Below are 57,671 nucleotides of genomic sequence, written 5' to 3'. Positions count from 1 at the left end.
CGAATATGCTGAGCGGTCGTATCGACCAGCAGACGCAAGATCGGCAGTTGCTCGAACGATTGAACTCCCACGCTAGCTTGCAAGACCGAATTCCAAACTTTGCGCGAATCACGGACTGGGAGGCCATTGATGCGGGCGATAGTAGGCCAACACCTGGTATCCGCGACCGAACCAGTATCACGAAAGCATACGGTGAACGGCAACCGCTGTTGGACTACGATCCCGAGTGTGACCAACTGACCTGTTTCGACGAACTTGCGCATATCGTCGAGGCTGGCGAGGTGATTCGCAATGAATGACGACGACCCGTTTGCTGATCTTGGTGAGACGCTGGACGACGCAAACGAGCAAGACGATTCTGCGTCATCACAGGAACTGGCTGAGACGACTACCGGTTCGACATCTGAGCAGAGCGTAACTCAGGTTGAGGACAACGACGAAGACCGAGATCCAATGGAGGATACTGCCTTTTCCTATGAGGCAGCTAGACAACGGCCGTTCTACGCGCGTGATGATACCATTGAGGACTTCGACTCCTGGTTGAACTACGAACTAGAGCGTGAACTCAGTATCCGCGGCTATCAGAATATCGTTGTTCGTGAGATGACGGACGCGCTGCTACGCACGGTTGTTGAGGAAGATCTGGTTGAGGAAGTAGCCGAACGATTTGAGCAAGCACGAAATGATGCTATTTCAGAATCGGGTGAATAGTTTACTATTTTTTAGCGCGAAGATGAGGGTTTCTAACCCGGATTATTCACCTTTATCGGAGTTGTGAACGGACGAATAGTGCGAATCTTTCAAATAGCTTGAATATCGTAAATCGAGTGAATAGCTTGAATAGTATAGATAGAATGGGTAGCGGTCCCTCAAGCCGCCGTGTACATCCAGTATACTGAGAGACACCGAGACGCTGCAGTTCAGTAAGCTTCCAGGCCCGCACACGCATTCTCCTCGTATCTAGCAGTTAATTAGACACAACCAGAAGAACAAGCGCCAGTGACCCCGCGGCTTCAAGTTAGCATACCATACTAACGTCAACGTCGGTTTGAGTGACATCGATGTATTTCGATTCACCTCAGTAGGTGGCTTGATTGTCGAATGTTCAGATCATGTGAAGCTGCGTGAGTTGAGTCATTACTGAGTCTGTCCATCTGTCCAGTTCGTGCTGTAGCCACTCCGTGGTTTCTGCGAATGATTGCGCTACATGCAGATATTTGACGCCACCACTGGAGACAATGCGCGGATATCGAGTGACCAACTCTTGCTCATACAGTGGTTGCAGTTGCTTCCCAATTGTACTCTTGTCACGGTCGTGGATTTCGGCAATCTCAGTGATCGTACTGTGTGGATGGTCGAGAACGGTGAGATATACACGGAATGCTGCTTTATGAACACCACAGACCGTGGCCATCATCTCCGTGAGTTCCAACTCGGATGTTTCATCCAACAGTTTCTCGAACCGTGCTACACGTTCATCTGGGAGGACTGTCTCCTCTGTCAACCCATTGTCTGCTGTCTCCATATGTGAGAGGACTAGTGATAGCTAATAGGTCTTTCTCACACACTGATTAAACCACCCTGCTGATGTATCTTTCCCTGTATTTTGACAACGTAGGTTTCGTGTTGTTTATAGCCGCAGCAACATAGCACTCTTCAGGACGAACACAAGACGGCCACTGAGACGCTCACTGACAAGCGTGTGGAGGCCGCGCGATTACAGGAAGCAAACGAGCGAATACAATCCGATCTAGATCGTGTGCGCAGCGAACGTGACAGTGCACAGGCACGCTACCAAGAGGCGAATACCAAGCTCAAGCCCCATAAATCAGAGAAAGACGGGTTCTTCTCGCGACTCGGCCAAGTTTTCTCCCGTGGCTAAGTAGAAGATGAGACTTATGCGCTCAATGCATAGAGATGTAGTCTTATTACTTGTAGATTTAATGAGTATTCGTTGGCGAAGTTGAGAAGTACTCTAGAATCGAAAACCAGCACATTAGTATTATATTATGATAGATTTCACCCCGAAAAAGCGCCTGTTCTTCTGAATACATATATCACTGTTAAGGCGGCCAGTAGCGAAGTTGCTAACGCGACGATATTCACGGTGAATGTCCCAACAAAATGTGAGAGAGTAAAATAAATTACTGCTGGAAGACCCATCACAGCCAGTAGTACAGCAGCTCCTATCGTGATTGTCTGATTTACACGCTTGGCCGCCGAATTATTCATACTCTTGACGAGACGATATGATGAATAAATGTTCTTCTAAAATGACGATCATTATTTGACCTCCCGGAGGCTTGCTGAAACCATATCTAATCGACTACCCTGCAAATCTGGTGCCTCTCTACCTACAGTAATCTCACCATCCGGTTTGTGGAGGTGTTGCGATTGATATTCTCAATATATAGGGCTTGAACGGAGTCATATATGGTGGATATCTGACCCGACTGAATTGCCTTTCTGACACTGCAGTGCAGGAAAGGAATGTGCGCTGCTCAGTCTACGTGTTCTGGCTGACTGGATTCTCCCCTAAGTGCTGCCTGAGCGGTTGAGAGCGTCCGCTTGACGAGATGACGAACACTCTCGCGGCGCGTAATGAACAACCCGATCCCAAGGACGATGTAGACCGCCGTGTAGGCATAGAGAATGGTCAAACTGATGTTCGTCGCCGCTGGCTCAGCGTAGGTCTGAATCACGTAGAACTCTGCGAGAACTTGCGTGGCGAATAGCACAAGCAACGCGACTGCCTCACGGATGCTGATTTCGAAGTTTGTTAGGATGGCGATGGCAAACAAGCTTTGTGCGGCAGTGATCCAGATCTCTGCGGCCTGCTTCTGATCGAACGGCAGTGTTCCAATAACCCCCGCAGAGATGGAGTAGACGACAGCGAGTGTTCCGATCAGTAATGTCCACTGGTTGAGCTTCGAGGAAATAAGTGCGTTGAACCCAGCGGTCGAGCGCGACTTGTTTACCAGGTAGGCGACGACGATGAGTTCAGGACTCTCGGAAGCGAGCGGCGCGAGCCATTGAATCATGAAGAACTCCGGAATGCCATACTGCAGCCCTACCTGCTCAAGTCCCTCAGCGAAGGGGTGGACGGCAGTGAAGATGATCGCACCCGAAAACGCGAATCCGAACAGGACGACAGCAATCCGGGGTACTTTCGGATACTGCTGGAAGTGTGCAGGAACTCCGACATGTTCTTCGGATTCTTCGACATCACCGCGGATGATGATGAGGAGATAGAGCACATACAGGCCCACAAGGATGAGCGTATCGAATGGCCCGATACCGCCGCCGAGGGGAACGAAGAACGCGTACGCCGTCGCCGCGAGGAGGAAGGCGATTTCCGTAGATATTTGCTGATCGAGTCCGACGACGTCCGCGAGAAATCCCGAACGGTGTTCAACCGCCGAGTCGCGGATGCGTTTTGCGCGATAGATAGTGAACAGGGCGATCCCGGACCATCCGAGACCGATGAGGATGCGATTCGCTCCAGTCATGTTGGCGACTGCGAGGTTGGCGGCTTCACTCGATCCAGCGCCGGCTTCCCACGCGTACAGTGCGTCAACTGCGTACTCGGGTGCCACGGCGAGTACCGCCAAGACTGCAATCGCGAACGCCTGCGGGACGTCTTTTTCGGCAGTCTCAGCTGCCCACGCGAGTAAGAATGCGGCACCCAGGATCGCGAATCCCGCAACGGCGACGGCCATAACGGGCGCGATGTTTTCGCCAGGATGTACGGTTCCGTACCCGCCGTACGAGACAAACGATCCGATCCATGGGATCGTCAGTACCAATGCGACGAAAACGGCGACTAACGGATGGCGAAAGCGATCAAATGTGTTCATCTGAATACCTCATTCATTGTCGTACACGATTCTCTGGCTTAAAATACACAAGATATACCTCATACCCCCGATTTCGGCGCTTACAGGTTCTGAAGTGTTCGAATTGTCCATTATGCGCCTCACTCACTAATCTGCTGTTTGAGGCCTACAAACACTGAATTCGTCCATAGAAGGCAGAAAGGAGTGCGTTCTTCGTCTGAGAATCTCATTTCCACTTACGAGACGTCAACTTCCCCATTAGCACGAAAACCAAAGTTCAAAAATAGATTCGTTCACTAGCTTTCTCCCCCTCTCTACCAATTCGGTATGACAGCTTACAATCCCTTATCCCGCTTATAGAGACAGAGGAAGCCAGATGTGTTGCCCAGCTGGTGAGATGAACTACTTACTGCAATTGAATGAGCTCCGTATCGCCTATGAGAAACAGAGCGAAGAAACGATCGGCACTGTCTAGTTAAGCCAGCTTAAGAAGCGAGCAGTTCCGTGGTTTTGGTGTCTATGCTCAACCAAGAACTGCTCAGTGAAACGTTAGAGACGCCGAATCTTGAATGTTGGGAGAATGAGCGGACGGCGACATTAACGAGACGCGGAGCGTCTCGTTCGCACACCGAGAGTCACCCTTCCTCACAGACGCGCGCGTTCCAAGAGGCCGTAATTCGGATTGTCTGATTAATCACTGTGAACAGCATTATGCCCGTTCATCCCCTATGACGGATTCACTCACCATGTCCGCACAACAGTCCTCCACGTCCGGAGTCGAATCGCGCCAGAAGACGACTCTGTTCTGTCCCAGCTGTGATCACGAAAGCGACGTCACCGGCGATTGGAAAGAGTATACGGAGAACAATCGACGAATATACGACTGCCCTATCTGTGACACAACTATCACGAAACGCCTCCGAGATGCCTCGCCAATGGCCCCGAATGACTAATTCAGTGAATCTCCACGTGTCAATAGGGCACAATACGAGGCTTCATTCGATACCGGCTTGTACATTGCTCAAAAGCTGAGGAGTTGGATGGAATCTTCCTACTTGCGAAGACAACGCTCCACGCTTATTCTCCAGGTGTCTATGCATTGAGAGCCCCGATCTCAATTTTTGCATCCTCCGAGATTATGGAGTTGAGATCACATAGGCGATAGTGACCACGGAGTATACGATTTTAGCTCAACCAACGAACGTGATTTGCATCAAGTTTCGGTACGTCATCGCCACCGACGTGTCTACTACCTCAGCAGAAAGTGAGGATCAAGGGCTACCCTGGAAGAAAGATGTTGATGAGCGCAACGACGATACCGGCGATTCCCATCCGAATTCCGGCAATATACCACCGTTGGCGAGAGATCGATGCCATGTACGCTCCGAAGGCGAACAAAACGCCGCATGCCATGGCGACAGAGAGTATCGTGGCTTGGAGCAGCGAGAGCGCTGGCCCCTCGAACAGAAATGGAATCAGCGGTACGATGAGCCCACACAACGGTCCGAGACCACTCATGAGAGCATTAACGACTTGATTACTGGTCTTGTTTCGTTCGACCTGCGTATCACTCAGGTCAGTAAGCATCGCATCTTCGAGGTCGTGCAGTTCGGCACGCATTTCGGCACGCTCAATCTCCCAGACACTCCAGACGCCCGAGGTCGTGAGACCGACAGCACCGCCGAGGCCGATCGCAATGACTTGTAACCCGTCAGAGACTCCGGAGAGATATGCGCTGACAGTGACTCCGACGCCAGTCAGTGCGCCGTCGAACCCGTTCGAGACGAAGTATCGTCTCGCGATCGGCCCAATCTTATCATCGATTCGTTCCAGGAGAGACACCGAGTTTTCCGCACCCATTAGTCCTGAGGCGTGGGTGCGTCTTCGACGAGATGCTCTCCACAAACGACCTGATCGACCGAGTGGATCGTCCCGCCGGCGTCTGTGACGGACGCTTTGACATCGTCGTACTCGATCTCATCGCCTTCGAGCGTGAGCTTCAAGTTTTTGACTTCTTGGTCGAGTTCGATGAGCGTCGCGTTGACAGCGGCGACGTTGTTCGTCTGGGCGATATGTTGAGCGAATTCGATCGTCGACGGTTCGTGCGGTTTCAGTACGTCAATAACTAACCGCTTGACAGGGGCCATCACACTATCTTACAATGCACAGTTTAAAGTTCATTTGGTGGACGAACAGCAGAAGAGATCGGATATGAATCGATACTCCAGTATAATTCAGCATTATTAGCGTTCAGCGGGATAGTGATATGATTCAAGGCTACGTTCGAGAGACTCCATGACAAGGCGAGCGAATGGCGTTGACGACTCGTTGTCTCGAGCAAAAAACAGATTCGCAGATGGTAGATAGGGATATCAAGCGAAACAGAAAACAAAACAAGGAGAAAAAGTGTCAAAACGAACGCTGGCAATGCCAACATACGGACCATGGATAACACTTGAACTTGGGGCCACAGATCGTTTGGCACCGTCTAGTTAAGCTCCTGAGTTGGCGTTCGTTTGTCGAGCCCTTGATGCGGTCTTTGGATGTCGCTCTTGGTTGGAGGAATGTTAGCCAGTTCTCAGCAATAGCTGGAAGTTACAGCAGGCAAGAGTAGTGTGAACCCATCACGCGATGAATAATTGTCGTCAAAACGAGAACTCTGAGCATACATATTTTCGGCAGTATTCGGTATTCATATGCAACCGTTGTGTAGGAGTCGTGAGTGAATACGGCTCCTGACCGGAGACCGAAAGCGGCTACAAATCGATTAAACGGTCCATGGCCGTAACAACATCGAAGAACTTTGTCTTACGGTTTTTCTACTTCGCGTTCGCCTGTCTGCTGTACTCGATTTGGCGTGCAGTCGATTTACTGGCTCAAGTCGAACTGACCGGTGAATACGACAGATCGCCCATTGTGACCGCAAACACGGTCCTTACGCTGTTGAAGCAAACAGGAATCGGCTAGAGCAGATTTTGAGCCGATGAACGTCAGGTGATCAGCGGCAGTGCTGATCCGGCCGGTCGCTAGTTCGAAGAAGAGTTAGAATAGTAATCAGAATCGATGTCTGAGCTCCAGTTTGAAGCGCTGACAGTGAGTGGTTTACCCCAAATCGTGCATTCTTAGGTTGCTATTGCCTCTGTAGTCTCATCTTCCAGATGTACGCAGAAGTTGAGACCGAGGCTCTCAATGCATGGCGAAATCGGGGGGAGTCGTCGAGACTTGATTACGGAGATACGACCTCGTCCCCTATCCGAATGTCTCTGAGCTTCTCACTGATGGTGATGTGAAGCACGACAACTGATTTTGGCTTTCAGCTGGATATACTGAGGCATGACCTTTAATGGGAACTCGACCTCCACCAATGAAAAATCGAGTACGGATCCCGCAGACGCATTCGGAGCACTCAGCGATCCTCTCAGAATCGACATCCTTCGAGCATTGGGAGACTACCACCATGAAACCGAATTCAAGACGACTATCGGATTCGCAGATCTCCGCAGACGCGTTGGAGTCGAGGATCCTGGCCGGTTTCGCTACCATCTTACACAGCTTCGTGGGAATTTCGTTGAGAAGCTCGATGATGGATATCGGCTCACGTTCGCTGGCGCGAAAATCATCGCGGCTATTCTCATGGGTACCTATACCCACTCTATAACCAAGGACGCGGTAGAACTCGATAGCGATTGCTTTGTTTGCGATAATCCAGCTATAGCAACATACGAGAATGGAAACTGCGTCGTCTCTTGTGCCAACGATCATCCACTGTTTAGCTGGCAGGTTCCACCGACCGCTGCTGCTGACGCAATGCTTCCAGAGATCGTCGATCTAGCGGAGTTGTTAGCACGTCAAGGAATGGAACGCACGCTTAACGGGCACTGTCCAGAATGCTATCATACTATTGAATCAGAGGTGGCAACAGAGCAGGCAGAACCCCCCGTCTTTCGTGCCCAGTGTGAAACCTGTGGTGCACGGTTAATCAGTCCCGTTGGATACTGCCTCTTGGTGGATCCCCGTGTAGTGGCATTTTATCAGAGACATGGATACAACCTCCACGATTACTATATCTGGGATTTACCATTTGTCCAGAATGAGGACCTGTATACTCTTGTTGAGGAGAAGCCGACGCGTGTCGAAATAGATGTTTCTGTAGCGGGTGAAACACTCACAGCAACAGTCAACGAAACAGGGCACGTTATTGACTACCGACTCGTCGGAGAATGACAGATTTTATATAGAAAAAATGTTCTCCGAGAGCTTATAATCTGATGGACCAATGTCGAAATATGCGTTTGAGTATAGGAAAGCGACGGCACGTGTCCAACGCAACGTGGCTCAAGCTGAGTAGTGAAACTCTGAACGGGATGATGGTCGCTGTGCTCCTTGCTACAACAGCGTCTCTCTTCCTCATCTCCTCTGGGATGCACGAAACAGCGATCATACCAATCGTCTCCATCGTCGTCGTGATGGTGATTGGATTTGCTTTGGTCAAAGCTTTCGAGTATTTCAGAGTCGAAGACACACTTCTGACTGCATAATTCAATTATTAATATGGAAAGTGCGCCGTTTTCTCGCAGATAGATGTCAAGGAAAAAGTCGAGGGTCTTCTCTTGATCTCCATCAGGAGGCTCAGTAGCTCAATTTGTGGCTGCTGCCATCCTTTCGTGGATAGTTGTTGAAGTTGGCTTGCGCTGGGGTGGTGTGTGGATACTCGCGGATGTTGTTGGGAGTGCTCGTGGAGAAGACGTGATTCTCCTTGCTGTTGGGTTTCCACTGCTCGCATATCTACTTGCACACTGGGGAATGCGACGGAAAATTGCCCCTTCGGACTGGGATTACGATATTTCGATTCGAACAATCGGAATTGCCTTTGCAGGCGTTGTCGTCTACTCGAATTTGCTGAGAACCTCGTTCACGTCGATAACGTGCTGATGGACCGGGAGTTCGACAGCCAGCACGTTCTGGAGATGATCAGCCAGCGCGGACTCTCGTATGTCGTGCCAAAACGGATGCAGACCAGCGAGAAAGCGCAGGCCAAGCGATTGCTCCAGTGCGATCAAGACCGATACGAAACAGACCGGAAGCTCCATCTTGGAAAGAATGAGTGGCATGAGACGACGCTGATCTACCGTCGGAAAGTAGACTCCGAGCACGACGATCACCGGCAGTATTCGGTTTCATGACGAATCGGGGGAGTGGACACCTCACCGAGTACGGCTACCGCTGGGAGATTGAGAGCGGGTACAAATCGATCAAGCGGTTCATGGCCGCGACGACCTCCAAGAATTTCGGGCTCCGGTTCTTCTACTTCGCGTTCGCGTGCCTGTTGTACTCGATTTGGCGAGCGGTGGATCTGCTCGTGCAGGTTGAGTTGACCGATGAGTACGAGCACTCTCCGCTGATTACAGCGGATAACACGCTGACGCTGTTGAAGAAGGAAACTGGAATCGGGTAGTAAAGCCCTCAATCTGGGTTAGCGTGGTGTCTGAGTGGCCACACTGCTGAATGTCTCCGAAATCTACCCATATAGTTGGTGATCAGACAAAACCGGCTGTTTGGGGAACGATCTGAAGCAGTTTCCGCTCATAGATTCGGCCGAATACACGCATTACAGGTCCGCTGAACCCGCTGTAGTCTCAACATCCCCTCGCTCAATTTTGATATAGCGCCATGTAATATATCAACTTCGAAACGGACGAATTTGGTGATTACAGCCTTTCATCCGGTGGTCTACACTGGAAGTGGTGATGTCTCGTCCACTGCCGCATATATCTCTAAGCGGAAGTGCAACCACCCCGGGACTCTTGAGTCAATCTATGCCCAGTTCGTAGTGTGATCCGATCATCGACCAGACTCTCAACTGAGGATGTGCTGTTCGTCAAGTCATGTTGCATAGAGGGTGGTTACAGGGAGAGGTGGTGTTCGACGGCGAGTGAAAAGAAACGGTCAGGAGAATGGTTAAGATAACAGCGAATAGAGGGGAGGTATGGCTGACGCGTCACCTCCGTCAATTCCGCGAAGTTGGGCTGCCACGATAATTGTCCTATACGTACTATTTTTACTATATTCAATTCTGTTAGCGGGTCAACCTCTACTTGGACTGCTTCCCGCACTAATCATCATTCCGCTCTACTTACTGTGGCGATTTCTCGTCGCGATAGAAGCCATTGCCGACGCTCAGCAGCGTATCGCCCACCAACAAGACCAGAAAAAATAGACACGGCAATCTACGGGTTCCATCACGACTCATCTGATGAATACACGCTCTCAATTTAGCATCTTGCTCGGAGAGTTACAAAGTGCGTGATGCGTATTTAGCGTGCCAACTGTTGGTGAAATCGACGACTGGATCCGGCTATGCCGAACAACCGGAGAAAAAGTAGTCTGCTTTCTGGGATTTCGGCGCGTTTGGCACTGTCTAGTTTAGCTCCTCCTCGACAGGCGTTCGGTTGTTGAGCGATTGATGCGGTCGTTGCTGGTTATAGTAATGCACAAACTGTTCAAGACACTGCTGGACGCTTGGCCGACTGCCCACCCACGACGTATGGAAGCGGTCGATCCGTTGTTTGAGCGTGTGAAACCATTTTTCGATGAGGTTTCGCTCTGTGTAGTCGAGCCGACCGCTCAACCCAATTCGAAAGAGGGCAGTCCGATAGCCGTAGCCATCAACGAGAAACACGGTGTCTGAGAGATCGTGTTTCTCGGCGAGTTTAGATAGAAACACAGCCGCTTGATCGGTCCCATGCCGATCAAATACTTCGATACCGAGCAGCAACTTTGTTTCGGTGTCTATTGCAATGTACACCCAAGACCATTCGCCATTAATTTTGACAGCGGTTTCGTCCACCGCGACCCGCGTCGGCGATGCCGTCACCAGAACACATTGCGTTCTGGTTGGCACACGAGAGCTTTGCTCTCGTGAACGACGGCGGGTCGGAGACGCTGTCAGCTATCCGATGTACCTACTGAAAAATCGCTTGATGCGAGCGTTTTACACCGAATAATCGAAGAATTTCTTTTGTTTCTCTGAGCGAACAACCGGTCGCATGGAGGCGGACGGCAAACGCCCTGACGGGCGTCCCCAGAAATCTTCGATTTCTGGTGTGCGAACGAGACGCTCCGCGTCTCGTTAACGTTGCCGTCCGCTCATTCTCCCAACATTCAAGATTCGCCGTCTCTAACGTTTCACTGAGCAGTTCTTGGTTGAGCAAAGCACTAAATCAACGAACTGCTCGCTTCTTAAGCTGGCTTAACTAGACAGTGCCGCGCGTTTCAAGATGCGTGATTGGTTCTATAACCGAAGTAGAACGTGCGACGGCGGTAAGATTGAATTTTCAAAATCGGTGATTTTGGGTGGTTGACTTCCTGTGGGCAGTATAAGCGGCAGTGGACCCGCCCCGGGAGTGCCGTCTCAATCTCTGCGTAGTTCGCGTTGCAGATCTCACAGTGGGAACTCACTAACAGAATATATTATTAGCGGATATCGACTGTTAATTATCGGCAGATCACTTACTATTCGGTACGGTCAAAGACTCATTTGACTCACCACGAAGCTTATGTTGTGATAAAAACATAACGAATCATGAACCGTCGAGCAGTTCTTGCTGGTGTCTGTGTTGGTCTCACTGGGTGTCTCGGACAGAACTTAGGTCAAGCAACCCACCCGCAAACAACAAACAAGCATTCTAGTACTACTTCGCCCACTCCATTCAAGACGCAGGTAGAAAACACACACGTGACCTTTGAGATCGTCACCTACAGACTGCCAGCACCCGACGGATTTGTTACCCAAGATTTCAACTGCGAAGCATCTACGGTAACTCTCATTGGATGGCTTCGACCTCCGAATGGCTGTCATCACATCCGATTCGAATCGTACGATACTGCTGAGACAGAAACCGCCACAATCACTCTCGGAAGTCAAACTAATCCCAATGAATCAACTGATGGAACCACGTGTGAAGGCATCAAAGTCAAATATCGAATTGTCTTGGAGGTCGATGGGACACTTCCGGAGTCTATCCACGTCAAATTCCAGCCATCCAATTCCAAGTACGACCAGACATTTGAAACCGATAGTCACTCGTGTAAGTAAAGACCCTTATGAGCAAATCACTCGTTTCAGCACCTGAACCCATTCCTACCGACAAATAGTGGATTCCAATCGGCGTGCTTGTAGCGATCTTTCCGATTTTAGCTCTCCTTGCCATTGCTCGCCCAACCGATGTCTACTCGTCGTTGATCGTGGCTCCATTCGCCCTTATAGGTACTGTTATAATGCTCTTGTCCCCCTCATTGTGTACTTCGATAAACGATATACCACCGTTTCTAACTGACAACCGTCTGACTGGTATTAATGGATGATCATCTCCCTCGCTCGCACTCGTGCTCCCCTACCTGTATCTCTATGAACGCCACAAATACGTGGAGACTCCGTAGTCCGATTTCCCCCTCTCCAATTTAATGGAGTTCGTTTACTCAAGGGCTCCCCATGATACCCTGTTCTCAATCTGTGTGATACCCGTGGTACGAATGCATGCGTAGCTCATGATACAAAGCTTATATCCTCTTATGGAGTATTTTACACTATGACTACCGTGATCAGCGCTGACGATTGGCCACTTTTCATCCTGTGCCTCATCCTTGCAACGCTTTTGTTCGCCCTTGATCCCGGCCTCTCAGTCATCGCCATCGCCCTCGTCTCGATCCTCATCTACGTCTTCCGCCAACAACTCCACGCTGGCTATGAGGCCGTGATAGGATCAGACACTCCGTCGTCTGACAAACCTGAATGATAAACACTCCCTATTTAATACGAGGCCAATCTACGCCGAAGTAATCAATCTATTTTGGGAGGTAGTGGAGTAACCTGCCGTCAATTCTCCCTTTCCAACTCCTGCTCGGATTGTGGGATAGACCGTGTTGTAGACCTCGTCCTTCCACAAAATACCAACGTGATCTCCGATCTCGTCTAGCATCGTACACCAGTGCGTTATCCGACGGTAACGACCGAATTGAACGCTCTCACTCCCTCGAAGCTAAACGAAATCGAATTGATGCACACTTCTCGAACAGCGGTTAGATGCCAAGGTACTGCTGACGGAGGGTATCATCCTCGTAGAGGCGCTCGCTCGTGACTTCTTCGACAATGCGCCCTTCGTCGAGAATATAGTGACGGTCAGCGACCGCAAGTGCAACCGCCACATTCTGTTCCACGAGTAGTACTGTGATGTCCCGTTCAGCATTGATCGTCTCGATAATGGATTCGATGCGCCGGACGATGTACGGTGCAAGACCCTCGCAGGGTTCGTCGAGGAGCATCATCCGTGGATTGGTGACGAGACTCCGGGCGATGGCGAGCATTTGCTGTTCACCGCCGCTCATGTTCTTCGACTGTCGGTTTCGCATCTCGTTCAATTCGGGGAACTGTTCCAATACCGTCTCGATACGAAGCGGGTTCGACGCGTAGTTGGCTGCGAGCTCGAGGTTTTCGACGACAGTTAATTCTCGAAAGCAACGTCGGCCTTCCGGCACAAAGCTAAGTCCCAGCTTAGAGATCTCGTAATTGCGCCGTTCGAGTAAATTCTGGCCATCGAATCGGATCGTTCCGTCGCTGACATTCGGTTCATCAGCCCCTACAATGGAGCGCATCGTCGTCGTCTTTCCGGCTCCGTTACGTCCGAGCAGTGAGACGACCTCGTTCTCTTCGACGACCAGATCGATCCCGAAGAGAATCTGCCCCGTTTCGTATCCGGCCGTGAGGTTGTGAAGTTCCAATAACATCATAGTTCCTCCTTCATACCGCCTAAGTACGCATTCTGAACGTCCTCGTTCCCTCGTATCTCGTCGGGAGAGCCGGTGGCGATGATGGCTCCCTGGTTAAGAACCGAGATTCGATCGCTCATCGAGAGAACGATGCTCATATCGTGTTCGATGAGCAGTATCGTGAGGTCAAGCTCCGATTTGAGCGAGGCGATGAGATCCGCCGTCGCTTGCGTTTCGTTCGGTCCCATCCCGCTGGTCGGCTCGTCGAGCAGGAGAACGTTTGGCTCGGTTGCGAGTGCCATGGCGATCCCGAGCCGTCGCTGATCTCCGTGCGATAGGTTTCTTGCCTTTTCCTCGTGAATATTGTGGAGATTGACGCGTTCGAGGGTTGTGTAGGCACTATCCTCGCAGATCCGTTCGCCATCTCGGAACAGATCGAGACGGAATGTACCGGTTCGAGTCGTTTGTGCGACGATGCGGATGTTCTCGAGAACCGAAAGGTCGTTGAACAGCTGATTCGATTGGAACGATCGCGCGAGTCCTAAGTGTGGGCGTCGCTCCTGTGGGAGATCGGTGATATCCCGTCCTTCGAGCCAAACCGAGCCTTCGCTCGGGGCAAGGGCGTGGGTGATCAGATTGAACAACGTCGTTTTCCCGGCCCCGTTCGGTCCGATAATAGCATGCAGTTCCCCGGACTCAACGGCGAGATTGACCTCGTCGACGGCAGTCACACCGTTAAACCGTCGCGTGAGGTTGACCGTTCCGAGAACTGCGTCGCGCGGGTTGCGTTCAGCCGTGGTGTCGATGGGGGTGTTTGTCATTGGTAGCTCCTGAGCCAGTTGTACGCTGATTCGATACCGCTCTTTGTCAGCCCCCATAATCCCTCACGGGGGGAGACGAGAACCGCGATGACGAACAGTAACCCAAGTAAGAATTGCCAGTAAGCCAGCACGCCTGAAAGCTCAACGCCTACGATTGGGAATTCCGCTAGCTGTAAGTAAAGCGTCTCGAAGTTGGTAAGATAGTCCTCGGCAAATAGCCACATGAACACGCCTGCGAGAGGTCCAAAAAAGTAGTTTGCACCTCCGAGGACGGTCATCAGTATGGCGTCGCCACTAGTCTGAACGGAGAGTAACGACAGCGTCGCACCTTGGTCGTTGATCTCGATGAGTGCGCCCGCAAGACCGGCGAACATCCCACTGAGTGTGAACGCCCACGCCTTATACCACCGTGTATTCATTCCCATCGCTCGCGCGAGTTCCTCGTTTTCGCGAATCGCGATCAATGATCGGCCGAAAGGCGATCGAACGACTTGCCAGAGTGCGAGCATACTGACGAAGAAGACGAGTCCAACTACGTAGTACCAGTCGACGGAAAACCCTCCGAGGTTCACGAGCATCTGGCCTCGATAGGTCTGGATGAAAGCAGGGAGCGTATCCCCCGATAGCCCCTGTGCACCACCCGTGAGACCCATCGGATTGTAGTTGGCAACGAATTGAACGGCTTCCACAAACGCGAGCGTTAGCATGGCGAAGTAAATCTCGCCCTTGTGGACGATGAGTCGTGCAATGAGGTAGGCAATGACGCCAGCGACGGCGATGGCAGTCGGCGCAACGATGGCATACGGAGCGCTGAACTTGGCGATTCCAATGGCCACACCGTAGGCACCGGCACCAAGAAAGATAGCGTGACCGAACGAGAGCATCCCCGAGTACCCTAACAGGAGATTGAACGAGGCGACGAACAGCATCCAAATGAGCATCGTGGTGGCGATCTGCCCGTAACCCAGTAACAACGGATGGCTCACCAACGGACGCAAAAGGACCACGATGAGAAAGAGTCCGATGGGAACCGAAAGCCGCCGGATGGAAGATATGTCTACTCCCTCTTCTGTTCGATTGATCGTCTCGTTCGTTCGTGGTTCGTCGGTCATTCGAGGAACCCCTCCTGACCGAAAAGTCCGCGCGGACGCACGAGCAGGACGACGATCATCACGAGATATGGGACGAGGCCGTCGATACCGGGAACGGCTAGCCATTGGATTCCGGTCACAGTCGCCAAGGTTTGAAGGACGACCGGAGTCAGATACTGAGCCTCTCCGATGAGGAGTCCGGCGAAAACGCTCCCGAATAGACTTCCTATGCCACCGACGGCGACGACGACGAACGCGAGGATAATGAAGTGTTCACCCATTCCAAGATCCATGCCGACCTCCGCTCCTCGAAGAACACCTCCGAGACCGGCAATAAACGAACCGAGGAAGAACATCGCTATGAATCGAACCGGCATATTGATACCGAGGAACTCCGCCATTTCTCGGTCTAACACTCCTGCCCGAATCGAGAGTCCGAAGGACGTTCGTTCGATGAAGAGGTACACGGCGATGACGGTGAGTGCACCGACGACAACGGTGAAGAGCCGGAAGCGTGCGACAGTCGTTACTCCGAGGTCGGCACTCGCGCTCAACACCTGTGGCAGTGGGACACCTTTCGGCCCGCCGCCCCAGAAGGCACGAACCAACTCGGAGAACATCAGCGAGAGACCAAACGTGGCCAAGAGGCCGACGAGAGGATCTTCATCGTAAACGAACTGCAACACACCCCGTTCGATGATGATACCGACGAGTCCGATGATGACGGGGGCGATGACGAGGGCAACCCAAAAGGATAACCCCATTTGAGTCATGATTTCGAAGGTGACGTACGCCCCGAGCATCACTAGTGCACCGTGTGCGAAGTTGACAATTCCGAGGAGACCGAGGATAATCGACAGTCCCAGCGCGATGAGTACGAGAATCATCCCGTAAACGAGACCGCCGATGGCTTGGTCGACGAACAGGCCGGGATCGTCGACGAATGATAGTACGAGAAGTCCTCCGACGACGACGCTGGCGAGTACTCCGAAAGGGGAGACCTCGGTCCCGGACAGACGCCGGCCATTGAGCAATCTACGATTCATGTTGGATCAAATTCAAGACTAGAATGAGCACCCGGTCGCCTCACAATCTCGTGCGAGCTTGTCCCCCGGCGTCGTTGAATTGATATCGAACCAAAGCTTGTACGGGTCATCTTGCATCTTCTCGACCGACCGTCCGGTGACAGTGTGTACTGGCTGGACGAGCTGATGGTCACAGGCGCGCCAGTAACACTTCCCCGGCTGGAGATCGGCAGCCGAGCTGGAAACCTCGTGACCCTCCAGTTCTTTGCGAATCGATTCTGCGTCTTTCGCGCCCGCGCGAATAGCGGCCCGCACATGCTGATCAAGCGATGTGTATCCCATGTAGTGACGGACAAAGGGATCCGTCTCGCTTTGTTTCGAGACGCGCTCGTTGAACTCGTCGGCCCCTTCGACGCCCGCGTACCATCCCATCGGCGAGATATCAAGCGCGGCCGCCGCATCCTTGTTGAGACCCCAAAGGACGAGATCTTCGAACTGGTGGGCCATTATCTTCAAATCTTGGTGCATTCCCTTGTTCATCAATTGTTTTATCGCCACCCGCGCGTCTAGGCCGGGATTGATGAGAGCGACACCAGACGCATCGGAGTTAGCGACGTTGTTGAGATACTGCGTGAAATCGTCGGCGGGGAACGGAACGGCGTCATTTCCGACGACCGAGGCACCGTTCTCTTCTAGGGCGTTCGTCAACACCTCTTGACCCGTGTGTCCCCACGTGTAATCCGAATAGAGGACGTACCAGTCGTCGGCTTCTTTGGCCATCTCCGGTGCCGCGGCTTGAACCTGCATCGTGTTGGAGGAATACACACTGTACATGTATTTCTTACACGCGGATCCCGTAAGGGTGTCCGAAGCACCCGAGGCGATGTACGAAACGTCGTTGTCGGAAGCCCATGTGCCCATCTTCGTACAAACCGCGGAGGAGACGCCGCCTTGCACGAAGTCGGCGTTGTCCCTCGTCACGAGGCTCTTTATCCGCTTCAGTCCGGCACTTGGATCCGTTTCGGTGTCTCCTTTCACCAGGTTAATGCTGACGTCAAATTCGGATTCGAGATCTGATTTCGCCAGTTTGGCACCCGCGATTTCGGCCTGACCCCACCCAGCGAATGGGCCACTGAGCGGCCCCATAACGCCGACGGTGAACGACGATGGGCCGTCGGATCCCCCACCGTTGGAACCGCTATTCGGGGAGTTCCCGGAACAGCCCGCGAGTCCAGCGATACCTATCGAACCTGCTGCTCCGACACGCTTGAGGACGTGCCGCCTGCTAGTATGTGGCATCCTACCAGATATCGGGATAAGATGGGATATATATCTTACGGATCTGTTATAGGGTGTCTGACATCCCCTGCAAGGGGAGTAATCTTCGCGGTAACGAACCGCTCTAACCACAATATTCAAAAGTACCGTGAACAATCTCTTGAATGATGTTATCGGAGACCATAGACCGCGTCACCGTCCTCGGTGCCGGAAGCATGGGGCACGGAATCGCAGAAGTATCGGCCATGGCCGGGTACGAAGTAGTGTTGCGCGACATCGAGGAGGAGCTAGTCCAAGACGGATACGGGAAAATCGAGTGGTCGCTCGGGAAACTCGAAGAGAAGGGACGACTCGACGAAGACGCCGAGACGATCCTCGACCGGGTGTCGACGTCGGTTGATCTCGAAGAGTCCGTTTCCGACGCCGACCTCGTCATCGAGGCAGTTCCCGAACGACTAGAGATCAAAGAAGAAACGTTCTCGACGGTCGACGAGCATGCACCCGACCACGCAATTCTCGCGTCAAACACATCGAGCCTCTCGATCTCGGACATCGCCTCGGCGACTGATCGGTCGGAGCAGGTCGTCGGGCTACACTTCTTCAACCCGCCGGTGAAGATGGATCTCGTCGAGGTCACGTACGGCGAAGCGACGACCGACGAGACGGCCGAACTCGCCTACGAGTGGGTCGAGTCGGTCGGCAAGACGCCGATCTACGTCCGCAAGGACATCCATGGCTTCGTGGTCAACACCGTCCTCGTCCCCTTCATGGAGGAGGCGGCGTGGATGCTTTCGAACGGCGAGACGACGGTTCGCGAAGCCGACGCGACGATGGTCTATGAACGTGGCTACCCGATGGGTCCGTTCGAACTCAACGACTTCGGCGGCATCGATATCGCCTACCACTTCCGCGATGAATCCGACCAGCCCGTCCCACCAGTCATCGAGGAAAAAGTCGAAAACGGGAACCTCGGTAAGAAAAGCGAGAAGGGATTTTACGACTACGAAGACGGTAACGGCGTCGATTACGAGCCAGAGGACGCCGGGGACTACGACGCGCTCCGCACGGAGGCGGTGATGATCAACAAGGCCGCCTGGCTCGTCGGCAACGACGTCGCGACGCCCGAGGAGATCGACATCGGCCTCCGACTGGGTGGCAGTTTCCCCGAGGGGATGTGCAGACGAGGCGACCGTATCGGTCTCGACAGCGTCCTCGAAAAACTCGAGTCGTTGCACGAGGAATACGGCGAAAAGCGCTACGAGCCCGCCGACTACCTCGTCGAACTCGTCGAGGAGGGCTTTACCGGTGAAGACGCTGGAAAGGGCTTCTTCGACTACCGCGTCGATCCACCGTACCACTATCTCGAGTGGGAACTCGACGACGACGGCGTCCTCGGTATCACCCTGGACCGCCAGGAGCGGATGAACTCGATGTCCGAGGACATGTTCATGGAAATCGATCGCCTTCTGACCGACGTCACAGTTGACGAGGTCTCGTGCGTCATTTTCACCGGTGCCGGGGAACGCGCGTTCAGTTCGGGAGCCGACATCACCGGCTTCACAGCCGGCGAACCCGCCGAGATCATGGACGTCGACGAGATGTTCCAGACCGTCTACGAGTTCCCTCGACCGACGGTCGCGAAGATAGACGGATTCTGCCTGGGAGCCGGACTCGAACTCGCTCTCGCGTGTGATATCCGCGTCGCGACCGAAGACTCGACGATCGGAACGCCGGAGACGACTCTCGGCGTGATTCCCGGCGGTGGCGCCACGCAGCGTCTCGTCCGCCTCATCGGAGAGGCCAAGACGAAAGAGATGGTGTACAGAGGGATGCAGTTCGACGCCGAACGGGCCGAGGAGTGGGGCGTCGTCAACCATGCCGTCCCCGACGAAGCGTTCGAGAATCTCGTCGACGAGATCGTCGGCGATCTGGTCTCGGGACCGCCGGTCGCACTCAAGGCCGCCAAGCGGGTCATTCAGGACGGCCAAGAGGCCAGCCTCGAGGCCGCCCTCGCGATGGAGAAACAGTCGTTCGCCGTGCTGGCGACGACCGACGACATGCTCGAAGGCGTGAAGGCGTTCAGACAGAACCGCGAGCCGCAGTTCGAGGGTGAGTGATCGTGCCCGTGACGACACGCAACGTCGCAATCGTCGGCGGCGGCACCACGGAGTGGGGCGATCGCGACGCGACGTGGAAGGATCTCACCCAAGAGGGTGGAAAGGCGACGTTCGACGGCGTTCCCGGCGTTGGTCCCGAGGATATCGAGGGACTGTTCGTCGGAACCGTCCAACCCGAGCGGTTCTCCTATCAGTCGCACGTCGCACCGATGGTAGCCGAACTACTCGGAATCGAAGTTACCGAGATGACCGCACGGACCGAACTGGCATGTGCCAGCGGCCAAGCCGCGTTGCGCTACGCATGGCTCGCAATCGCGGCCGGGCAGCTTGATACCGCGCTCGTGCTCGGGGTCGAGAAGATGAACCTCGGCCGCGACTACGTGCCGGAGATGCAGTCGTCGATGGCCAACGTCCTCGATCGGGAGTTCGACGGCGTCAACGGGCTCTCCGCACCCCCATTCTTCGCGTGGTATGCCCAGCGACACATGCACGAACACGGGACGACTCGCGATCAGCTGTCTCTGGTCGCTGCGAAGAACAAGAGCTACGCCGCCAAGACCGACTTCGCACAGTTCCGTTCCGAGATCGACCCCGAGGAGATCACCGAGTCGGCCGAGATCGCGCCGCCGCTACACCTCTTCGACTGCAGCGGTATCACCGACGGCGCGACGGGCGTGATCCTGATGAGCGAGGAGAAAGCCCGGGAAGTCACCGATACCGCGGCCTGGATCACCGGGAGCGGCCAGTCGTCGATGGCGGGCAACTCGATCAACAACCTGCCGTCGTTCAGCGGCTGGCCCCAAGCCCGTAAGGCATCACAGAACGCCTATGCGCAGGCTGGAATCGAAGATCCGCTCGAGGACATAGACGTCGCCGAAATCCACGACTGCTTTTCGATCAGTGAGATCATCGAGTACGAGGAACTCGGCTTCGCCGAGCGCGGCGAAGGTGGTCAGTTCATCGAGGACGGTCGCAGTTACATCGACGGCGACGTCGCGGTCAATCCCCGCGGCGGCTTGCTCGGCTGTGGCCACCCATTGGGCGCGACCGGCGTCTCGCAAGCCCTCGAAGTCACCCGGCAGTTCCAGGGCGAGGTCGAACGTGATCGACAGGTAGACGACCCGACGACCGGACTCATTCACAACCTGAGCGGCAGCGGCTCGGTTCACAGCGTGATGGTCCTAGACAGTGATCCACGATGACTGATACAGACACCAGCGATACCAACGACGAAGAACGAGAGCGCGTTTCGGTTCCCGAGCGGATAGAGTTCCCGCGGCTGCTCGACTTCTACGAGCTCCAGACCGAAGAACGGACGAAGATTCACGAATTCTACGACAACCTAAATAACGGGCAGTTGACAACAACGCAGTGTCGCGACTGCGACGAGATCCACTTCCCACCCCGAATCGTCTGTCCCGAGTGTACGAGCGACGACCTCGAGTACGTCGACCTCCCCCACGAGGGCGAACTGTTCGCCTTCTCCGAGGTCCGGGGCGGTCTCCCGCTTGGGCTACGCGAACACGACGTTCCCTACGTGGTGGCCGTCATCGACCTCGGCCCCGTCAAACTCTCGGGACGTGTCGACGACGCCTCATATAGCGACCTCGAGATCGGTGACTCGGTCGCGCTGAAGATCGTCGAGATCGACGGTCCGACGGATGAGGAACGCGTCTTCTACCGTTTCGAACCCGCGGACGGTGATTCGTGATGAAGGACTACGAACTCACGCTGCAGGTCATGCTTGAGCGGGCCACCGATCTGTTCGGTCACAAGGAAATCGTTTCGGAACTGCCCGATGGAACGACCCACAGGTACACGTACGAAGATGCGTACGACCGAATCGGGCAGCTGGCGAACGCACTCGACGATCTCGGCGTCGAGCGGGGCTCGCGCGTGTCAGTAATGGCGATCAACCACTACCGTCACTACGAACTGTACTTCGGCCCTGCGTGTAGCGGCCGGAGTATCCACATGACGAATCACATGCTTCCGGACGAGCACGTAGTAGAGATCGTCACCGAGGCCGAAGATGAGGTCCTCTTCGTCGATCCTCAGTTGGTCGAAACCGTCGAGGGCGTCGCCGACGAGTTCGAGACGGTCGAGCAGTACGTGATCTTGGACGACGAAGTGCCCGAGACGAACCTTGAGCCCGTGATCGCCTACGAAGACCTCCTCGCGGGCCAAGATACCGAGTACGACTGGCCCGATCTCGACGAGGACGACGAGGCGGGGATCTGTTACACCTCGGGAACGACGGGACTGCCAAAGGGCGCCGCGTACAGTCACCGCGACCTCTACCTGCACTCGCTGACCCACGGCCACGTCGACGTCTTCGAGATCAGCGAGAACGACGCCGTGATGCCGGTCGTCCCGATGTACCACGTCAACGGCTGGGGGCTACCCTACTCTGCGACGCTCTCCGGTTCAAAACTCGTCCTCCCTGGCGAAAACACCGACGCCGAGGGAATCGCCCGTCTCATCGACCGTGAGGAAGTAACCGTCACCGCCGCCGTGACGACGGTTTGGCTCGACATGGCACAGTACTACGACGAGAACGAGGATGTCGAACTCGAAAGCCTCGATCGAGTTCTCATCGGCGGCACCTCACCGCCGGAGTGGCTCATGGAGAAGTTCGACAAGGAGATCGATGCGCCGATCCACCAGGGGTACGGCATGACGGAGGCGGCACCTCACCTCGTCAACACGATGACGACGACCGAAGTCCGGGAGTTGTCGGAGAGCGAACGCTACCAGCAGCAGATGAAACCCGGGATTTCGGCGCCCGGCGTGCGAATCCGTCTGCGGACACCTGACGGTGAATCCGTCCCCCACGACGGCGAGTCGACCGGCGAGATCCAGGCACGGGCACCGTGGCTCATTGACGAGTACTATGCCCGTCCCGAGGAGACGGAGACATCGTTCACCGATGACGGCTGGTTCAAGACCGGCGACGTCGGCGTCGTGGACAAGTACGGCTACCTCGAGGTCGTGGACCGCCTCGACGATGTGATTAAGAGTGGTGGCGAGTGGATCTCCTCGCTCGAACTCGAGAACGAGTTGATGGCTCACGACGACGTCGAGGAGGCGACGGTGATCAACATGAAACACGAGAAGTGGGACGAGCGCCCGGTCGCCTACGTCGTCCAACGCGGCGAAATCACCGAGAACAAACTTAGAGAGCACCTCCTCGATCGGTTCCCAAAGTGGTGGCTCCCCGACCAGATCGTCTTCATCGAGTCGATTCCGAAGACGACGACAGGGAAGTTCGACAAGAAGGTGCTACGCAGCGAGTTCGAGTCGGAGTACGGGACGCTGCCGGTCGACGAGTAATCGGGTCGGAACCCTGTATTTTTGAGTCTTTCTCCCACATCGCTGTCGCCGTCCGCTGACAACAGGTTCGCAAGTATGCATCCCACCTTCTCCACGCCGACTGGCACAACTCACTGTCGGTTGCTAGATGTCTTACCGCACTTGATCTCGCCGTCGATGTAACTATGAGAATAGTGACTATAAGCGATCGAGCGATGTACGATGGAAATCCGAGGAACGGAATCCGTCCGAAATATTCGAACGATGCCGACGGGACTGCAAACGATAGACCGTAAAATCGGTATCTTTGGGGTTATCCGATCATCGTCACGTTTTCCCAGTTCGCTTTGGCGACCCTTCGATTACACTCCTACGTTTGTAAAGCCGAATGGTCGTATCAGAATCCGTCCGAAATAACCGAACAATTATAAGAGCGAAAACAGTAGCGATCGTATGGACCGAACATCGGCCCCGCTTCAAACGGTCATTCGAGCCTTCGAAATCATTGAACTACTGTGGGAAGGAAACATTACGGGGCCGTCAGACCTGACCAGACAGATGGATATGCCTCGGAGTACCGCACACGACTACCTGCGAACGCTAGAGTCGACAGGGTATGTAGTTCGAAGGGATGGACAGTATCACGTGGGATACCGGTTCCTCGCCATGGGGAGTCGATTGAAACACAGAAACCGCCTATTCCACATCGCGAAACCGGTGCTAGAACAGATAGCTTCCGAAACGGGTGAACTCGCTACCGTCAGCGTCGAGGAACGTGGCCGATGGGTCGTTCTCCACGACGAAAGTGGGCCACGGTCGTTGAACTTAGGCACCTATCCGGGCCGACGAACGCCACTCCACTCACACGCTGCCGGAAAGGTCATACTGGCTCACCTTCCCGACGAAAACGTCGAGGAGATACTCGATACACACGGATTGGATCCGGTGACCGAAAACACGGTCACCGATGTCGAAACCCTGCGAGAAGAACTACGAACGATTCGGGACGACGGCTACGCTTTGGACTGCAACCAACAGATTCCAGGAATGTGCGTCGTCGCGGTACCTCTTCTCAACGACGCTACCGTACTCGGTGCTCTTTCCCTAGCGACTACGACGGACAGACTGAAAGATTCAGCCTTTCGCTCCGAGTTGATAGAACACGTTCGCCGAGGTGCAAATACGATTACCAACGAATACTAGCGGCTCACTGTAAGAGAACGTACCGGGTTCCGAAACCGAGATTTCGGCGGGACGTTTCACGATGGCCCTCTTCCTGATGGAACGAGGTTCTCATGGTTACGCGTAGGGAAAAACCACCGACGGGAAATTCAACCGTTTATACCCCATTGACTGTACGGCTCTCTGACTCGTCTTCTGGTTGCTACTGATTCGTTACGCATGGCTCCTTTCGGGAAATGTTTTAAATGCGACGGTTCGATAATGGCGAACGATGGAGGATGCATCGAATTACACCATCCGTTGACGCGGGTCAGCCAAGGAAAGTGGACAGGGGTTACTGATACGCGAGATTGACCTCGATGTCATCCGCAGCTGCGATGAGATACTCAGCGAGTTTCTGCTCACGTTGGTCCCGTTTGAAACGGTGTGCAGCGCCCGCAATCGACAACGCTCCCCGGATTTCTCCACCGGAAAGTAGTGGAACGCCGACCGCGTGAATCCCTGCGATGTCCTCGCCTTGGTTTACCGCATAGCCTCGCTCGCGGATATTTTCAAGCTCCGTGTGCAGCGTATCAGGTTCGGTGATGGTGTTCTCCGTTTTCGTTGGGAGTCCGTGCTGATCGATGATGTCGTCAATCTGCCCTGAAGGAAGGTTTGCCAGAATAGCCTTTCCACCGGAGTTATTGTGAAGATAGGTCCACGACCCAAGGATGGATTCTTTGCTAATTCCGGTGTCCCCCTTCTCCCCGTATAGAAACCAGCCGAGACCGTTCTCGGGGATGATGAGCCAGACCATCTCGCCCGTTCTCTCCGCGAGTTCATGGATTTTCGACTTTGAAGCATGATAAATATCGTAGCTATCTCTGACGTACTCGCCGAAATGTAGAAACTGGAGTCCGAGGTGGTACGTACCGTTCCGTTTTACTACGTACCCGTGCTTGACCATCGTGTGGAGATGCTTGTGAATGGAACTTTTCGCCATACCAAGTTGGTTGGCGAGTTCGGTGACACCCGCACCGTCGGATTCCCTAAGCTGTTCAATTATAGCGAACAACGTTTCATCCGACTTGACCAAATTCGTTCCATCGGCGTTAGTATCCATTGCCCGATGAGTGGTGCGTTTTGCACTTAAACGTTGGTGGCAGCCACCGATTTTCGTAGCGAGGTGTGACGAACCGCCGTCCCTCTCGTTTTTAGTTCGGAATTCTACTGCGTGCTACCCATGAGAGGATGATACGACGACCCACCTCCTCAAGCGTTCGCTGCCAGCGAACAAATGATGCGTGTAGTCGATGCACGCTCTGGAAACCCACTGGGGATGGAGTACAAATATAGCTCCGCAACACCGTGTGTAGGTCTCTCAACCGAAGACCGAAAATCGCGGCTTGATTTGAGCGCCCCGAGAAGGGTGAAATTCGATGGAACGGAAACACGGAAGTTCGCTGTGAGAGAACACATCGGTTCGTGAATTGGCTTCCGAAATCGCCATGGTCGGACGATATTCTAGGAGAAGGCAATCGAGTCGAGAGTTGAACTATGAGAAGAGGAGTCAGTTAGATCCCGTCAAACGGTTGTCGCGGTGGGACGTAGCAGAGGAGCGATTATCGCAGAGATCACGCCAACAGGAGAGGGAGATCGACGAGGAGGAGTCGCAGAGGATCGAGTACCTGAATCGCGCTGCAACGTATCGACCAGCAGTAGGTCGAAAAGAGGATCGCCGCGAATGGATACGTGAGAACCATCTGGACTTTGACCGCTCCGTGCCTCGATCCGACGAACCCTACACCAGCGGCGAACAACGGGAGTATGGCCGCTACGGCCGTGATCGGCGGAAACAAGCCCGCGTAGACCAGCCCAACCACGAGCGATGAAGTCGAGAAGAAAAACGTGGTTGCAACCACATTCGCCCCATCGTTTCCGAGAAGAACTGGAACGGTGCGCTTACCGATCGACCGATCGAACGTGTAATCGAGTCGGTCCGTGGACACCTTCACCCCCGAGAGAAGAACGACGAACATGACCGATACACCAAGGATTTTAGCGGACAACTGCCCCGTTTGGACGAAATACCCGCCGAGGACGGACAGGCCGATACCGATCGGGTAATCGGCGGTGACCGTAACCGGGTTCATATCGAGGTACGGTGCGTGCAATAGGGCCAGTATCCACAACGGAACCGTCATCAGCACAGCGACGAGACTCGCAGACCACCATAGGGCGACCATCGTTAGCAGGAAACCAGCGCTCGCTATCCGTATCGCGACCTGGTTCTCCCGAGGGGACAGGGTCGGTTGCTCTTCACCGCGAACGTGGCCGTCGACGTACCCGTCTTTCAGGTGTGCCGTATACAGGGCGAGTCCGACGGCCCACCCGTGAAGTATCCCTGGAATGAGAGCGAACACCGGGGCGAGTAATCCCCCGAACAGGGATGTCGCGATGGCGGGAACGAAGAACACCGGCTTGATGTGCGACAGGAGCCCCCGACCGCTCGTACGGATGCGTTTAGTGTACATAGGTATCGTTGCGCGGAGCTACACAAAAACCTGATCGTGATCACTCGGGAATCCAGGTAGCGAATCAAGGGAAGACAGAATCACGATTTGCGGATCGTCCGAATCATAAGATACCACGCACGGCATCATTCGGTGGAATAGCCCGCCTTTGCTGAAATCACCATAACCTTTAATAGTAGGGGTGGGAAGTTATGCTATAACGTCTCGCAACATGAAGTACTTAGAGGCGTTCGAACGAACCGTCCGGACGCACGCTAACGATAGAGCCATCGTTACTGACCAGGGAGACGAGTTTACCTATGACCAATTCGACCGGCGAAGTACCCAGTTGGCAAACGCTCTGGACGAGCGAATTCCCTCGGAGCGATGTGCGGTTCTTGCAAACAACGGATTGCCCGCCGTCGAATCGATGATCGCCGGACAGAAGCGCGGCGAAGCCACCGTACAACTGCCCTTCAGAGGGAGCACTCGCGAGCTGATTTCGATGGCGGAGACGGCAGACGCGGCAGGCTTGGTCTTCGACGATGCCAACGCAGAGATCGCCCTCGAGATGCTTGAAGAGGGCGAATTCGAGGTAGGCATTCACGCCGGGAAACGGACCATCTCTCGCGTCGGTGTCGAATCCTACGAGGCGGTGCTCTCGGGGACGGCCGAGGAGTTACGGGACGAGTTACCTGACGGTGACGAGTGTGCCGTCTTCTACACGAGCGGGACGACGAGTCAGCCGAAAGCGGTTTGCTTCGACCAAGAGCAGATGTGGCTCGGAGCAACCCAGGTCGTCATGGAACACGGCATCGACATGACTGACGTCGCACTCGTGACGACGCCGTGGTATCACATGGTCACGTCCGACGCGTGGCTCTACCCTCACCTCCTCGCGGGGGCGACGGTCGTTCTTCATTCGAGCTTCGACCCGACGAAGGCGCTCGAACTGATCGAGAAACACGAGATCACGGGACTGCTCGCCGTCCCGACGCAACTAAACGGACTCAACGATGTCCAGGCCGGATCTGGCTACGACGTCGATTCGCTTTCGTATATTAGGACTGGCGGGTCGGTTGTCACCGAGGAACTGATCGAGCGCACTGCTGCGCTGCTTACCGAAAACGTCTACAATACGTACGGGATGACCGAAGGAGGGCCGAACTTGACGTTCGCTCACCCGTCGGTTCAGAACGACCACCCCGGGTCGATCGGCAAGGAGTCGTTCGTCTGGGAACTACGGGTGGTGGAAACGGCACCGCTGGATGAGCATCCGGATCCGACGGCAACTGTCGATTCGGGTGAGTTGGGGGAGATCATCGCACGAGGCCCCGGACGGTCGGAGGGATACATCGATAACGAACGCGCCGAACGGAGGTCGTATTTCGGCGACTGGCTCAGGACGTGCGACATCGCACGAATCGACGAAGACGGGTTCCTCTACATCGTCGACCGCGTCGACAACATGATCATCAGCGGCGGGGAAAACGTCTACCCGTCGGAAGTCGAGCAAGCATTAGCCTCTCACCGGAACGTTCAGGAGATTTGCGTTGTCGGTCTGGACGACGACCACTGGGGGCAGATCGTTACCGCCGTCGTCGTCACCGACGATTCCATCGACGAAGACGAACTCGACGCGTTCTGCAAAGATCACGAGTCGCTGGCCAATTTCAAGCGTCCGCGTCAGTACACCATCACCACTGAGACGCTGCCGCGATCCGATACCGGAACGATACAGCGAGAGCGCGTCGTCGAGTTACACTTTGGTTGACCGCACGCTAATCAGCTCCGATAGACGGGCACGAACGCGACAGCTTGAATCAGGGAGTCAGCTTGAATCGGGGAGGGTGTCGAACGTGCGAAGCGATCCCAACGCCGCATCCGGACACCCTTCACGTAACGCTATTCTGTGGGCGATTTGCGAACCATTCGAACAATTCGACTCCCGAATCGGTGCAGACACGTTAGATCCGTTCACCTCGTAGATGGAACCGTTACGTCCGCGAGTCGGGGAAAACCATATGGTGCTCTTCCGAATAGAGATAGCTGTGAATCTACAGAGACTGTTCAACCCCGACAGTATTGCGGTCATCGGGGCCTCACAGAACGAAGGAAAGATCGGCTACGAGGCGATGGCGAACGCGACTGCGTTCAACGGCTCGGTACACCCCGTCAACCCGTCTTCGTCGGGAATGGTATTCGGCGAATCGTTCGTCGCCTCCGTGACGGAAATCGATGATACCGTCGACCTCGCCCTGCTGTGCGTTCCCGGACCCGTTGTACCGGACGTACTCGAAGAGTGCGGCGAAGCCGACGTCGGAGGTGCCGTCATCTACGCTGGCGGCTTCGCGGAGGCTGGCGAGGAGGGTGAACGCCTCCAGGAACGCACCGTCGAGGTTGCAACCGAACACGATATCGCACTCCTCGGGCCGAATACGAGCGGCTTCGTCGTCCCGAGCGAGGAGCTGTTCGCCTCGTTCGCTAGCGGCGTCGAGCGGATACGAGCAGGAAACGTCGCGGTCATCGCTCAAAGTGGCGGCGTCGCCCACGTTCTCGCCTTCCAGGCCCGTCGCGAGCACTACGGGTTGTCGGGAATGGTCGGACTCGGAAATCGCGCCAACGTCGGTTTTCAGGAGGTCGTCTCGTACTTCGATGCGGACGAGCGAACCGACGCGATACTTCTTCACGTCGAGGGCACTGACGACGGGCGTGGAGTCTTGGAAACGTGTCGTGACGCCGAGACCCCGGTCGTCGCCTACAAGGTGGGGAAGACTGACGTTGGCGACTTCGCCGAGTCACACACCGGAGCGCTGACCGGGAAACACGACCTGTACATGGCGGGGTTCGAGCAGTATGGCGTCCTGACGGTCGAATCGACGAGCGAACTGGTCGATGCGGGCGTCGCACTTGGACGTTCGCCGGACCCCTCCGGACTGAACATCGGCGTCGTGACGGCTCAAGCAGGTCCCGGAATCATCATCGCCGACCGCATTCAGCGGGCCGGCGGTAAGCTTCCAGAACTGACGGCGGCAACCCGAGAGCGTCTTGAAGAGCTCCTCCCCGGAATAACGTATGCTGGAAATCCCGTCGACACCGGGCGACCCATGCCGGAGTTTGGAGAGGTCGTGTCCACCGTCGCAGCGGACGAGCAGGTCGATATCGTCCTCGTATTTGAGCTGTTCGAGGAGGCGTTGGGCTTCCCGCTCGACACACTCGACGGCTTGGCCAAAGACGTCGACAAACCGGTTCTGTTCGTCACGGACGGCATCGAGGAGGGGATGGCAGACGACCTCGCATCGCTCCGTGCGGCAAACGTCCCCGTGTTTACCTCACCCGAGCGCGGCGCGGAGGCTGCTGCCCTGCTCGCTGAGTACGCCGTACTGTCCGATGCTACCGATCGAACGGAGGTGAACGCAAATGTCTGATCCCATCGCAACCGCGCGGGCGGACGGGCGGGCGGTCCTGACCGAGGCGGAAAGCAAGTCGCTGCTCGCGAACGCCGACGTAACGACTCCCGCGTTCCGCATCGCGGAAGACGCAGCGGCGGCCGTCGAGTCCGCTGAAGCCATCGGCTATCCCGTCGTCGTCAAAGTCTCCGCTCCATCGATAGTCCACAAGAGTGACTGGGCCGACGGGGTCGGCGTCGCACTCGGATTAGAGACCGGTGACGCGGTCCACGAAGCCGCACAAGCGATTCTCGACGCTGCGACTGCGGCGGAAATAGAGGCGAACATTCTCGTTGAAGCGGCACACGACACGGATTCGGGCACCGAGGTCATCGTCGGCGGCCTGCGAGACCCGTCGTTTGGTCCCGTCGTGCTGACGGGCCTCGGCGGCGTCTTTACGGAGGTGTTCGCGGATACCAGTCACCGTCTCGCGCCGATCGATCGATCGGAAGCTCGGTCGGCGATCGAGGAATTACAGGCGATACGCATCCTCGACGGCTATCGTGGAAGTCCGCCAGCCGATGTATCGGCACTCGCGGATGTCGTCAAGCGCGTCGGGGATCTCGTCGTTGATTACAAAGCGATCGCAGAGGTGGACGTCAATCCCGTGCTGGCGACCGATACTGACGCGGTCGCATTGGATGCCGCCGTCGTTCTTCGGGAGGAATAACCATGTACGAGCGAACTTGGACAGTACGATTTTCGGACACCGACCCCTTCGGTATCGCCCACTACCCTCGCATCGTCGACGCCATCCACGAGACGTCCGATATGTTCATGGAAGCGATAGGCTGGCCCTTCTGGGAGATGTCTCGGGAGCGCGGGTTCGGCCTCCCGCTCGTGGAGATGAACTTCGAGTTCGAGAACCCCGTCGAAGCCGGCGATGACGTCACTATCGAACTGACGCCGACGCTCGGAAACCGGAGCGTGAAATTCGGGTACGTCGCGCGCTGCGGCGGTGAGGTGGCGTTCTCCGGGTATGAACAGCGCGTCTGCGCTCGCACCGGCGGAGCGGGGGCGATCGAACTCCCCGAGGACCTCCGGAAAGCGATGGAAACGTACGCCGACGACTAATCGGCACTCCGTCCTTCCAGGCTGTACGCCTCCAAGCCAACCGAGGCTGCGTCCGGACGCGGGCGATACGCTTTTTGGACTGCTATCGTAATGTACTCGCATGGCCGAGTTCGACAACATTTACGCCGAGGAAAACCCCTTCGTTCAAGCACACTTCGACTGCCTGAGTTGCGGCGGGAAGCTCTGGGAGTACGCCATCCAGGGACAGATGGTCTGTGAAGACTGTCGGGCAGTCTTCCCCTCCGAGGAGATATTCGACGCACAGACGTAGCACTGTGGGATGGGCCGCACGTAACCCCGCCGAGTTGCTCTCAGCTCTCTGGATCGACCGACCATGAGGGGGAAAATCGTCGGATCAACGGTGACCCGTATCGAATTCGGAGAGAGGGTGATGCGTCCACTACTTTTATGATGAATCTGTGCGATAGTCTGACCATGGCCCAACAAGATCCCGAGGAACTCTTGGAGCTGAGTTCCGACACGCGAAACATCCTCGAAGACCACGGTCTCCGTCCGCTCTGGGAGGTCGAAGACGACTTCGGAAACGTCATTGACGACCTCGAAGCGGATATCTGGAAGTGGGAGGACATCCAAACCGCCATCGATGGCATCGAAGCGGACGTGCCCATCGCCGACCTGCCGCCGGGGTTTCAGCGGCGGGTCGCCGTCCCCATTAACACCGCAATCGGAAACGCGATATCGAACACCATCTACGTCGGCGTCCAGACGGTCTCTCCCGGCGAAACCGCCCCCTCCCACCGCCACTCGGCGAACGCTTTGCGATTTACCATCGACGGCAACGAGGAGATGAAGACGGTCGTTGCGGGCGAGGAATTCCCGATGGAGGACAACGATCTCATCACGACGCCACAGTGGGAGTGGCACGACCACGTCAACGACTCGGACGAGACGGCCGCGTGGCTCGACGTCCTCGATCTACCCCTCTTCTTGGACTCGCTGAACAAGCGACAGGCCTTCGAGAATCACGAACTCGAACGCCAACCCGTCACGAAGACCCAGGGGTACTGGGACTCCCAGTACGGTCGCGGCCGTCCCGCGAACGAGAAGGCGGACGGGTCAATTCCGGGGCCGTTCGAGGGCATCCGAGAGGCGACGCCGCCGTACCGTTTCGGCTGGGACGAGATGCTTGAGACACTGCACCAGCGAGCTGACAATGACGACCCCGACCCGCACGACGGATACAACCTTGCCTACGTCAATCCGGCGACGGGGAAGGAACCGTTGTTCCCAACGATGTCGTTCCGCGCACAATTGCTCAACGAGGGACCGACGGATCCGCACTTCCACAACTCGACGGAGGTGTACTTCGTCATCGAAGGGGAAGGAGCGACCCATGTCGGCGACGAGGCGTTGGAGTGGGGTAAGTGGGATATCTTCGTCGTGCCGCCGGACGAGATTCATCACCACGAACCGGATGACGAGGCGATCCTCCTCGGCATGAGTGACCGTCCGGTGTTCGAGGCATTCAACTTCTATGCCGAAGCGCAACCGACCTAATTTTCTGTCGTCTCAAACCAGAACTTCATCGATTCTACAGGGAAATCAGGTCGATCGCCTCTTCGGCGTTTGAGCAAATAACCGCCGTTCGTGATTCGAGGCGATCTCCGGTCGTCGAATCACGCGCCCATAGAATCCAGATGAACCGTGTCCCCTGTCATACACGCTTCCCCCTATAGATACTGAGTGGAAGCCGCGGAGAGAGACGGACTTCCGATAGTATTTGGGACGGCGGACTTAGCGCTGACCGCCCTTCTCGACGTTCACGTCCTCGAAGCGAACGTCGCGCGCCGTTACGTCGACGGTCATGGAACCAACGTTCTCGATTTCGGCGTCGATGGTGTCGCCGTCCGACAGGGCGCTCACGCCCTCGGGCGTCCCTGTCGTGATGATGTCTCCGGCTTCGATAGTGGTTCCGAGTGAGGCGTACTGCACGACATCGGCACAAGTGTACACCATGTCGTTGGTGCTATCCCGCTGTTTCGTTTCGCCGTTGAGTCGGAGTTCCATGTCGAGGCTCTGCGGGTCGCCGACCTCGTCCGGTGTCACGACACACGGTCCGACAACCGTGAACGTGTCGTAGGACTTCCGGTTGGAGCGGTCTTGATCACCGCGAACCGAGATGTCGAGCAGGATGGTGTATCCGAAGATCTCGTCCCAAACTTCGTCGGCGTCCACATCCCTGGCATCCGACCCCATTACGAACGCCAATTCGATCTCGTGATCCACACGTCGATCCGAGAACGGGAGCTCGACGCCGTGGTCGGGACCAACGACGCTGGAGGGTGCTTTCAAGAAATATCCCTTATCCTCGATGGAGAACCACTCCTCCGTCGTGATGTCCTTGTCGGCGATAGCCTCCTCGATATGGTTTTCGTAGTTGAGCGGGGCGGCGATGACCTTCCCCGGCCGCTTTACTGGAGCTTCGATGGATACGTCGTCCAGATCGTAGTCGGGATCTGCGTCGGTATACTCGCTCGCATCATAGCCGTCGTGGATGTACTCCAAGAGCGGATCGTCGGCATCGAGTTCCAGCCTGTCGGTAAGGTCGACAACTCCGGTGCCGTCCTCGGTCAGTAATCCTAGTCGGGTCTCGTCGAATCGAACGAATCGCATAGTTACCCGTGTGTATAGCACCGTTATAAATCTTGGCGGTACGCGCCGTCCGTCACGCGCTCGTCTCTGCTTCGGAAGGCGAACCGGTGTCTCGGCGGCGAAGCACGGTGATCGGTTCAGCACCGTCACCAAGCACGAGCGTGTCAGGGTTAGAGGGTCCCGATGGATTTATCTCTCGACCGCTGAATTCTCAAACAAGGGTAATCGACAAGCCATGGGAAACGATAGTAGATTCGAGGTGTCGGCCGGAGTGAACCGAGGGAGAGTCTCACAGGACGATCTCGATTTCGGATCGTTTCAGATTCTGGATCCCGACGGCTCGTACGATACCACGACGGTTCCGAACCTCGACGATGACGCGTTTCAAGAGCTCTACCGCTGGATGCTTCTAGAGCGAACGTTCAACGACCGAATGGTGAAACTTCAGCGACGCGGCCGGATCGGAACCTTCGGATCCGGCCGCGGACAGGAGGCGAGCATTATCGGATCCGGGTACGCGCTCGCGGAGGGAGACTGGCTCCTCGGAATGGGACGCGAAGCCGGCGCGATGTTCCTCCAGGGGCTGCCGATCCGCGATTTGATACTGTTCTGGCGCGGTGTTGCGGATGCGAACCGGGAGATGGCCAAACACGACCAGATGATTGCCATCTCTATCGGATCGCACCTACCGCTCGTCACCGGTGCCGCGTGGGGAATGAAGCTCGCTGACGCGGATTCCGTGGTTGCGGCGTACTTCGGCGATGGAGCCAGCAGTACCGGCGCGGTGCACGAGGCAGTGAACTTCGCTGGCGTCCTCGACGCGCCGGCGGTGTTTTTCTGTCAGAACAACCAGTATGCGATCTCAACCCCATTCGAGAAGCAAACGAACGCCTGCTCGATAGCGCAACGGGCCGTCGGATACGGAATCGATGGCATCCGTGTCGATGGAAACGACGTGCTGGCCGTGTACGAGGCGGTCTCCGAAGCGCGTGAAGCTGCCTGCTCCGGAAATCCGACGCTCGTGGAGTCAGTGACGTACCGTCGCGACGCCCACACCACCAGCGACGACCCAGGCCGGTATCGCGACGAGTTGGAGGTAGAGCGGTGGCAAGAGCGAGATCCGCTCGTGCGGTACGAGTCGTTCCTCCGCTCGGAAGGGCTGTGGACCGACATCGACCGGGAGGCCCTCGTTGAGGAAATAAACGAGGAGTTCGACAACGCGCTGGCAGCCGCGGACGAGTACGAAGAGCGGTCCGTCGACGAGCTGTTCGAGTATCTGTACGATGAACTACCGCCGTACCTCCAGCGTCAACTGGTCGAATTCAAGGCGTTCCTTGAAGAGCGGCCTGACGCGTACGATCACATCCAACAGCGGGTGAAGGGGTGACCTAGCTGTGCAAGAAACCGTCATCGGCGCGATCAACGACGCGCTGCACGCCGAAATGGCAACGAACGAGAAGGTTGTTGTCTTCGGCGAGGACGTCGCTGAAAGCGGCGGCGTCTTCCGGGCAACCGACGGGCTGAAGGATCGATTCGGCAAGGAGCGAGTCACCGACACGCCTCTCTCGGAGATCGCTATCGTCGGCGGCGCGGTCGGCCTCGCAATGTACGGCTATCGACCAGTGGCCGAGATCCAGTTCTCGGGGTTCCTCACCCCGGCGTTCGACCAACTCGTCACGCAGGCGAGTCGAATTCGCTGGCGAACGCGTGGCGAATGGACCGCACCGCTCGTCATTCGGACACCCTACGGTGCAGGAGTCAAGGCGCTGGAACACCACTCAGAAAGCTTAGAGGGGGCATATGGCCACATCCCTGGACTAAAGGTGGTCGTCCCGAGCACGCCACACGACGCGAAGGGACTCCTGATCGCAGCCATCCGCGATCCCGACCCGGTGCTCTTCCTAGAACCGAAGCACATCTACCGGTCGTTCAGCGCGGAACTCCCGGAGGAGTCCTACGAAGAACCGATTGGAAAGGCCGCTGTCCGGCGCGAGGGAAGAGAACTGACTGTCGTGTCGTGGGGCGCCATGATGGAACCGACGATGGCGGCCGTGGAGAATCACGGCGTCGACGCTGAGATAATCGACCTCCGTACCGTCTCACCGCTTGACCACGAAACGGTCATCGAATCGGTGAAACGGACTGGCCGGGTATTGGTGGTACACGAAGCGGCGCGGACGGGGGGACTCGGATCGGAACTTGTCGCTCGAATCAACGACGATGCACTATACTATCTCGAATCGCCCGTCGAACGCGTCACTGGCTTCGATATCCCCGTCCCCCTGCTTTCGATGGAGGATTACTACCTCCCCAACCCGCCTCGCATCGAAGAAGGGATTCGCAGAGTTCTCAAGTGAGGAGCCTCGACAGAGGGTTCGATTCCAACGTAACTCGAAGGAAAGTGACCGAAATAGTTCACAACGTGCCCGAGTACCGCAGCAATGGGAATCAAGATCGTTTTGCGGGATCAAACCATCCCGAGGGACACGCTATGGGACGCTCGCAGAGACGAAGCCGCTTCCCGAAGTCCAGTCGGAGCAAATATCGCAGACTCATGAACACTACGCGAATCTCGGTCAGCGGGTCGAATCGTGACCATCGGTCGGTCCCGACTGCTTCGAAAAGTCATTCAGCATCGATAGGTGAAACTCCACGGCTATAGCCGTGGGAAGTCAGTGACCCAGAGCTTTATCTAGTCTAAGTTCTCTATTATTGCCTATGCTCTTTCCACAATTGTTCAAGCAGTCAGTTGCCCGAACACCCGATACAGATGCCATCGTAGACCTCGAATCCGGACGAGAATTTACGTACCGGGAGCTGTCGAATCGGGTGTATTCGATTTCCAACGGACTGCGTGACCACGGTATCAACCACGGGGATAGGGTGTCCATCTGTATGGGGAATCGACCCGAGAATGCGATGACGTTCATCGCGACTCAGTTCATCGGAGCCGTTCCGGTTCCGTTTAACTTCCGAGTGGCGGCCGGTGGAGTTGCGTACCACGTCGACGATTCGAACGCCGACGTGCTGGTGTACGATGCCTTGTCGGCGGAGTCAGTGCAAAGAGCGGCTGACTCGATTGACTGCGACCTGTTCTTCGTCGGTGACGGGTCACCGTCGGAAGCGGAATCATTCGACTCGCTTCTCGACGCACCGGCGGATGAACCGGATCTCAACGTGACCAGTGATGACCTGAGTGTCATCCTGTATAGTTCCGGGACGACCGGCGACCCGAAGGGAATTCCGCTGGACCATCGTGCAACGACCACTCGAACGCTGGTCAACGCTATGGGCCAGCGATATTATCTCGATGAAACGCTGATCGGCATAATGCCACTGTATCATACCGTCGGACTTCACGGCATCCTCTGTAACGTCCTGAGCGTGTCCGGAACGTATCTCTGTATGCCGGAGTTCGATCCGGAACGATGTGTCGAAGCGATCCCTGAATGGGAGGTTACCGGCCTTCACGAGGCACCGACCATCTTCAGTCAGTATCTCGCCACCGACGCGATAGACCACGTCGACGTCAGTAGCGTTCGAGCGATCGGGTACTCCGGGGCACCGATGAACTCAGCGCTCTTCAAAAACGTCATCGATGTATTCGACCCGGATCACATCGCGAACCTATACGGGACGACCGAAGCGTTCGGGACGACTGCACACGTAGGGTTGGACGAGAACGACGATCCGAGGATAACGGGACCGGCAAACGTGTTCTACGAGACGCGGATCGTCAACCTCGATAACGATCCCAACGACGAGGTTGAGCACGGTGAAGAGGGGGAACTCATCGTCAATACGGAGTCGCCGCTCGCTTTCGACGGATACCTGAACAAGCCGAAACGCACCGAGGAAGCCATTCACGACGGTTGGTTCTTCACCGGCGATGCAGCCTATGAGACGGACGAAGGTACTATCGTAATCACCGGTCGAGCTGACGATATGATTATTAGTGGTGGCGAGAACATTCATCCGGAGAACGTGGAAGACATCCTCATCACCCATCGGGAAATTCGGGATGTCGCCGTTGTTGGGGTTCCGGACGATGAGTGGGGAGAAATCGTCAAGGCATACGTCGTCGCTGATGACGATCTGACCTCGGACGATCTTGAAGAATGGTGTACCAACAACGATGCTCTAGCGAATTTCAAACGACCGCGAGAATACCGATTTCTCGACGAACTCCCCCGGAATCCGAGTGGGAAAATACTCCGTTATAAACTTTCCTGAGACGATCACGCTCCTCGTTGGGTTGGCCCCTGCTATCTGCATGTCAACGGTATATCTGAGAGCGGTCAAGAATGATATGGATTTACAAGGTTTCGATGACGATTGAGACCATGGCTCAAGAGGTAGACGTCGAAGCAGCCGCAGAACAGCGTGGGGATATCCCGGATGTGGATACTGTGTATGATCGCGATGAGGAGATTTCCATCACCGATTTATTTGACACCACGTTCGTCCGAAACCACACCGAATTCGACTCGTTCGATGAGCTGGTCGCAGCAAGCCCCAGTAACGCCGATTCCGCCGCCGAACTTCATCGAGTGTCTCACGGGGAGTGGGACGAGTTCGCGGCCAAAACGACCGATTTCGAGGACGAAAAATCACTGGTGATGGCTGCCCGGGATCACTGGGTCGCCAAAACGTTGCAGTTGGGCTGAGAAACCCCATGTTTTTGCCGTCTATCGGTAGATTTGGGAGCCGCCACTACCTGTGTGTGAACGGTGACTGGTGAACGTAATTCAGTAATTGCCCGTCGAGACGATCGGCGGATTTCCGTGGGGGCCGTACGGTGCATCGTCGAGCCACTCACCGGCGGTTTCGAAGTGATCTGCCAAGGCGGAAGCTGCTTCTTTCCGAAGGACCGTCGCCGGATTATCGCCTTGGAGGTATTTCAGTGCCTGACCGGCCGCATCGAGGTTGAATTCAGCAGCTGTTTCACGGCGAGCAGCATACAGCTCGACCTCATCGCGGATGACCGCATCGGTCTTGGCGTTGATTGCAGCCGCAACGGCGGAGGCCGCCTCATCCGCATCGGCAATCCCGGAGTTCATCCCGCGAGCACCGAATGGTGCCAACAGATGGGCCGCTTCTCCTGCAAGTAACACTCGGCGATGTTCGTCTACGAACGTATCCGCCATCACTTGGAGGAAATAGTAGCTCGAAACCCACTGTAGATTGTCTGCATACCGCTCACCCATTATATCTCGAACGAACTCACGCATTCGCTCGTCGCTGCAGAGTTCTTCGGGGTCGTCGCCTTCGATACATTGAATGTCGAGCCGCCAGCCGCCAGAAAAGGGGACGAGCAGTACGTTTCGCCCGTCAGCCGCTGGTGCATCGTAGTGGAACACTCGTTCAAGCGAGCGTGGCTCATTCTCGACTTCCGCGACGTCCGCAATGATGAAGGCGTTCTCGGACTGGTCACCGTCGAAATCCGCACCGATTTCCTTCCGGACGGTCGACCCACCGCCGTCAGCACCGATCAAAAATTCCCCCCTCCACTCACGACCGTCGGCTGTTTCGATTTCGACTCCGTCGGGCGACGTTTCCACGGTCTCCACTTCAGCGTCCCAGTGGATATCGATACCGGCTTCGTCTAATGCGCGATGCATGTATTCTTCAGTCACGACTTGTGGGATGCTGGTGAAATGGGGAATATCACCGGAGCCACCGGGCGAGTCGTACGTTCGACTGAACACTTCTTTTCCACGGAAAAGGGTACGCCTCGTCGGCCAGACGATCCCCTCGGCGACGAGATCAGTCCCGAGTCCAGGATGAATTCGTTCGAGTGTTCGGAGTGTCGACCCGTGGACGTAGATAGCACGACTCCCGGACCGGTCGCGATCTTCGGATTCTGCTTCTAATATCGTCGTCTCCACACCACGTGCGTGTAGTGCTAATGCCGTGGACATTCCAACTGGACCCGCGCCAGCTATCAGCACTGGCGCTGCTGTCGTAGTATCGCTCATGATCGTATCGTTGGAGTAAATCATGATAACAGTTGTGGTCACGTATCGTGTCGAACTGCGGGACAAGGATACTCACGGATGGAAAATTTGATGCGGATCGTTCGAGCGAGACTATATTAAATATAAGTTATATATGAAAGTTGGTTCAAAGCGGCGAAACGTAGCTAATTCACATAAACAACCGATATCTTTATTATCGATGGAAAATACGGTCGAACCATGTTTGGTAGTACCACGTGGGAGAATGACGAGCATGTGTCTGGCGATAGTGTCGATCTGGATACAAAAACGATCAGGGATGTGAGGTTAATAAAGAAGCGGCCAAAGCCCGTGCTGAAGTTCATCCTTGCGTTCGGGATCGGTTCGTTCTTCTTTCTATTCCCGATCCAGTGGAACGGTCAAACTACGATTCCACTCGACGTCGTTGTGAGTCTCACACAGGAAGCGTTCCCGACCTTCGTGGAGTTCCTAACGCTCGGTCTGATACTCGCCGGTGGAATCCTGACGACGATTTCGATGGCCAACCACCATGGAATCGTGACGATCAGTGACCGGACAGTCGATCGGTTCGAGCTGGATTATTGGCAAACGTCGAATGTTTTCTGGATATTCCGTATCGTCGGGATTTTTCTTGCGATTCCGATCTTCATCGGTCAGGGACCGGAGTGGCTACTTAGCGAGAATACATCAGGTATTGTCTGGGGTGGTCTCCTCCTGACGATCGCGCTCGTGATTCCGATTGGTGCTGTTTTCGTCAACTTACTCGCTGAACTCGGGGGACTGCAATTCGTTGGTGCGCTCTCCCAACCGGTGATGAAGCCAGTGTTCAATTTACCCGGTCGTGCGGCGCTTGATAGTGCAGCGTCATGGCTTGGCTCGTTCAGTATCGGCTATTACCTCACACGAAACGTCTTCGACCGTGGCGGCTATGACAAACGAGAGGTCTTCGTCATCTGTACCTGCTTCGCTACGGCGAACTTGGGAACGATTGGAGCGATCGCTGCTGTCCTCAAGATCTTGCATGTCTTTCCGATCGTCGTTCTCTTGTACCTGCTTAGTGTGATTATTACGGGAATCATTCTCGTTCGAATACCGCCGCTTTCGACCGTCCCGAACGAATTCATTGCTGAACCCGATCCGGAGCCAGAATTCAACGGGTCGGTGGGAGACTATTCCAGATTTGCATTCAACGAGGCCATCAAAACCGCTGAAGAGGGAGCCTCAATCCCGAGCTCTGCGGTCAACGGACTCATCGACGGGGTGAAACTGACTGGAATGATGCTGGGGACAGTTCTCACGATCGGGATGGCCGCTGTAACGCTCAACGAATATACGTCGGTTTTCGAGGTGTTGTCGACACCGCTCGTTCCGGTTTTGTCTGCGTTCGGTATCCCGGATCCACAGATGGCCGCCACATCGGTGATTCTTGGTGGTGCTGAAATGTTCATTGCTGCGACGTTCGCCGTCGGAGGTGACCTGATTACGAAGGTTTTCGTCATAATCGTGGTGAGTGGGCAAGCGATTTTCTTTGCCGCCTCAGCGCCGATGATGGTCGATATGTTCGACGATATTCCGATTCGATTCCAGGACTTATTCGTACTGTTCGTGATGCGAACTGTCCTTCTCATCCCGATAACCGCTGCGTTGGTCCATGCCGCAGTGTTCATGGGACTCATCTGATCGGACAAAAGTCTCCAACAAACAGAGATTTTCACCCTACTCGACTCGTAAAATCCGGTCATTTTGTTCCCGATCGAAGAAGAGAATAATATCGACGATTCCGAACGAAGTGTACCCTGCCGAGCAACGCTCCCGTAAAGCGCCTTTCCGGTGGGTAGTCGTATTTCGAAGACGTGCGCTTGCGACCACGGATTTCCAACGATACAGTGACATAATTTCGAATAATTAACTGTGTGTCGAACGTTTTATTGGTGGGAAACGTGTGTTAACTATTTGAGCGTTGAACCGAAGATGACGACGAACTCCACTACAGCATTCGAGGAAGGAGACGATACCGCAGATCACAAATCGCCATCTGATTTCGTCCCAGATGAGATCGATCGACCGGCGCTCGTAGAGGATATCCGCGACCGAGTTGCCGGTGACGTTCGGTTCGATACCTACACGCGACAGCTGTATGCTACCGATGCAAGCGCATACGAGATCACGCCGATCGGCGTCGTTTTCCCGAAATCAACCGATGACGTCGCGACAACCGTCACCTATTGTGCTGACAGGGGAATTCCGCTCCTACCACGAGGTGGTGGGACGAGCTTGGCAGGGCAAGCAATCAACGAGGCCGTCGTACTCGATCTCACCCGATACATGGATGATATCGTGGCAATCAACCCGGAAGAGCAACGGGCTCGGGTTGAAGCGGGTACGGTCCTTGGTGACCTCAACGAGGCACTTTCTCCGCACGATCTGAAATTTGCGCCCGACCCGGCCGCTGGTGACCGTAGCGTAATCGGTGGGGCAATCGGAAACAACTCAACCGGAGCACACTCGCTCGTCTACGGCAAGACCGACGTTTACGTTGAGGAATGTGAAGTCGTCTTGGCCGATGGAACAGTCGTCACACTCGGCGAGATAAGTGTCGAAAAGCTCCGTCTGTCTGCCGATTTTGACGGATCGCTGTTTGAACAGGTGTGTGCGGAAATAGTCAGGATTATCGACGAAAAGGGCGATGAAATTCGGGACCGGTTTCCCGAGATGAAACGTAACGTCTCGGGCTACAACCTCGACGTACTCGTCAAGGAGGCTGAGACGGGGACGGTCAATCTCGCTCGCTTGCTCGCTGGGAGCGAAGGTACCCTTGCTATCGTTACCGAAGCCGAAGTGTCACTCGAGCCTGTCCCAACGACGAAAGCAGTGTCATTGCTGTTCTACGATAGCGTCCTCGATGCTGTGACCGATGTCCAGTACGTGCTTGAACACGACCCTGCTGCGGTCGAACTCATCGATGACGTGCTTCTCGGTCTCGCGAGAGAGACGACTGAGTTTGAAGAAGCGGCTTCGATCGTCCCGAATGAGGCAGAAGCGGGGCTCCTCGTCGAATTTTACGCCGATGATACCGACCACGGCCGGGAACAGACCGCGGCCCTCCTCGCCGATAGGACTCCAAAAACTGCCACGGAATTACCTCCTTCCGACGATCAGCCAATCAACAGCGAAACATTCGCGTTCACCGGATTGGAGGCCCATGTTGCGGATGAACGGGCGATGTTTTGGACACTCCGAAAGGCTGGCCTCCCGATCCTGCTCTCTCGAACCTCCGACGAAAAGCACATTAGTTTCATCGAAGACTGTGCAGTTCCGCCGGAACACCTCCCGGAATTCGTCGAACGGTTTCAGTCGCTACTTACCGAAAAGAATCGTGATGCCGATGCGGCATTCTATGCCCACGCCGGCCCGGGTGTTCTCCATGTACGCCCGCTGATCAACACGAAGGCTACCGCTGATCGCGAAGACATGGTCGCCATCGCGGACGCGGTCACCGATATGGTCGTCGAGTTCGACGGCAGCGTTTCCGGCGAGCACGGCGACGGGCGCGCGCGCACCCAGTGGAATCGCAAACTGTACGGTAACGACCTTTGGGAGGTATTTCGCGACCTGAAATCCGCGTTCGATCCGAAGTGGTTACTCAATCCGGGGAATGTTTGCGGCGACCACGCTATGACTGAGCACCTTCGGTACGACGAGGGGTATGAGTTCGACGCTGGATTTGAGCCATCATTGAACTGGAAGAATAAGAACGGGATGCAGGGAATGGTCGAACTTTGTCATGGGTGTGGAGGGTGTCGCGGATCCCAGGAAACCACGGGTGGAGTGATGTGTCCGACCTATAGAGCCGCTGAAGAGGAGATTACGACGACCCGTGGCAGGGCGAACCTCCTTAGACAGGCAATGAGCGGTGATCTTCCCGATGATCCTACGGACGATGAATTCGCCGAGGACGTACTTGATCTCTGCATCGGATGTAAAGGATGCAAGCGAGACTGTCCAAGTGGCGTTGACATGGCGAAACTCAAAACTGAAGTCATGCACGAGCGGCACGAAAAATACGGTGCAAGTCTTCGAGACAAGATTTTCGCCAATTTCGATACGCTCGCAATGATCGGAAGTGCATTGGCACCGGTATCGAATCTTGTACAATCACTTCCAGCAATGGGGACGGTTTCCCAAAAAACGGTCGGGATTGCGAGCGAGCGGTCGCTACCGAAGTTCCACCGAGAGACACTACAAGACTGGTTCGACGAATGCAAACCCCTCGTTCCAAAATCGGAAGCCGAACGGAAAGTCGTCCTCTTTGCAGACACCTACACCAACTATAGTCATCCGGAAGTCGGGAAAGCAGCAGTACGCGTTCTCGAGGCTGCGGGTGTTCACGTCGATATAGCAACCGAAACCGATAGCGGTCGGCCAGCGTTATCGAAAGGATTCGTCGATAGTGCCCGAGAGACCGTGAAAAGGGATGTAAAAGAACTCGAACCGCGTGTTCGCGATGGGTGGGATATCGTCGTCGCGGAACCGTCCGACGCGGTGATGTTCCAATCTGACGCTCTTGATGTATGCTCCGGTGACGAAGTCGAAGCAGTTGCTGCGAACGCCTACGGACTTTGTGAGTATTTAGACACGTTCCGGCTGGACGAAAATGTCGACTGGAACACACCCGTCGAATCACTCGTATACCATGGTCACTGCCACCAGAAGGCCGAGAAAAAAGATCATCATGCGGTTGGTGTCCTCCGACGAGCCGGGTACACCGTTGATCCTCTCGACTCGGGATGCTGTGGTATGGCCGGTACGTTCGGATACGAGGCTGAACATTACTCCCTGAGCAAAGCTATCGGCAAGATTCTCTTCGATCAGATCGACGAAAGCGATGCTGAGGTTGTTACTGCACCGGGAACGTCGTGTCGAACCCAACTCGCCGATAGTCGAATCCAACCGGTTTCGTCGAACAGTTCACTCGCTGGCACATCGCTTGATAGAGACGAACCCCCAACACCAATAGAACTACTCGCGTACGCACTTCCGCGGTGATCGCTCTGTGACTCATCACGACAACGGTCGACTGGGTATCGAGCGGATAGTCCACTATCATTCAACGTAACAAGTCTCAGGAGATCACTGCTTGGTGAATACGGTGGCGTGGAGAGCAGAACGGTAAAACCCGGAAACTCAAGATACAACGTTCGGTTTACCCAGTCTGGGCGTGTCGACTCTCTTCGACCCAGAGGGATTACCGTCATCGGAGCATCGAAAACACTGGAACGCTAGGGAACGACGCGATGCCAAACATTGAAGCGTACGACACCGAGGTTTACCCGATAAATCCGTCGAGTTCGGAGGCTGTCTTCGGATACGAATTCGTCGACTCGGTCCAAGAAACAGACGCGGACTTGGCCTTCTGTTGTGTCCCCGGACCGTTTGATTAGTGCAACCGCAACGTTAGCAGGTCGTGGAACAGAAATGGAATGTGTCAATATGATCAGAATGACGCCCAGATTGCTAAGAGTAATTTTATATCATTCCCGATTAGTATCGGATATTTGTTCAGCAAAGTATCGGTAGATCATTTATCTATGTGATTCCCGACAATCCTCCGTTATGCTGGCATTGCGAGATACTCGTAATAAGGATTGGATATGAGTACAGGTGTAAGTCTTCTACTGACTGGCTGTTCTACCATGTCATTCGCGTCTAAACTATGACTTTACAAAATTAGTGGTGTAACAGATTGCCGGGTGGAACCGAGAACCAGTGGAGTCAGCAAGAACCGGCGATGACAGTATAAGCGGTGCCATATCCTCTCGTGTATAAGTAACATTCGGCAAATGGCTGGCTCTTTTTGCGAGATAATCGAAATTAATCCCACAGCGACCACCATTAATCATGAGATATTTATAGAATTTATGCTGAAATTCCATTTATATGGTGATTGGATCGTCAATTCTACTTCTCCACGATCTAGCAATGCAGACGACTGCAGTTATTGAACGTAAGAAGATGTGAGAAGTGATTGCGAAATAATCGCAAATTACAAATAGACTTCCCGATTATTGCTGTATATGTCTGGTGACCCCATACCGCTCAAAACAGTTCATAGGGCGTTCGAGATTATCGAGATACTCTGGGAGCAAACCAGTGCTACTACATCCGATCTTGCGGAACAGTTGGACGTCCCGGAAAGCACGATCTATGATTATCTTCAAACTCTACAGTCAATAGGATACATTACACGGACACGAGGAGAACATCACCTTAGTTACAAGCCACTTACTATTGGAGGGCGGGTCAAGTATCGGAGTCGCTTGTTTAGAGTTGCACAAAGCGAACTCCAGCAGGTGGTTGCAGAGACCGGAGAAGTGGCAGATATCAACGTCGAAGATCATGGACAGGCAGTTATTCTCCACTATGAACGCGGAGACCAGGCGTTGGATCTTGGGATGTATCCCGGCATGCGGACACCGCTTCATACGCATGCTTCTGGAAAAGCTATCTTGGCCCATCTTTCCGAAAATCGTGTTGACGAAATTATTGACAGGCATGGATTGGTGTCAATGACTGACCAGACAATTACTAATATCAACTCCCTAAAGGATGAGCTAGAAGAAATTCGCGAAGAAGGATATGCAGTCGACTGGGATGAGCAGGTCAGCGGCATGGGTATTGTTGCTGCTCCAATTCTTGTCAATGATGATATTTTAGGTGCTGTGGGCATAATTGCGCCGAGTGATCGGGTGCGAGATGAATCGTATCAGAGTCAACTGCAACAAAGAATTCGTGAAGCATCAAGTTCGATCTCAATAAATTACCAATATAGTCAATAACCAAAATCATCGTTCAATTTAGTTCTTTTCGACAGATGCCAGCGTTGAACAACGAGTACTGACTGTAGATCACAATATTGTACAATAATCAGAGTTCGGTTGTGTAACCGAGTCGTCCGCACGATTCAATTCGAAAGAGGGCAGTCCGATATTCGTATCCATCGACGAGAAGCACGGATTTCGAGAGATTGCATTTCTCAGTCAATCCGGACAGAAACACAGCCACCGAATCAATGCCATGTTGACTAAAAATTGCATTGACTGACAACTTCGTGCCAAGTTATATTGCGGTATATACCCACAACCAATTTTCTTACTTTGACAGCGATCCTGTCGATATTGACTCGCATTATCGTCGCCGACGGTGACTCGGATACGCTGCCAGCGAGCCTATGTAGCCATTGAAGAGCCGCTAGATGTGAGCGGTCTACAATTATAAGAATGAGGTTTGTTACAGCGAAGAATACAGATTTCGGATCATTTTCTTTCTGATTGGGTCGAGAGTTCGGTTCGACTCTACCGAGCGGAACTTGATCAAAATGGTTTGATACACACGGACTACGTTTCGATTGCTTCCAGAAGTCGTGAGTAGAAAGTCGTCCTTGCGGTGATTGGTGTCTTGAATGTTTTTCACATTACCATGGCCACTAGAGACGTCCCGACCGTTCGACAATTGAATTCCTACCGAAGAGGAGAGAATCTAGCCTGTGCCACCCCCATATCTCCAACGGTTTGTTATGTATGGTGATTAGAATGGAGGGAAATCTCCATCGATCCCGTCTCGTTCGATGAGTTGGGTTCCTGTTCGTCTGGGTCTTCGACGAATGCATAGCGTGAACGTCCGATTCGCGTATGGATCTGACTCGAATCCGAGAATCCACGAGTCTCCGTTCCTACTTCGAGCTAATCTGCTCCATGTGGTGGCACGTAACCACAACTTTCGCACGACCAGGTTCCGTAGTCCCGAACGATGCTGTTTGAACCACAACGATTACATTTGTAACGCATCGATTCGTACTATAGTATCGTCAATCATAAAATTATCCATCGACAATTGTCGAAACACGGTCGATTGAGCGCTCAATATGACCGAAACGGATGGCTATCGATACAGCCACCCGGCGATTCAGTTATGGAACGACCGTGCTCGTTGAACAATACGGATAGAAAAATGGACGGTAAAAAGGATAGATATAAATACGGTCTTGGAAAGGTAGTGAATGTCCTTGGATGACAGGGACACAATGAACAGTCTGGCAGGAAACAGATGCGACTCGTAGCTCGGTGTCTGTCCCCAATTGCCGCTAATTGCCCCCCGCTCGACTGTCATCGCGGCCCTTTCACATTTTTTTCAGCTCACAGTAGACGATGACATTCGATCGTCTTTCTCGTTCTTCCTGAGTTCTACGTCTCACACGCTGCCGTGGGACTGCTGATCGATGTCTCGGTTGATGTCGAAATGCGTCGCATCGTCACGAGAGAATCGCGCGGGCCGCGAACAGTAGGTTCTCCTTGCGCTCCATGACTCGGCGATAGAAGTACTGAGCCCACTTTCCCCCGTAGGGGACGTATTGAACCACGCGCACCCCGTCATCCGCGAGGTCGACCTGCGCATCGTCGCGGACACCCATGAGCATTTGGACTTCAAAGGGAGTACCATACTCGTCGTGAAGGTTTCGGGCAAGCGAGATCATCCGTGGGTCGTGGCTGCCGACAGAAACGCGCTCGGATTCGCGGAAGAGGAAGTCGAGGTGCTTCTCATAGGCTTCGTTCACCCGTGATTTGTCCACATGTGCAATCGAGGCAGGTTCATCGTACGCTCCCTTGACGAGGCGAACTGTCGCATCGCTCTCGGCGAGTCGCTCGAGGTCCTCGTCGGTCCGCTTGAGGTTCGCCTGGATAGCGACCCCCATATCAGCCCCGTCACGTTCGGCGTTCTCGACGACGGCGTCGAGTGTCGCATCGGTCGTCGTGTGGTCCTCCATGTCGACCCAAACAAAAACATCGTGGTCAATGGCGCGGTCGACGATGTTTTCGAGGTTTTCGACAAAGGCGTCTGTGCTGACGTTGAGACCGACTTGACTGGGCTTGACGCTGATGGACGCATCGAGGTTGCGGTCATCGATCTCCGCGGTCAGATGGCGATACTCTGCTGCATCCTCGAACGCGGGGGAGCGCTCGTGATAGTGTTCGCCAAGGAGGTTGAGAATGGCGCCGATACCTCGGTCGTTGAGCTCGGCGGCGTACTCCAATGCTCCTTCGGTCGACTCGTCGGCGACGAAGTTGTTTGCGATCGGTGGAATCACGAATATCACTCGACGTTCGGATGGCAAAAATGATTCTATTTTCCCGAATAACGGTGGACAACTGCTACGAAACCCGCATGCGGGTATTATTCACAATAGTAGAACCAATAGGTGGTTGTACACATGGAAGGTGGTACCGCTCACCATGACAGGGTACGTTCCGACGGTAGCGAGGGTGGCGGGTCAATCAATGTGCAAACCCTTTCGAATAGTGTGAAGTAGCATAGCGGATGATCGGGACCGACCAGTTCTTGTCTCCTCTCACAGCGCACCCCAGGAAGACAGCGGGACGAGTATTACAGAAGTAGTTCTGTAACGGGGGTGGGCGGGTGTCACCGCTGGCCTTCGGCCATGGCGGTGTAATCTCGGAGGTTGGCGATCGGTTCGAATAGTGTGAACTACGCGCAATTTACCGATGTGATTGCGGTTTCCCGGGCGAGAGTGGCCACCAGCACGCGGTTCCCATAATGAGAACCCTTTTGCGTCGTGGTTGTGTGATGTGATACTATGACAGACGGAAGCCGGACGTTCACTACGACGGAAACGTCGTTCGCAGTAGTTCACGCCATCGAGAACGCGGATGGAGCGACGTTTTCGGAGCTCAAGTCGCAGCTTCAGCTCTCCAAGAGTACGCTGTACTATCATCTGACCACTCTCGAGAAGCTCGGGTACGTGGTGAAAGAACGCGGGGTGTACCAGTTGGGTCTGCGGTTCCTCTCGCACGCCCAGCATGCTAAGAACAAGGAACCCGCGTTTGACGTCGTACGTTCGAAAGCGCGAGATCTCGCCGACCGGATACCGGAAGAAATCTCCTTCGCCACCGAGGAGAACGGTCGTCTCGTCGTGGTCTACCACAACATCGGTGGCTCCGCGATGACCGACTTCAAGATCGGTCAGTACCTTCACATGCACGTGACTGCAAGCGGAAAGATGTTGCTCGCGGAGAAGCCCGAAGAACGTGTCGACGAAATCATCGACCGCTGGGGGCTCCCAAAATTCACGGAGAACACGATCACGGATCGGGATGCACTGAAGGCGGAACTAGAGTTAGTCCGTGAACGAGGGTATGCGATCAACGACGAGGAACAGCGTGAGGGGCTCCGAAGCGTTGGTGCAAAGATAACGAAGCCCAACGGGTACGTCCTCGGCGGCCTCGCCGTAGACGGTGCGACCTACCGAATGACCGACGAGCAGATCGAGGAACAAACGGTGGAGCAACTGTTCGACACGATCGCCGAGATCGAGGCCGAACTCGACTGAGTAGGGTCGTAACTCGCAGGAGATGAGTCCAAACCAATACATTCATGTATTATGCCAAAAACTCTCATATGACTATGGTACAAGCGGGCGTGGAAACCATTATCGGGCTAGTTGGCTATCTGATCGTAGTGGTAGCGATCGGTCACTGGGGGTCGAAGTTGGTCTCCTCCGAGGAGGACTTCTTTCTCGGGGGCGAACAGATTCCTGGCTGGGCACTCGCACTCTCCGAACGAAGTTCCGGAATGTCTGGATGGCTTCTCCTGGGCGTGCCAGGATTAGCGTGGTCGGTTGGCCTCTCCGCTATCTGGGTGCTCGTTGGCACGACCGGTGGGGCCATTTTCCAGTGGGTCGTCTACGCGCGGCCGTTTATGGAGGGTCGCAAGGAGACGGGTGCAGTTACGCCAATCGGACTCCTCGCCGAGAAACTCCCCGGTAATTCGCCAGTTACTCGTGCGCTCCCGGCGCTCATCACCTTCGTGTTCTACATGGGCTATGTGGGGTCACAGTTCCTCGCTGGCGGTAACATCTTCAAGAAGGCCTTCGGAATCGATCCAGTCATCGGGGTCCTCCTCATCGGTGGCGTCGTTACGGCGTACTCGCTCGCTGGCGGATTTCCGTCCGTCGTCTGGACCGATGTGATGCAAGCATTGTTGATGGTGTTCACGCTTGTCGTGCTTCCAGGGTATCTTCTCGTGGGCGTATTCCTCGATCCTTCCACCTCTCTATTGGGCGGACTCGCGGCTTCCGGGGGAAACCGGGCGGCGTTGTTCGGGGGACGGACCGGTGCCGCCGCGCTTGTTTTCCTCGGCGCCAACCTGAGTTGGTTCTTCCTGTATCTCGGCGGCTACCCGCACCTTGACGCTCGGTTCATGGCGGTTCGTAACAGCGACGACCGCCGCTCGGCCATCATCGTAGCGACCATTTGGGGCATCCTGACCTCGTCGGGCGCAGTGCTTCTCGGCCTCCTTGCGCGCGTCATTGACGGTGCTCCGCAGGCACTGCAGGCAGATCGCGAGATGGTCCTCCCATTCATGGTCCTGAAACATCTCCCCGGACTGCTCGGGGGTATCCTCCTCGCGGGCGCGTTGGCGGCGATGATGTCGACGGCCTCCTCGCAAATTGTCGTCGCTAGTTCCGCGGTCGCACAGGACGTCTACACAGATATTCTGAAGAAAGGACAGGACTTCAGCGAGAAAGCCCAACTACGCGTTTCCCGGGTCGCCACGCTTGCGGTCGGCGTGATCGGCCTCGTGATCGCACTCCTGACGTCGAACCTCGTGTACACCCTCGTGAGTTACTCCGGCACCGGGCTCTTCTCCGCCTTCGGGCCGGCATTCACTCTTCTCTTCTTCTGGCGACGGAACCTCTCCGTGGCAGGCCTCGTGGCGGCATTCGTCGCCGGTCCTGGCACGACCATTCTCTGGATCGCTTTCGGAATGAACTCGGTCATCACGGTTCGTCTTATCGCGCCGCCAATTGGGTTCGCCGCCGCAATCGGTGCCTCGTTGCTGTGGCCGAGCGAGGAGCTGACTAGCCCTTCCCCGTCCACGAGCGCTGCGAATCAGGATTGACGGCACGAACGACGGGGGTCGACAGGGAACACCCCTCTGAACGTCAGCACGCACCACGACGTCATGCGGAGAGTACGACCGTCTGTGGAACGTCGTTTTCATTGTCGTGCTCTGTCCGTTCACTGGCGTCTTTTCAGTCGGAAGAGCGGCCCTACAATCGTGTGGCATCGATGACTTTTCCGAATAGACTATGGTAGTAAATCACAAGCTATAATACCAATCAACTACCTGCTACGGTTGTGCAAGCAAGAGACTTTGATAACGAATTGACGTTCCACGGGTACAACCAAAACGATAACGTCGAGGAGTTTCACGAAGCGTACGAGGAAGCCGTCGAGACCGTCAAAGCGGAACTCGGAGGGAATCACCACCTTTGGATCGACGGTGAGCGGGTCGATACGGATGACCATTTCGACGTCGTATCTCCCGGGAATCTGAACGTGACAATTGGTGAGTTCACCGCCGGAAGTTCGGAAGACGTGGACGCTGCCGTCAGCGCAGCTAATACCGTCACCTCCGAATGGGAGGCTTCCGATGTCGATACCCGTGTAGATATCTTCCGTACCGCTGTGGATATCATGCGAGACCGGAAATTCGAACTCGCGGCGACAATTTCCCTAGAGAACGGGAAGAACCGGAAGGAAGCGATGGCTGACGTTGACGAATCTATCGACTTCCTCGAATTCTACAGCCGTGAATTAGAGCGGTCTAATGGATATGATTTCGACACTGGAGAGCCGACTCCTGGCCAGCATACCAAGAATCTGCTGCGACCGTACGGTGTGTTTGCAGTTGTCGCACCGTTCAACTTCCCAATGGCTATATTCGTCGGTATGACCGGCGGTGCGTTGATCACCGGTAATACGGTCGTCGCAAAACCCGCGAAAACGACATCACTGATTGCACACAAGTGTGTCGAAATCTTCATCGAGGCAGGAATTCCTGAGGGTGTTCTAAACCTCGTTATGGGCGGTGGACGCGATGTCGGCCAGCCTCTGATCGAACACGAAGACGTTTCGGGTGTAGTTTTCACCGGATCGCGAAGAGTCGGACTGTCTATTCAAGAGACATTCTCCGAGCAAGGAAAACATGGGCCTGTCATCGCTGAACTCGGTGGAAAGAACCCAGTGATTGTCAGTGATACTGCAGAACTTGACGACGCGGTAGAGGGCGTGATGAAAGGAGCGTTCTCTTTCAGCGGACAGAAATGTTCCGCGACTTCACGTGTGTACGTTCAAGAGGACAGAATCGATGAATTCACGGATCGACTGGTCGCCGAAACGAAAAATTTGAAGATAGGTCGGGGGACTGAACGAAACACCTTCATATCACCGATCATTAATGATAGTGCGCTCGAATCGTACACGGACATCTGCGAACGCGCTGAAGAGGAGGGGACAGTTCGAACCGGTGGAAATGTCGTTACAGTCGGTAACCTCGCAGACGGTCGGTTTGTCGAACCGACGGTAGTCACTGATATCCCTCACGGTCACGAACTTGCGCGTGAAGAGCACTTCCTTCCGTTCGTCACGATTCACCCGATATCTGATCTCGACGAAGGAATTGAGAAGTCGAATGACTCCGAGTACGGGCTCTGTGCTGGACTCTTCTCGCAAGACGACGATGAGATCGACCGCTGGTTTGATGAAATCGAGTCTGGAATGTGTTATGTGAACCGCTCTCAGAGCGCGACAACTGGTGCACTGGTTCAAGCACAGCCGTTCGGTGGATGGAAGTACTCAGGGACGACAGGTAAATTTGCTGGCGGTTATTGGTATCTCCAGCAGTTCATGCGGGAACAGAGTCGAACGCAAGTTAACTAAACGATTGGCTGAGGAGCATCACGGATAGTCGATCGATTTCACTGAACCATAGAACATTTGATATCGTGAACGATACGTTCCAATGCAACTTCGCGGTGCTCATGCTCTGTGGCCCTCGTACGCTCGACATCGCCGAAGTTCCTATTTGGCTAAAAGGACGTCTCACACACCCAGGAAGACTGTTGTGCCGGATTTCAATTATCCGCCAGTCGTCTTCGACTGTCTGAGCCATCACACCTCCATAGATTTCATTAGGGGTATCGGGGAGTATCCACTTTCGCTTAGACGGTAATCGGAAGTACAACTACCCCGGGACCGTTACTCAAAACGATGCGCGAACGTTACTCCCGTCACCCGCACGCCGTCCAGGTGAGATGGAATCTCCCACCATTACGAACGGAAACTTCGATGGACTGTACCTCAACTGTGGCTCTCCGCCGTCTCGAAAAAGCTCGAACAAATCGAGCAGTATCACGGGGAAGTAAACTACCTCACCCTACTCGCTCGCGGGGTACCCCGCTCGCCCTGAAGGAGGCTTTGATGTGGACTCCCGGCAATCAGCCACCTGCAACGTGCCGGTGGCTCTTGCTCTAGATTCAGCTCGGATGATCTACGACGATTTGAGAATCCCAAGGGGCGAAGTAGCCTACGCTCGCTAGGCGAATTAGCTCCCGCGATCCCCATATGTGACCACGATAGTCACTAGTGAAAAATATTCCGCATGCCGGCCACAGCGTTATCCCTTTCGTGCACCTATATCTGATATGGCCGACAACAAAAAGAGCCGAAACAAGCAAGCCCGTGACGAAGAGAACCGCCAGCGAGCGTGGGAAGTCAAACAAGCGCGTGAACGTATGGACGAAACTGAACCACGTGACGACCGGAACGAAACGGATGAACCCCGATACGAGGGAGAAGAACATTCGGAGTCACCTCCGACGTGTCACCGTCGTGGGTGCGACGAGCCAGCGAAATTCGTCGTTCTTGAACGCTACCAAGAAGAAACGGGCCACGGGGCCGTTGAGTCGGCGGCCCGTCTCTGTCAACGGCATACCGCTGAAGAAAGCCCCGCGAATCTGGATGGCGTCTATGCGGACTATGTGTTTCGTGTTGATCCGTTGACGGAGACAAATGATACAAGCACAGCGTGATTCCTTTTCCCCATCTAGCTCTTCGCGGCATGAACGAACGGCAGATACGCTTGTGCACATCCTTCAGATCGAATTAGTAATCGGCGTCACCCGCGCTATCGACGATGCCATGCACAATCCGCCATCCATGTTCTTCGAGCACTGCTTTCGTCTCCAACGGCTCTGTCGCAATCCTTCGAAAGAAATCCGTTTGTTCCCTTGCGGCGGTACAGAGAACTCAGGAATCGCTCAGCAGAGTTATTCCGATAATTCTGTTCTGAGTTGTCGGTAGATCCTCATAGAAATAATGCACGAATGTTCCCAACTGAGAGATAAATAAACCAAGCGGTGGAAATCTGCAGTGAAAACCCATCTACTGCACGATAACGTGTACGGGTCGTGTCAATACTCGTGGCTACGACCGGAGTTGCCAACGGCGAAATACCCACATTATTGACGGAACTATTACAATCATGAATCACGACAATTAGATACCGATGAGGAAATCAACCGCTGAACGGTATGGGAGCACCGATGAATAGTGATTTCGATCTGCCGAAAGTCGGCCCGGGAGCCGATTCCGCCGATGAAGATGACGCGAAGGCGACGAAGACGACCGCCGTCGAGAAGCCCGTTCCGATGTAAATCAGCAACACCGGTGCGACGGCTATCTTCGGCACGACGCGCGCGGCCACGAGATACGGATATATCGTCCGGCGAAACCACGGAACGGTCGCGATGAGAGCCCCCAACCCGCCCCCGAGGACGATTCCGATCGTTCCTCCCACGGCGACTGTGTCGAACGTGATTCGGGCGTTACGGAGGTACAGGTCGGGACTGTTCAGCAGACGTTCGAAAACGGCGACCGGTGACGGCAACAGGTAGGGAGGAATCCCCCCGATAACGACGATTCCCCACCACGTGAGGATGATACCCACGAGCGCACCGACCGGGAGGAACACGTCCCGTGGATGACTTCGTATCCTTCTCATAGGTGATCGTGAAGCGTCTTCCTGAGCGTTGCGACGTATGACTGGAAACGGTCGGACTCGTAAATAGATGCATCACGCGGACGCGGGAGGTCGATGGTAAACTGGGCACTAATGTGTCCAGGATGGGGACTCATCAGGAGACAGCGGTCGGCGAGGAACACCGCCTCGCTAACGCTATGGGTGACGAACAGGACGGTCTTTCGCTCGCGCTGCCAGACGCTCCGAACCTCGATTCCCATCTCCTCGCGCGTTATTTCGTCGAGTTCGCCGAACGGTTCGTCCATCAGGAGCACGTCGGCGTCGAGGTGGAGCGCCCGCGCGATGGCGACGCGCTGTTTCATCCCACCCGAGAGTTCCGTCGGGTGAGCGTCGACGAACCCGTCGAGGCCGAACGATTCGAGGAGGTCACGGGCGTCGTCCGGTTTCGACGGTTTCCCGGCCATTCGCCGGAGAAACGTGACGTTCTCCAACGCCGTCTTCCACGGGAGAAGGGTATGCTGCTGGAAGACGAATCCGACGTTACCGTCGTGCTGTGCGACGGCAGGTGGTTCACCGTCGATACTGACCCGTCCGTTCGTCGGTTCGACGAGGCCACCGATCGTTCGGAGGAGCGTCGTTTTTCCGCACCCGGACGGCCCGATAAGCGTAACGAACTCGCCCGGTTCGATCGAAAGGTCGTTTCCTTCGAGGGCCGTGACGTCGTCGTATCTAACCGTGAGGTCGGTGACGTCGATCACCGTCGATCCCCCGGTCGCGTCTCGTCTCTTACGAACGATCGCATTCGTCCCCCGTCGGCGAACACCGAAGGCGTTCCGTTTTCCATTGTGCACGGTAAGCAATCCTGGAACGTAAAAATTCGCCTCTACATCAGGAACGACTCCGAAATGGGCGATCGGCTCGACTGATACATCACCGGTGGGTCGCCCGGAACGACGAGGGGTGCCCCCCATGCTCGACCCCGCTCCGACTTTTTTCTCGTATTCGAGTTCGAGGTCGGTGTCGTGTTGGTGGGTGACCGATTTGTCCGGGAATCCCAGTACCCGATATCCGTTGTCCGTCTCGCGTACAACGGTATCCTGTGCGGCCTTGACCGCTCTGTCTTCTTCGATTGATATCGTGTGTTATCTCGCTTCGCTCGGGTCGCCCCCTCCGTGGCGGATGGAGGTCGAGAAGTACGAAGCGCTCACCGACGAACTCACGTTCTCGAAGCGTGACCGAATTCTGGACATCGGCTGCGGGACGGGTCGCTCTCTCGTCGGGATCGCTCCCGCCGTTCCGCCGACCTGCACGACGGTCGGACTGGATCCCTTCGACGATCGAATCATTCTCGGCAACGCACCGGGACTCGCCCGCCGCAACGCGCGTAACGCCGGTCTCGACGCATCGGTCGTTCGCGGCGATGGCACACGGCTCCCCGTCTCTGACGACTCGATGGACGTCGTGACCGCGTGCCGAATGCTCCACGACCTTTCGGCTACCGCCGCGAACCGAACGCTCTCCGAGGCACACCGTGTGTGTCGACCGGACGGACGATTGGGTGTACTCGAGCTCCCGATCACGCACGTGGAGTCGTCGAACCCCACGGAGTACTGGTGTGAACGCGTCTCCGATGCGGGGTTCGATATCGCGGTCGTCGAGGAACTCGATCTGAACGACAAGCGATACGTCGTCATCATCGGCGAACCGCGATGAGTCGCGGTCAAATCCGCTGGTTTCACCC

At 55.1% G+C, this 57,671-nt stretch carries 46 protein-coding genes and 4 pseudogenes (1 of these 50 only partly in view); 32 read left to right on the top strand and 18 right to left on the bottom strand.

Annotated features, from left to right (window positions below; translation table 11 throughout):
- Together LJF34_RS21795 and LJF34_RS21790 are read left to right on the top strand one after the other, a co-directional pair.
- On the top strand, window positions 1-299 hold the 3' portion of the coding sequence (locus LJF34_RS21795; RefSeq protein WP_255666391.1) for a ParA family protein. It extends 640 nt beyond the left edge of the window; the window shows 299 of its 939 coding nt (coding positions 641-939); the start codon falls outside the window, past its left edge; its stop codon occupies window positions 297-299.
- Entirely contained in the window at window positions 292-711 is a 420-nt protein-coding gene (locus LJF34_RS21790) for a hypothetical protein (RefSeq protein WP_231187772.1), read from the top strand. The genes LJF34_RS21795 and LJF34_RS21790 overlap by 8 nt, the downstream gene beginning before the upstream one ends.
- A 394-nt stretch (window positions 712-1,105) precedes the next feature.
- Here LJF34_RS21790 and LJF34_RS21785 read toward each other — a convergent pair whose 3' ends face one another.
- From LJF34_RS21785 to LJF34_RS21775, 3 genes are all read right to left on the bottom strand, one after another.
- A complete protein-coding gene (locus tag LJF34_RS21785) occupies window positions 1,106-1,525 on the bottom strand; it encodes a helix-turn-helix domain-containing protein (protein WP_231187769.1) in 420 nt (139 codons plus the stop codon).
- 494 nt (window positions 1,526-2,019) lie between these two features.
- A complete protein-coding gene (locus tag LJF34_RS21780) occupies window positions 2,020-2,232 on the bottom strand; it encodes a hypothetical protein (RefSeq protein ID WP_231187767.1) in 213 nt (70 codons plus the stop codon).
- A 269-nt stretch (window positions 2,233-2,501) separates the two neighbouring features.
- The gene (locus tag LJF34_RS21775) at window positions 2,502-3,857 is read right to left on the bottom strand and encodes a sodium:calcium antiporter (protein WP_231187764.1); all 1,356 of its coding nucleotides are present in this window, start codon (window positions 3,855-3,857) and stop codon (window positions 2,502-2,504) included.
- A 498-nt stretch (window positions 3,858-4,355) separates the two neighbouring features.
- Between LJF34_RS21775 and LJF34_RS21770 the strand changes: the two are divergent.
- Window positions 4,356-4,433 (top strand): annotated as a pseudogene (locus LJF34_RS21770) (IS6 family transposase); the annotation flags it as partial.
- A gap of 681 nt (window positions 4,434-5,114) precedes the next feature.
- Here LJF34_RS21770 and LJF34_RS21765 read toward each other — a convergent pair.
- A complete protein-coding gene (locus LJF34_RS21765; protein ID WP_231187762.1) occupies window positions 5,115-5,696 on the bottom strand; it encodes a VIT1/CCC1 transporter family protein in 582 nt (193 codons plus the stop codon).
- Window positions 5,696-5,983 (bottom strand): DUF211 domain-containing protein, encoded by a 288-nt coding sequence (locus tag LJF34_RS21760; RefSeq protein ID WP_231187760.1) that lies wholly within the window; start codon window positions 5,981-5,983, stop codon window positions 5,696-5,698. The genes LJF34_RS21765 and LJF34_RS21760 overlap by 1 nt, the downstream gene beginning before the upstream one ends.
- Before the next feature lie 496 nt (window positions 5,984-6,479).
- Between LJF34_RS21760 and LJF34_RS21755 the strand changes: the two are divergent.
- The 5 genes and pseudogenes from LJF34_RS21755 to LJF34_RS21735 form a co-directional block, all read left to right on the top strand.
- Window positions 6,480-6,803 (top strand): annotated as a pseudogene (locus LJF34_RS21755) (transposase); the annotation flags it as partial.
- A gap of 366 nt (window positions 6,804-7,169) precedes the next feature.
- Window positions 7,170-8,060: an ArsR family transcriptional regulator gene (locus LJF34_RS21750; protein WP_231187758.1), complete on the top strand. Its 891-nt coding sequence runs from the start codon at window positions 7,170-7,172 to the stop codon at window positions 8,058-8,060.
- A 92-nt stretch (window positions 8,061-8,152) separates the two neighbouring features.
- Window positions 8,153-8,374 carry a hypothetical protein gene (locus LJF34_RS21745; protein ID WP_231187756.1) on the top strand — a complete coding sequence of 74 codons (222 nt, stop codon included), beginning with the start codon at window positions 8,153-8,155 and terminating at the stop codon, window positions 8,372-8,374.
- 106 nt (window positions 8,375-8,480) lie between these two features.
- The gene (locus LJF34_RS21740) at window positions 8,481-8,768 is read left to right on the top strand and encodes a hypothetical protein (RefSeq protein WP_231187826.1); all 288 of its coding nucleotides are present in this window, start codon (window positions 8,481-8,483) and stop codon (window positions 8,766-8,768) included.
- Window positions 8,723-9,291: pseudogene (locus LJF34_RS21735) on the top strand (transposase); the annotation flags it as partial. The gene LJF34_RS21740 and the pseudogene LJF34_RS21735, both read left to right, overlap by 46 nt.
- Before the next feature lie 963 nt (window positions 9,292-10,254).
- Here the strand turns inward: LJF34_RS21735 and LJF34_RS21730 are convergent.
- Window positions 10,255-11,047 (bottom strand): annotated as a pseudogene (locus LJF34_RS21730) (IS6 family transposase).
- Between the two features lie 1,377 nt (window positions 11,048-12,424).
- Between LJF34_RS21730 and LJF34_RS21725 the strand changes: the two are divergent.
- The gene (locus tag LJF34_RS21725; protein WP_231187754.1) at window positions 12,425-12,631 is read left to right on the top strand and encodes a hypothetical protein; all 207 of its coding nucleotides are present in this window, start codon (window positions 12,425-12,427) and stop codon (window positions 12,629-12,631) included.
- A gap of 283 nt (window positions 12,632-12,914) precedes the next feature.
- Here the strand turns inward: LJF34_RS21725 and LJF34_RS21720 are convergent, their stop codons facing one another.
- Genes LJF34_RS21720 through LJF34_RS21700 form a run of 5 tightly spaced genes read right to left on the bottom strand, consistent with a single transcriptional unit; the run spans window position 12,915 to window position 17,837 of the window.
- On the bottom strand, window positions 12,915-13,619 hold the full coding sequence (locus LJF34_RS21720) for an ABC transporter ATP-binding protein (RefSeq protein WP_231187752.1): 705 nt from the start codon (window positions 13,617-13,619) through the stop codon (window positions 12,915-12,917).
- A complete protein-coding gene (locus LJF34_RS21715) occupies window positions 13,619-14,422 on the bottom strand; it encodes an ABC transporter ATP-binding protein (RefSeq protein ID WP_231187751.1) in 804 nt (267 codons plus the stop codon). Before LJF34_RS21715 ends, LJF34_RS21720 begins: the two co-directional genes overlap by 1 nt.
- Entirely contained in the window at window positions 14,419-15,534 is a 1,116-nt protein-coding gene (locus LJF34_RS21710) for a branched-chain amino acid ABC transporter permease (RefSeq protein WP_231187750.1), read from the bottom strand. Before LJF34_RS21710 ends, LJF34_RS21715 begins: the two co-directional genes overlap by 4 nt.
- Window positions 15,531-16,559, bottom strand: a complete 1,029-nt coding sequence (locus tag LJF34_RS21705) for a branched-chain amino acid ABC transporter permease (RefSeq protein ID WP_231187749.1) — start codon at window positions 16,557-16,559, stop codon at window positions 15,531-15,533. The genes LJF34_RS21710 and LJF34_RS21705 overlap by 4 nt, the downstream gene beginning before the upstream one ends.
- 18 nt (window positions 16,560-16,577) lie before the next feature.
- Complete coding sequence (locus LJF34_RS21700; RefSeq protein WP_231187748.1) at window positions 16,578-17,837, bottom strand: ABC transporter substrate-binding protein; 1,260 nt, start codon at window positions 17,835-17,837, stop codon at window positions 16,578-16,580.
- Between the two features lie 146 nt (window positions 17,838-17,983).
- Here LJF34_RS21700 and LJF34_RS21695 point away from each other — a divergent pair, with 146 nt between their 5' ends.
- The 5 genes from LJF34_RS21695 to LJF34_RS21675 all read left to right on the top strand — a co-directional run bounded on the left by LJF34_RS21695 (window position 17,984) and on the right by LJF34_RS21675 (window position 24,448).
- Window positions 17,984-19,933: a 3-hydroxyacyl-CoA dehydrogenase NAD-binding domain-containing protein gene (locus tag LJF34_RS21695; protein WP_231187747.1), complete on the top strand. Its 1,950-nt coding sequence runs from the start codon at window positions 17,984-17,986 to the stop codon at window positions 19,931-19,933.
- Window positions 19,934-19,935: 2 nt separating this feature from the next.
- Window positions 19,936-21,135, top strand: a complete 1,200-nt coding sequence (locus LJF34_RS29305) for a beta-ketoacyl synthase N-terminal-like domain-containing protein (protein ID WP_231187746.1) — start codon at window positions 19,936-19,938, stop codon at window positions 21,133-21,135.
- On the top strand, window positions 21,132-21,644 hold the full coding sequence (locus tag LJF34_RS21685; RefSeq protein WP_231187745.1) for a Zn-ribbon domain-containing OB-fold protein: 513 nt from the start codon (window positions 21,132-21,134) through the stop codon (window positions 21,642-21,644). The genes LJF34_RS29305 and LJF34_RS21685 overlap by 4 nt, the downstream gene beginning before the upstream one ends.
- Window positions 21,644-23,266: a long-chain-fatty-acid--CoA ligase gene (locus LJF34_RS21680; RefSeq protein ID WP_231187744.1), complete on the top strand. Its 1,623-nt coding sequence runs from the start codon at window positions 21,644-21,646 to the stop codon at window positions 23,264-23,266. Before LJF34_RS21685 ends, LJF34_RS21680 begins: the two co-directional genes overlap by 1 nt.
- 432 nt (window positions 23,267-23,698) lie before the next feature.
- The gene (locus LJF34_RS21675) at window positions 23,699-24,448 is read left to right on the top strand and encodes an IclR family transcriptional regulator (RefSeq protein WP_231187743.1); all 750 of its coding nucleotides are present in this window, start codon (window positions 23,699-23,701) and stop codon (window positions 24,446-24,448) included.
- Between the two features lie 313 nt (window positions 24,449-24,761).
- Here LJF34_RS21675 and LJF34_RS21670 read toward each other — a convergent pair whose 3' ends face one another.
- Together LJF34_RS21670 and LJF34_RS21665 are read right to left on the bottom strand one after the other, a co-directional pair.
- Window positions 24,762-25,529 carry an IclR family transcriptional regulator gene (locus tag LJF34_RS21670; protein ID WP_231187742.1) on the bottom strand — a complete coding sequence of 256 codons (768 nt, stop codon included), beginning with the start codon at window positions 25,527-25,529 and terminating at the stop codon, window positions 24,762-24,764.
- A gap of 511 nt (window positions 25,530-26,040) precedes the next feature.
- The gene (locus LJF34_RS21665; RefSeq protein ID WP_231187741.1) at window positions 26,041-26,940 is read right to left on the bottom strand and encodes a UbiA family prenyltransferase; all 900 of its coding nucleotides are present in this window, start codon (window positions 26,938-26,940) and stop codon (window positions 26,041-26,043) included.
- Window positions 26,941-27,151: 211 nt separating this feature from the next.
- Here LJF34_RS21665 and LJF34_RS21660 point away from each other — a divergent pair, with 211 nt between their 5' ends.
- The 6 genes from LJF34_RS21660 (at window position 27,152) to LJF34_RS21635 (ending at window position 32,960) form a co-directional block, all read left to right on the top strand.
- Window positions 27,152-28,693 (top strand): AMP-binding protein, encoded by a 1,542-nt coding sequence (locus tag LJF34_RS21660; RefSeq protein ID WP_231187740.1) that lies wholly within the window; start codon window positions 27,152-27,154, stop codon window positions 28,691-28,693.
- A 277-nt stretch (window positions 28,694-28,970) separates the two neighbouring features.
- The gene (locus LJF34_RS21655; protein WP_231187739.1) at window positions 28,971-30,347 is read left to right on the top strand and encodes a CoA-binding protein; all 1,377 of its coding nucleotides are present in this window, start codon (window positions 28,971-28,973) and stop codon (window positions 30,345-30,347) included.
- On the top strand, window positions 30,340-31,038 hold the full coding sequence (locus LJF34_RS21650) for an acetate--CoA ligase family protein (RefSeq protein ID WP_231187738.1): 699 nt from the start codon (window positions 30,340-30,342) through the stop codon (window positions 31,036-31,038). The genes LJF34_RS21655 and LJF34_RS21650 overlap by 8 nt, the downstream gene beginning before the upstream one ends.
- Window positions 31,039-31,040: 2 nt before the next feature.
- Window positions 31,041-31,442, top strand: a complete 402-nt coding sequence (locus LJF34_RS21645; RefSeq protein ID WP_231187737.1) for an acyl-CoA thioesterase — start codon at window positions 31,041-31,043, stop codon at window positions 31,440-31,442.
- A gap of 100 nt (window positions 31,443-31,542) precedes the next feature.
- On the top strand, window positions 31,543-31,713 hold the full coding sequence (locus LJF34_RS21640; protein WP_231187736.1) for a hypothetical protein: 171 nt from the start codon (window positions 31,543-31,545) through the stop codon (window positions 31,711-31,713).
- 164 nt (window positions 31,714-31,877) lie between these two features.
- Complete coding sequence (locus LJF34_RS21635; RefSeq protein WP_231187735.1) at window positions 31,878-32,960, top strand: cupin domain-containing protein; 1,083 nt, start codon at window positions 31,878-31,880, stop codon at window positions 32,958-32,960.
- Between the two features lie 237 nt (window positions 32,961-33,197).
- Here LJF34_RS21635 and LJF34_RS21630 read toward each other — a convergent pair whose 3' ends face one another.
- Window positions 33,198-34,076, bottom strand: coding sequence for a fumarylacetoacetate hydrolase family protein (locus tag LJF34_RS21630; protein WP_231187733.1), 879 nt, complete (start codon window positions 34,074-34,076; stop codon window positions 33,198-33,200).
- Window positions 34,077-34,326: 250 nt separating this feature from the next.
- On the opposite strand from LJF34_RS21630, the gene LJF34_RS21625 reads away from it, so the two are divergent.
- The 4 genes from LJF34_RS21625 to LJF34_RS21610 all read left to right on the top strand — a co-directional run bounded on the left by LJF34_RS21625 (window position 34,327) and on the right by LJF34_RS21610 (window position 38,722).
- Complete coding sequence (locus tag LJF34_RS21625; protein WP_231187730.1) at window positions 34,327-35,442, top strand: thiamine pyrophosphate-dependent dehydrogenase E1 component subunit alpha; 1,116 nt, start codon at window positions 34,327-34,329, stop codon at window positions 35,440-35,442.
- A 7-nt stretch (window positions 35,443-35,449) separates the two neighbouring features.
- Window positions 35,450-36,412: an alpha-ketoacid dehydrogenase subunit beta gene (locus LJF34_RS21620; RefSeq protein ID WP_342765892.1), complete on the top strand. Its 963-nt coding sequence runs from the start codon at window positions 35,450-35,452 to the stop codon at window positions 36,410-36,412.
- Window positions 36,413-36,773: 361 nt separating this feature from the next.
- On the top strand, window positions 36,774-38,288 hold the full coding sequence (locus tag LJF34_RS21615; protein WP_231187728.1) for a class I adenylate-forming enzyme family protein: 1,515 nt from the start codon (window positions 36,774-36,776) through the stop codon (window positions 38,286-38,288).
- A 95-nt stretch (window positions 38,289-38,383) separates the two neighbouring features.
- Entirely contained in the window at window positions 38,384-38,722 is a 339-nt protein-coding gene (locus LJF34_RS21610) for a hypothetical protein (RefSeq protein WP_231187727.1), read from the top strand.
- 81 nt (window positions 38,723-38,803) lie between these two features.
- Here the strand turns inward: LJF34_RS21610 and LJF34_RS21605 are convergent, their stop codons facing one another.
- Complete coding sequence (locus LJF34_RS21605; protein WP_231187726.1) at window positions 38,804-40,033, bottom strand: FAD-dependent monooxygenase; 1,230 nt, start codon at window positions 40,031-40,033, stop codon at window positions 38,804-38,806.
- A gap of 219 nt (window positions 40,034-40,252) precedes the next feature.
- Between LJF34_RS21605 and LJF34_RS21600 the strand changes: the two genes are divergently transcribed.
- The 3 genes from LJF34_RS21600 (at window position 40,253) to LJF34_RS21590 (ending at window position 46,869) form a co-directional block, all read left to right on the top strand.
- Window positions 40,253-41,713: a nucleoside recognition domain-containing protein gene (locus LJF34_RS21600; RefSeq protein ID WP_231187725.1), complete on the top strand. Its 1,461-nt coding sequence runs from the start codon at window positions 40,253-40,255 to the stop codon at window positions 41,711-41,713.
- Between the two features lie 291 nt (window positions 41,714-42,004).
- Window positions 42,005-45,079 carry an FAD-binding and (Fe-S)-binding domain-containing protein gene (locus LJF34_RS21595; RefSeq protein ID WP_231187820.1) on the top strand — a complete coding sequence of 1,025 codons (3,075 nt, stop codon included), beginning with the start codon at window positions 42,005-42,007 and terminating at the stop codon, window positions 45,077-45,079.
- 1,028 nt (window positions 45,080-46,107) lie between these two features.
- Complete coding sequence (locus tag LJF34_RS21590; RefSeq protein ID WP_231187724.1) at window positions 46,108-46,869, top strand: IclR family transcriptional regulator; 762 nt, start codon at window positions 46,108-46,110, stop codon at window positions 46,867-46,869.
- A 1,472-nt stretch (window positions 46,870-48,341) separates the two neighbouring features.
- On the opposite strand, the gene LJF34_RS21585 is transcribed toward LJF34_RS21590, so the two are convergent.
- Window positions 48,342-49,175, bottom strand: coding sequence for a proline dehydrogenase family protein (locus LJF34_RS21585; protein WP_231187723.1), 834 nt, complete (start codon window positions 49,173-49,175; stop codon window positions 48,342-48,344).
- 507 nt (window positions 49,176-49,682) lie between these two features.
- On the opposite strand from LJF34_RS21585, the gene LJF34_RS21580 reads away from it, so the two are divergent.
- The 4 genes from LJF34_RS21580 to LJF34_RS21565 all read left to right on the top strand — a co-directional run bounded on the left by LJF34_RS21580 (window position 49,683) and on the right by LJF34_RS21565 (window position 54,980).
- A complete protein-coding gene (locus tag LJF34_RS21580) occupies window positions 49,683-50,435 on the top strand; it encodes an IclR family transcriptional regulator (RefSeq protein WP_231187722.1) in 753 nt (250 codons plus the stop codon).
- 128 nt (window positions 50,436-50,563) lie between these two features.
- The gene (locus LJF34_RS21575; protein WP_231187721.1) at window positions 50,564-52,006 is read left to right on the top strand and encodes a sodium/proline symporter; all 1,443 of its coding nucleotides are present in this window, start codon (window positions 50,564-50,566) and stop codon (window positions 52,004-52,006) included.
- A gap of 239 nt (window positions 52,007-52,245) precedes the next feature.
- Window positions 52,246-53,829: an aldehyde dehydrogenase family protein gene (locus LJF34_RS21570; RefSeq protein ID WP_231187720.1), complete on the top strand. Its 1,584-nt coding sequence runs from the start codon at window positions 52,246-52,248 to the stop codon at window positions 53,827-53,829.
- 764 nt (window positions 53,830-54,593) lie between these two features.
- Window positions 54,594-54,980, top strand: coding sequence for a hypothetical protein (locus tag LJF34_RS21565; RefSeq protein ID WP_231187718.1), 387 nt, complete (start codon window positions 54,594-54,596; stop codon window positions 54,978-54,980).
- A gap of 485 nt (window positions 54,981-55,465) precedes the next feature.
- On the opposite strand, the gene LJF34_RS21560 is transcribed toward LJF34_RS21565, so the two are convergent.
- Both LJF34_RS21560 and LJF34_RS21555 read right to left on the bottom strand, forming a co-directional pair.
- Window positions 55,466-55,951: a hypothetical protein gene (locus LJF34_RS21560; RefSeq protein ID WP_231187716.1), complete on the bottom strand. Its 486-nt coding sequence runs from the start codon at window positions 55,949-55,951 to the stop codon at window positions 55,466-55,468.
- Window positions 55,948-56,688 carry an ABC transporter ATP-binding protein gene (locus tag LJF34_RS21555; protein WP_231187714.1) on the bottom strand — a complete coding sequence of 247 codons (741 nt, stop codon included), beginning with the start codon at window positions 56,686-56,688 and terminating at the stop codon, window positions 55,948-55,950. The genes LJF34_RS21560 and LJF34_RS21555 overlap by 4 nt, the downstream gene beginning before the upstream one ends.
- A gap of 211 nt (window positions 56,689-56,899) precedes the next feature.
- On the opposite strand from LJF34_RS21555, the gene LJF34_RS21550 reads away from it, so the two are divergent.
- Window positions 56,900-57,643: a class I SAM-dependent methyltransferase gene (locus tag LJF34_RS21550; RefSeq protein WP_255666381.1), complete on the top strand. Its 744-nt coding sequence runs from the start codon at window positions 56,900-56,902 to the stop codon at window positions 57,641-57,643.
- Window positions 57,644-57,671 lie beyond the last annotated feature (28 nt).

Source organism: Haladaptatus sp. DYF46 (assembly GCF_021083305.1).
In the GTDB taxonomy this organism is placed as follows: domain Archaea; phylum Halobacteriota; class Halobacteria; order Halobacteriales; family Haladaptataceae; genus Haladaptatus.
The sequence above is the reverse complement of the archived record's forward strand: the minus strand, read 5'-3'. Positions and strand labels throughout refer to the sequence as shown.

What these genes read in the sequence shown, in the direction of transcription:
- LJF34_RS21790 (WP_231187772.1), top strand. Translation starts at nt 292, where the DNA reads ATGAATGACGACGACCCGTTTGCTGATCTTGGTGAGACGCTGGACGAC.
- LJF34_RS21785 (WP_231187769.1), bottom strand. Translation starts at nt 1,525, where the DNA reads ATGGAGACAGCAGACAATGGGTTGACAGAGGAGACAGTCCTCCCAGAT.
- LJF34_RS21780 (WP_231187767.1), bottom strand. Translation starts at nt 2,232, where the DNA reads ATGAATAATTCGGCGGCCAAGCGTGTAAATCAGACAATCACGATAGGA.
- LJF34_RS21775 (WP_231187764.1), bottom strand. Translation starts at nt 3,857, where the DNA reads ATGAACACATTTGATCGCTTTCGCCATCCGTTAGTCGCCGTTTTCGTC.
- LJF34_RS21765 (WP_231187762.1), bottom strand. Translation starts at nt 5,696, where the DNA reads ATGGGTGCGGAAAACTCGGTGTCTCTCCTGGAACGAATCGATGATAAG.
- LJF34_RS21760 (WP_231187760.1), bottom strand. Translation starts at nt 5,983, where the DNA reads ATGGCCCCTGTCAAGCGGTTAGTTATTGACGTACTGAAACCGCACGAA.
- LJF34_RS21750 (WP_231187758.1), top strand. Translation starts at nt 7,170, where the DNA reads ATGACCTTTAATGGGAACTCGACCTCCACCAATGAAAAATCGAGTACG.
- LJF34_RS21725 (WP_231187754.1), top strand. Translation starts at nt 12,425, where the DNA reads ATGACTACCGTGATCAGCGCTGACGATTGGCCACTTTTCATCCTGTGC.
- LJF34_RS21720 (WP_231187752.1), bottom strand. Translation starts at nt 13,619, where the DNA reads ATGTTATTGGAACTTCACAACCTCACGGCCGGATACGAAACGGGGCAG.
- LJF34_RS21715 (WP_231187751.1), bottom strand. Translation starts at nt 14,422, where the DNA reads ATGACAAACACCCCCATCGACACCACGGCTGAACGCAACCCGCGCGAC.
- LJF34_RS21710 (WP_231187750.1), bottom strand. Translation starts at nt 15,534, where the DNA reads ATGACCGACGAACCACGAACGAACGAGACGATCAATCGAACAGAAGAG.
- LJF34_RS21705 (WP_231187749.1), bottom strand. Translation starts at nt 16,559, where the DNA reads ATGAATCGTAGATTGCTCAATGGCCGGCGTCTGTCCGGGACCGAGGTC.
- LJF34_RS21700 (WP_231187748.1), bottom strand. Translation starts at nt 17,837, where the DNA reads ATGCCACATACTAGCAGGCGGCACGTCCTCAAGCGTGTCGGAGCAGCA.
- LJF34_RS21695 (WP_231187747.1), top strand. Translation starts at nt 17,984, where the DNA reads ATGTTATCGGAGACCATAGACCGCGTCACCGTCCTCGGTGCCGGAAGC.
- LJF34_RS21685 (WP_231187745.1), top strand. Translation starts at nt 21,132, where the DNA reads ATGACTGATACAGACACCAGCGATACCAACGACGAAGAACGAGAGCGC.
- LJF34_RS21680 (WP_231187744.1), top strand. Translation starts at nt 21,644, where the DNA reads ATGAAGGACTACGAACTCACGCTGCAGGTCATGCTTGAGCGGGCCACC.
- LJF34_RS21675 (WP_231187743.1), top strand. Translation starts at nt 23,699, where the DNA reads ATGGACCGAACATCGGCCCCGCTTCAAACGGTCATTCGAGCCTTCGAA.
- LJF34_RS21670 (WP_231187742.1), bottom strand. Translation starts at nt 25,529, where the DNA reads ATGGATACTAACGCCGATGGAACGAATTTGGTCAAGTCGGATGAAACG.
- LJF34_RS21665 (WP_231187741.1), bottom strand. Translation starts at nt 26,940, where the DNA reads ATGTACACTAAACGCATCCGTACGAGCGGTCGGGGGCTCCTGTCGCAC.
- LJF34_RS21660 (WP_231187740.1), top strand. Translation starts at nt 27,152, where the DNA reads ATGAAGTACTTAGAGGCGTTCGAACGAACCGTCCGGACGCACGCTAAC.
- LJF34_RS21650 (WP_231187738.1), top strand. Translation starts at nt 30,340, where the DNA reads ATGTCTGATCCCATCGCAACCGCGCGGGCGGACGGGCGGGCGGTCCTG.
- LJF34_RS21645 (WP_231187737.1), top strand. Translation starts at nt 31,041, where the DNA reads ATGTACGAGCGAACTTGGACAGTACGATTTTCGGACACCGACCCCTTC.
- LJF34_RS21640 (WP_231187736.1), top strand. Translation starts at nt 31,543, where the DNA reads ATGGCCGAGTTCGACAACATTTACGCCGAGGAAAACCCCTTCGTTCAA.
- LJF34_RS21635 (WP_231187735.1), top strand. Translation starts at nt 31,878, where the DNA reads ATGGCCCAACAAGATCCCGAGGAACTCTTGGAGCTGAGTTCCGACACG.
- LJF34_RS21630 (WP_231187733.1), bottom strand. Translation starts at nt 34,076, where the DNA reads ATGCGATTCGTTCGATTCGACGAGACCCGACTAGGATTACTGACCGAG.
- LJF34_RS21615 (WP_231187728.1), top strand. Translation starts at nt 36,774, where the DNA reads ATGCTCTTTCCACAATTGTTCAAGCAGTCAGTTGCCCGAACACCCGAT.
- LJF34_RS21610 (WP_231187727.1), top strand. Translation starts at nt 38,384, where the DNA reads ATGACGATTGAGACCATGGCTCAAGAGGTAGACGTCGAAGCAGCCGCA.
- LJF34_RS21605 (WP_231187726.1), bottom strand. Translation starts at nt 40,033, where the DNA reads ATGAGCGATACTACGACAGCAGCGCCAGTGCTGATAGCTGGCGCGGGT.
- LJF34_RS21600 (WP_231187725.1), top strand. Translation starts at nt 40,253, where the DNA reads ATGTTTGGTAGTACCACGTGGGAGAATGACGAGCATGTGTCTGGCGAT.
- LJF34_RS21595 (WP_231187820.1), top strand. Translation starts at nt 42,005, where the DNA reads ATGACGACGAACTCCACTACAGCATTCGAGGAAGGAGACGATACCGCA.
- LJF34_RS21590 (WP_231187724.1), top strand. Translation starts at nt 46,108, where the DNA reads ATGTCTGGTGACCCCATACCGCTCAAAACAGTTCATAGGGCGTTCGAG.
- LJF34_RS21580 (WP_231187722.1), top strand. Translation starts at nt 49,683, where the DNA reads ATGACAGACGGAAGCCGGACGTTCACTACGACGGAAACGTCGTTCGCA.
- LJF34_RS21565 (WP_231187718.1), top strand. Translation starts at nt 54,594, where the DNA reads ATGGCCGACAACAAAAAGAGCCGAAACAAGCAAGCCCGTGACGAAGAG.
- LJF34_RS21560 (WP_231187716.1), bottom strand. Translation starts at nt 55,951, where the DNA reads ATGAGAAGGATACGAAGTCATCCACGGGACGTGTTCCTCCCGGTCGGT.
- LJF34_RS21550 (WP_255666381.1), top strand. Translation starts at nt 56,900, where the DNA reads ATGCTCGACCCCGCTCCGACTTTTTTCTCGTATTCGAGTTCGAGGTCG.